Origin of the sequence: Amycolatopsis sp. NPDC004169, from assembly GCF_040610315.1 — a bacterium.
GTDB lineage: Bacteria > Actinomycetota > Actinomycetes > Mycobacteriales > Pseudonocardiaceae > Amycolatopsis.
The window spans coordinates 1-56,601 of sequence record NZ_JBEXMD010000030.1; the positions used below are offsets into that span (position 1 = coordinate 1).

General features: G+C 71.9%; 50 protein-coding genes (1 of these 50 only partly in view). 26 read left to right on the plus strand and 24 right to left on the minus strand.

Translation table 11 applies throughout. From position 1 onward, the window contains the following. Positions 1-155 precede the first annotated feature (155 nt). Positions 156-986, plus strand: a complete 831-nt coding sequence (locus ABZX11_RS32210) for an aminoglycoside phosphotransferase family protein (RefSeq protein WP_354920289.1) — start codon at positions 156-158, stop codon at positions 984-986. A 4-nt stretch (positions 987-990) separates the two neighbouring features. On the opposite strand, the gene ABZX11_RS32215 is transcribed toward ABZX11_RS32210, so the two are convergent. Continuing rightward, on the minus strand, positions 991-1,452 hold the full coding sequence (locus tag ABZX11_RS32215; protein ID WP_354920052.1) for a phage tail protein: 462 nt from the start codon (positions 1,450-1,452) through the stop codon (positions 991-993). A gap of 128 nt (positions 1,453-1,580) precedes the next feature. Between ABZX11_RS32215 and ABZX11_RS32220 the strand changes: the two genes are divergently transcribed. Both ABZX11_RS32220 and ABZX11_RS32225 read left to right on the plus strand, forming a co-directional pair. After that, the gene (locus tag ABZX11_RS32220) at positions 1,581-1,904 is read left to right on the plus strand and encodes a YciI family protein (protein ID WP_176175609.1); all 324 of its coding nucleotides are present in this window, start codon (positions 1,581-1,583) and stop codon (positions 1,902-1,904) included. After that, the gene (locus ABZX11_RS32225; protein WP_354920055.1) at positions 1,901-3,124 is read left to right on the plus strand and encodes a DUF6596 domain-containing protein; all 1,224 of its coding nucleotides are present in this window, start codon (positions 1,901-1,903) and stop codon (positions 3,122-3,124) included. Before ABZX11_RS32220 ends, ABZX11_RS32225 begins: the two co-directional genes overlap by 4 nt. 118 nt (positions 3,125-3,242) lie before the next feature. On the opposite strand, the gene ABZX11_RS32230 is transcribed toward ABZX11_RS32225, so the two are convergent. Both ABZX11_RS32230 and ABZX11_RS32235 read right to left on the minus strand, forming a co-directional pair. Continuing rightward, positions 3,243-4,187 (minus strand): pentapeptide repeat-containing protein, encoded by a 945-nt coding sequence (locus tag ABZX11_RS32230; protein WP_354920058.1) that lies wholly within the window; start codon positions 4,185-4,187, stop codon positions 3,243-3,245. A gap of 27 nt (positions 4,188-4,214) precedes the next feature. After that, positions 4,215-4,676, minus strand: a complete 462-nt coding sequence (locus ABZX11_RS32235) for a nitroreductase/quinone reductase family protein (RefSeq protein ID WP_354920061.1) — start codon at positions 4,674-4,676, stop codon at positions 4,215-4,217. Between the two features lie 82 nt (positions 4,677-4,758). Between ABZX11_RS32235 and ABZX11_RS32240 the strand changes: the two genes are divergently transcribed. Together ABZX11_RS32240 and ABZX11_RS32245 are read left to right on the plus strand one after the other, a co-directional pair. After that, positions 4,759-5,361: a TetR family transcriptional regulator gene (locus ABZX11_RS32240; protein ID WP_354920064.1), complete on the plus strand. Its 603-nt coding sequence runs from the start codon at positions 4,759-4,761 to the stop codon at positions 5,359-5,361. Between the two features lie 102 nt (positions 5,362-5,463). Continuing rightward, positions 5,464-6,099, plus strand: coding sequence for a hypothetical protein (locus ABZX11_RS32245; protein ID WP_354920067.1), 636 nt, complete (start codon positions 5,464-5,466; stop codon positions 6,097-6,099). Here ABZX11_RS32245 and ABZX11_RS32250 read toward each other — a convergent pair. Together ABZX11_RS32250 and ABZX11_RS32255 are read right to left on the minus strand one after the other, a co-directional pair. Then, positions 6,077-9,001: a sigma factor gene (locus ABZX11_RS32250; RefSeq protein ID WP_354920070.1), complete on the minus strand. Its 2,925-nt coding sequence runs from the start codon at positions 8,999-9,001 to the stop codon at positions 6,077-6,079. The two genes, ABZX11_RS32245 and ABZX11_RS32250, sit on opposite strands and share 23 nt — an antisense overlap. Beyond that, complete coding sequence (locus ABZX11_RS32255) at positions 8,998-9,276, minus strand: hypothetical protein (protein WP_176175616.1); 279 nt, start codon at positions 9,274-9,276, stop codon at positions 8,998-9,000. The genes ABZX11_RS32250 and ABZX11_RS32255 overlap by 4 nt, the downstream gene beginning before the upstream one ends. Positions 9,277-9,554: 278 nt before the next feature. On the opposite strand from ABZX11_RS32255, the gene ABZX11_RS32260 reads away from it, so the two are divergent. Further along, positions 9,555-9,773, plus strand: coding sequence for a hypothetical protein (locus tag ABZX11_RS32260; RefSeq protein ID WP_354920073.1), 219 nt, complete (start codon positions 9,555-9,557; stop codon positions 9,771-9,773). On the opposite strand, the gene ABZX11_RS32265 is transcribed toward ABZX11_RS32260, so the two are convergent. Both ABZX11_RS32265 and ABZX11_RS32270 read right to left on the minus strand, forming a co-directional pair. Next, a complete protein-coding gene (locus ABZX11_RS32265; RefSeq protein ID WP_354920076.1) occupies positions 9,718-10,461 on the minus strand; it encodes a phosphatase PAP2 family protein in 744 nt (247 codons plus the stop codon). The genes ABZX11_RS32260 and ABZX11_RS32265 overlap by 56 nt on opposite strands. Continuing rightward, the gene (locus ABZX11_RS32270; RefSeq protein WP_254897214.1) at positions 10,458-11,135 is read right to left on the minus strand and encodes a dienelactone hydrolase family protein; all 678 of its coding nucleotides are present in this window, start codon (positions 11,133-11,135) and stop codon (positions 10,458-10,460) included. The genes ABZX11_RS32265 and ABZX11_RS32270 overlap by 4 nt, the downstream gene beginning before the upstream one ends. Positions 11,136-11,200: 65 nt before the next feature. Here ABZX11_RS32270 and ABZX11_RS32275 point away from each other — a divergent pair, with 65 nt between their 5' ends. Then, the gene (locus ABZX11_RS32275) at positions 11,201-12,553 is read left to right on the plus strand and encodes a TrpB-like pyridoxal phosphate-dependent enzyme (RefSeq protein ID WP_354920079.1); all 1,353 of its coding nucleotides are present in this window, start codon (positions 11,201-11,203) and stop codon (positions 12,551-12,553) included. Here ABZX11_RS32275 and ABZX11_RS32280 read toward each other — a convergent pair. After that, entirely contained in the window at positions 12,550-13,824 is a 1,275-nt protein-coding gene (locus ABZX11_RS32280; protein WP_176175619.1) for a diguanylate cyclase, read from the minus strand. The two genes, ABZX11_RS32275 and ABZX11_RS32280, sit on opposite strands and share 4 nt — an antisense overlap. 211 nt (positions 13,825-14,035) lie before the next feature. On the opposite strand from ABZX11_RS32280, the gene ABZX11_RS32285 reads away from it, so the two are divergent. Further along, positions 14,036-14,314: a hypothetical protein gene (locus ABZX11_RS32285; RefSeq protein ID WP_354920082.1), complete on the plus strand. Its 279-nt coding sequence runs from the start codon at positions 14,036-14,038 to the stop codon at positions 14,312-14,314. Between the two features lie 281 nt (positions 14,315-14,595). Here the strand turns inward: ABZX11_RS32285 and ABZX11_RS32290 are convergent, their stop codons facing one another. From ABZX11_RS32290 to araD, 3 genes are all read right to left on the minus strand, one after another. Beyond that, complete coding sequence (locus ABZX11_RS32290; RefSeq protein WP_354920085.1) at positions 14,596-15,795, minus strand: MFS transporter; 1,200 nt, start codon at positions 15,793-15,795, stop codon at positions 14,596-14,598. A gap of 51 nt (positions 15,796-15,846) precedes the next feature. Then, positions 15,847-17,631, minus strand: coding sequence for a VanW family protein (locus ABZX11_RS32295; protein WP_354920088.1), 1,785 nt, complete (start codon positions 17,629-17,631; stop codon positions 15,847-15,849). 120 nt (positions 17,632-17,751) lie between these two features. Next, a complete protein-coding gene (gene araD, locus ABZX11_RS32300) occupies positions 17,752-19,464 on the minus strand; it encodes an L-arabinonate dehydratase (protein WP_354920091.1) in 1,713 nt (570 codons plus the stop codon). A gap of 78 nt (positions 19,465-19,542) precedes the next feature. Here araD and ABZX11_RS32305 point away from each other — a divergent pair, with 78 nt between their 5' ends. From ABZX11_RS32305 to ABZX11_RS32315, 3 genes are read left to right on the plus strand one after another with little or no spacing between them, the layout of a single operon-like run. Continuing rightward, complete coding sequence (locus ABZX11_RS32305; RefSeq protein WP_176175623.1) at positions 19,543-20,196, plus strand: GntR family transcriptional regulator; 654 nt, start codon at positions 19,543-19,545, stop codon at positions 20,194-20,196. Next, entirely contained in the window at positions 20,193-20,696 is a 504-nt protein-coding gene (locus ABZX11_RS32310) for a YfcE family phosphodiesterase (protein WP_354920094.1), read from the plus strand. Before ABZX11_RS32305 ends, ABZX11_RS32310 begins: the two co-directional genes overlap by 4 nt. Positions 20,697-20,705: 9 nt before the next feature. Beyond that, positions 20,706-21,692 carry a PHP domain-containing protein gene (locus ABZX11_RS32315; RefSeq protein WP_176175625.1) on the plus strand — a complete coding sequence of 329 codons (987 nt, stop codon included), beginning with the start codon at positions 20,706-20,708 and terminating at the stop codon, positions 21,690-21,692. Positions 21,693-21,806: 114 nt separating this feature from the next. Here ABZX11_RS32315 and ABZX11_RS32320 read toward each other — a convergent pair whose 3' ends face one another. Both ABZX11_RS32320 and ABZX11_RS32325 read right to left on the minus strand, forming a co-directional pair. Then, positions 21,807-22,646, minus strand: a complete 840-nt coding sequence (locus ABZX11_RS32320; protein ID WP_176175626.1) for a chitosanase — start codon at positions 22,644-22,646, stop codon at positions 21,807-21,809. A 172-nt stretch (positions 22,647-22,818) separates the two neighbouring features. Continuing rightward, positions 22,819-23,409: a TetR/AcrR family transcriptional regulator gene (locus tag ABZX11_RS32325; RefSeq protein ID WP_176175627.1), complete on the minus strand. Its 591-nt coding sequence runs from the start codon at positions 23,407-23,409 to the stop codon at positions 22,819-22,821. Positions 23,410-23,476: 67 nt separating this feature from the next. On the opposite strand from ABZX11_RS32325, the gene ABZX11_RS32330 reads away from it, so the two are divergent. Continuing rightward, positions 23,477-24,955, plus strand: a complete 1,479-nt coding sequence (locus tag ABZX11_RS32330; RefSeq protein WP_354920098.1) for an NAD(P)/FAD-dependent oxidoreductase — start codon at positions 23,477-23,479, stop codon at positions 24,953-24,955. Here ABZX11_RS32330 and ABZX11_RS32335 read toward each other — a convergent pair. From ABZX11_RS32335 to ABZX11_RS32345, 3 genes are all read right to left on the minus strand, one after another. After that, a complete protein-coding gene (locus ABZX11_RS32335) occupies positions 24,928-25,815 on the minus strand; it encodes a hypothetical protein (RefSeq protein WP_354920101.1) in 888 nt (295 codons plus the stop codon). The genes ABZX11_RS32330 and ABZX11_RS32335 overlap by 28 nt on opposite strands. A 76-nt stretch (positions 25,816-25,891) precedes the next feature. Beyond that, complete coding sequence (locus ABZX11_RS32340) at positions 25,892-27,982, minus strand: M4 family metallopeptidase (RefSeq protein WP_354920104.1); 2,091 nt, start codon at positions 27,980-27,982, stop codon at positions 25,892-25,894. 127 nt (positions 27,983-28,109) lie between these two features. Further along, positions 28,110-29,270 carry a saccharopine dehydrogenase NADP-binding domain-containing protein gene (locus tag ABZX11_RS32345; RefSeq protein WP_354920107.1) on the minus strand — a complete coding sequence of 387 codons (1,161 nt, stop codon included), beginning with the start codon at positions 29,268-29,270 and terminating at the stop codon, positions 28,110-28,112. A gap of 110 nt (positions 29,271-29,380) precedes the next feature. Between ABZX11_RS32345 and ABZX11_RS32350 the strand changes: the two genes are divergently transcribed. Beyond that, a complete protein-coding gene (locus ABZX11_RS32350) occupies positions 29,381-30,544 on the plus strand; it encodes a lactate 2-monooxygenase (protein ID WP_176175631.1) in 1,164 nt (387 codons plus the stop codon). Between the two features lie 252 nt (positions 30,545-30,796). Next, positions 30,797-34,684, plus strand: coding sequence for an ATP-dependent RNA helicase HrpA (gene hrpA, locus ABZX11_RS32355; protein WP_354920110.1), 3,888 nt, complete (start codon positions 30,797-30,799; stop codon positions 34,682-34,684). On the opposite strand, the gene ABZX11_RS32360 is transcribed toward hrpA, so the two are convergent. After that, on the minus strand, positions 34,681-35,430 hold the full coding sequence (locus tag ABZX11_RS32360) for a maleylpyruvate isomerase family mycothiol-dependent enzyme (protein ID WP_176175634.1): 750 nt from the start codon (positions 35,428-35,430) through the stop codon (positions 34,681-34,683). The genes hrpA and ABZX11_RS32360 overlap by 4 nt on opposite strands. A gap of 175 nt (positions 35,431-35,605) precedes the next feature. Between ABZX11_RS32360 and ABZX11_RS32365 the strand changes: the two genes are divergently transcribed. After that, positions 35,606-37,306: a sialidase family protein gene (locus ABZX11_RS32365; RefSeq protein WP_354920113.1), complete on the plus strand. Its 1,701-nt coding sequence runs from the start codon at positions 35,606-35,608 to the stop codon at positions 37,304-37,306. 300 nt (positions 37,307-37,606) lie between these two features. Here the strand turns inward: ABZX11_RS32365 and ABZX11_RS32370 are convergent, their stop codons facing one another. After that, the gene (locus ABZX11_RS32370) at positions 37,607-39,298 is read right to left on the minus strand and encodes a bifunctional 3'-5' exonuclease/DNA polymerase (RefSeq protein ID WP_354920116.1); all 1,692 of its coding nucleotides are present in this window, start codon (positions 39,296-39,298) and stop codon (positions 37,607-37,609) included. A 141-nt stretch (positions 39,299-39,439) separates the two neighbouring features. Between ABZX11_RS32370 and ABZX11_RS32375 the strand changes: the two genes are divergently transcribed. Next, the gene (locus ABZX11_RS32375; protein WP_176175637.1) at positions 39,440-41,074 is read left to right on the plus strand and encodes an acyl-CoA synthetase; all 1,635 of its coding nucleotides are present in this window, start codon (positions 39,440-39,442) and stop codon (positions 41,072-41,074) included. 403 nt (positions 41,075-41,477) lie between these two features. Here the strand turns inward: ABZX11_RS32375 and ABZX11_RS32380 are convergent, their stop codons facing one another. Next, positions 41,478-42,407, minus strand: coding sequence for a hypothetical protein (locus tag ABZX11_RS32380; protein ID WP_176175639.1), 930 nt, complete (start codon positions 42,405-42,407; stop codon positions 41,478-41,480). A 381-nt stretch (positions 42,408-42,788) separates the two neighbouring features. Here ABZX11_RS32380 and ABZX11_RS32385 point away from each other — a divergent pair, with 381 nt between their 5' ends. Genes ABZX11_RS32385 through ABZX11_RS32400 form a run of 4 tightly spaced genes read left to right on the plus strand, consistent with a single transcriptional unit; the run spans position 42,789 to position 46,176 of the window. Beyond that, on the plus strand, positions 42,789-43,541 hold the full coding sequence (locus ABZX11_RS32385; protein WP_354920120.1) for an SDR family oxidoreductase: 753 nt from the start codon (positions 42,789-42,791) through the stop codon (positions 43,539-43,541). Beyond that, positions 43,538-44,596: a phosphotransferase family protein gene (locus ABZX11_RS32390; RefSeq protein WP_354920123.1), complete on the plus strand. Its 1,059-nt coding sequence runs from the start codon at positions 43,538-43,540 to the stop codon at positions 44,594-44,596. Before ABZX11_RS32385 ends, ABZX11_RS32390 begins: the two co-directional genes overlap by 4 nt. Next, entirely contained in the window at positions 44,596-45,252 is a 657-nt protein-coding gene (locus tag ABZX11_RS32395) for a histidine phosphatase family protein (protein WP_176175642.1), read from the plus strand. Before ABZX11_RS32390 ends, ABZX11_RS32395 begins: the two co-directional genes overlap by 1 nt. Positions 45,253-45,261: 9 nt before the next feature. Beyond that, a complete protein-coding gene (locus tag ABZX11_RS32400; protein ID WP_354920126.1) occupies positions 45,262-46,176 on the plus strand; it encodes an SMP-30/gluconolactonase/LRE family protein in 915 nt (304 codons plus the stop codon). Positions 46,177-46,180: 4 nt separating this feature from the next. Here ABZX11_RS32400 and ABZX11_RS32405 read toward each other — a convergent pair whose 3' ends face one another. The 4 genes from ABZX11_RS32405 to ABZX11_RS32420 are packed head-to-tail and all read right to left on the minus strand — an operon-like array spanning position 46,181 to position 49,959. Further along, the gene (locus tag ABZX11_RS32405) at positions 46,181-47,008 is read right to left on the minus strand and encodes an enoyl-CoA hydratase family protein (protein ID WP_354920129.1); all 828 of its coding nucleotides are present in this window, start codon (positions 47,006-47,008) and stop codon (positions 46,181-46,183) included. Then, positions 47,005-47,697 (minus strand): SDR family oxidoreductase, encoded by a 693-nt coding sequence (locus tag ABZX11_RS32410; protein ID WP_176175645.1) that lies wholly within the window; start codon positions 47,695-47,697, stop codon positions 47,005-47,007. The genes ABZX11_RS32405 and ABZX11_RS32410 overlap by 4 nt, the downstream gene beginning before the upstream one ends. After that, positions 47,694-49,214, minus strand: a complete 1,521-nt coding sequence (locus ABZX11_RS32415; RefSeq protein WP_354920132.1) for a benzoate-CoA ligase family protein — start codon at positions 49,212-49,214, stop codon at positions 47,694-47,696. The genes ABZX11_RS32410 and ABZX11_RS32415 overlap by 4 nt, the downstream gene beginning before the upstream one ends. Continuing rightward, positions 49,207-49,959 (minus strand): creatininase family protein, encoded by a 753-nt coding sequence (locus ABZX11_RS32420; RefSeq protein WP_354920135.1) that lies wholly within the window; start codon positions 49,957-49,959, stop codon positions 49,207-49,209. The genes ABZX11_RS32415 and ABZX11_RS32420 overlap by 8 nt, the downstream gene beginning before the upstream one ends. 48 nt (positions 49,960-50,007) lie before the next feature. On the opposite strand from ABZX11_RS32420, the gene ABZX11_RS32425 reads away from it, so the two are divergent. The 5 genes from ABZX11_RS32425 (at position 50,008) to ABZX11_RS32445 (ending at position 54,868) form a co-directional block, all read left to right on the plus strand. After that, complete coding sequence (locus ABZX11_RS32425) at positions 50,008-50,823, plus strand: PaaX family transcriptional regulator C-terminal domain-containing protein (protein WP_176175648.1); 816 nt, start codon at positions 50,008-50,010, stop codon at positions 50,821-50,823. After that, positions 50,820-51,614: a tryptophan 2,3-dioxygenase family protein gene (locus ABZX11_RS32430; RefSeq protein WP_354920138.1), complete on the plus strand. Its 795-nt coding sequence runs from the start codon at positions 50,820-50,822 to the stop codon at positions 51,612-51,614. Before ABZX11_RS32425 ends, ABZX11_RS32430 begins: the two co-directional genes overlap by 4 nt. Continuing rightward, positions 51,611-52,804, plus strand: coding sequence for a kynureninase (locus ABZX11_RS32435; RefSeq protein ID WP_354920141.1), 1,194 nt, complete (start codon positions 51,611-51,613; stop codon positions 52,802-52,804). Before ABZX11_RS32430 ends, ABZX11_RS32435 begins: the two co-directional genes overlap by 4 nt. A 193-nt stretch (positions 52,805-52,997) precedes the next feature. Further along, a complete protein-coding gene (locus ABZX11_RS32440) occupies positions 52,998-54,071 on the plus strand; it encodes a Glu/Leu/Phe/Val dehydrogenase dimerization domain-containing protein (RefSeq protein ID WP_354920144.1) in 1,074 nt (357 codons plus the stop codon). After that, positions 54,068-54,868, plus strand: a complete 801-nt coding sequence (locus ABZX11_RS32445) for a serine hydrolase (protein ID WP_354920147.1) — start codon at positions 54,068-54,070, stop codon at positions 54,866-54,868. Before ABZX11_RS32440 ends, ABZX11_RS32445 begins: the two co-directional genes overlap by 4 nt. Positions 54,869-54,908: 40 nt before the next feature. Here the strand turns inward: ABZX11_RS32445 and ABZX11_RS32450 are convergent, their stop codons facing one another. After that, positions 54,909-55,853 (minus strand): LysR substrate-binding domain-containing protein, encoded by a 945-nt coding sequence (locus ABZX11_RS32450; RefSeq protein WP_354920150.1) that lies wholly within the window; start codon positions 55,851-55,853, stop codon positions 54,909-54,911. An 84-nt stretch (positions 55,854-55,937) separates the two neighbouring features. Between ABZX11_RS32450 and ABZX11_RS32455 the strand changes: the two genes are divergently transcribed. Next, positions 55,938-56,601, plus strand: partial view of an MBL fold metallo-hydrolase gene (locus tag ABZX11_RS32455; protein ID WP_354920153.1) — the 5' portion only. Its footprint extends 263 nt past the window's final position; 664 of the gene's 927 nt are visible here — the first part of the coding sequence; its start codon is at positions 55,938-55,940; its stop codon lies beyond the right edge, outside the window.

A 56,601-nucleotide genomic window follows, 5' to 3' on the forward strand; every position in this document is an offset into this window, starting at 1 on the left:
GGGTCGGTGCCCTGGGTGCGGCCCTCCTGCGGGGTCGCGAACTGCTTCTCCGCGATCTCCTGGGTCAGCTCGTCCGGCGGCTGGTCCTCTCCGGACCCGGCGACGGCTGCCTCCCAGGAGCTACTTTGGAGACGAACCCGGCGATCGACGCCGCATTGGCGCGGCGGCTGGTCGACACGCAGTTCCCGCAGTGGGCCGGGCTGCCGCTGACCCGGTTCACCCCGGCCGGCTCGGACCACGTGATCTTCCGGCTGGGCGCGGAGCTGTCGGTGCGGCTGCCGCGGCACGCCGGCGCGATCCGGCAGGCCGCGAAGGAAGCCGAGTGGCTGCCGCGGCTGGCACCGCACCTGCCCTTGGCCGTCCCCGAGCCGGTCGCGGTGGGCGAACCGGGCTTCGGCTACCCGTGGCCGTGGGCGGTGTCGCGCTGGCTGGACGGCGAAGTGGCCACCGTCCCGGCGCTGTCGGGGTCGCACGAGGCCGCCGTCGAGCTGGCCGGGTTCCTGACCGCGCTGCACCGGTTCGACGGCGAAACCGCGGACGTCGCCGGGCGTCCACTGGCCATGCGGGACGGTGCGACGCGAGCTGCGATCGAGCAAGTCGGCGCGGTGTTCGACACCGCGGCGCTGACCGGGCTGTGGGACACCGCGCTCGCGGCTCCGGCGTGGGCAGGCCCGCCGGTCTGGTGCCACGGCGACTTCCACACGGGCAACCTGCTGACGACCGGCGGCCGCCTCACCGCGGTCATCGACTTCGGCGAACTCGGCGCCGGCGACCCGGCCTGCGACCTGATGATCGCGTTCACGCTCCTGTCGGCCGAGACGCGGGCCACGTTCCGCGCGGCACTCGGCGTGGACGAGGCCACCTGGACCCGCGGCCGCGGCTGGGCGCTGGCGACGGGGTTGAACGCCTACGTGCACTATGCCGCCGTCAACCCGCGGGTCGCGGCGCAGACCACCCGCCAGATCACCGAGGCGCTGGCCGGGTGAAGGCTCAGTACTCCTTCTTGATGACGAAGTACGAGCCGCGGATGGTCCCGGCCAGCTTCGACTTCTGGCGGGCGAACTTGAAGGAGGACAGTTCCTCCGGCACGTCCATCCCGTCGGAGAGCTTGAAGCCGACCGCGCGCTTGCCGCCGTCGTCCAGGGTGTACAGGACGTTGATCGACAGGCCGTTCTCGTAGAAGACGTACGCCCACCGGATGTTCTCGACCTGGAACTCGGTCGCCTCGAGCGGGCGGGAGGCGATGACGATGCCGCGTTCCTCGTCCAGGATGCGGTGCACCCAGCCGACGGTCGCCTGCGCCTCGGCCGCGGGCTCGACGGTGAAGACGTGGTCGTACTTGTTCTTGAAGTAGCGGGCCTCGTTCGCCCGCAGCCCGGCCAGCGCGCCGGCCACCGGCGACGACTCCAGGCCTGCCGTCGATACGGTGTCGAAGTCCACGGTCTGGGGCATGGCGATCCTCCGCTGGTCCGGGTCGGGCCCAGCGTAGATCCTTTCCGGAAAAAAGTCCGGGAGGAGTGTCGGATCGCGGGGGCGGCGTTCGTGGCACAGGTGGAACAGGCACGAGGAAAGGATCCGGCATGCAGTATCTCGTCTCCGTGATCGACGACAAGGTCGATCCCGGCCGCACGGACCGGCAGCCCGTCATCGAGGAGTTCAACGACCGGCTGATCGCCGAGGGCTACTGGGTGTTCGCGGGCGGGCTCGCCGACACCGACGCGGCCACGGTCGTCGACAACCGCGGTGAGCAGGCCGTGCTGAGCGACGGGCCGTTCATCGAGTCGAAGGAGTACCTCGCCGGCTTCTGGGTGTGGGACGTCCCCGACCTGGACGTCGCGCTCAAGCTGGCCGCCGAGGCGTCGAAGGCCTGCGACCGGAAGATCGAAGTGCGGCCCTTCCGGTGACCGACGCCCAGGACGCGGTGATCCGGGCCCACCGCGAGGAGTGGGCCCGGGTGGTGGCCGCGCTGACCCGGCGCTTCGGTGACCTCGACGTCGCCGAAGAGGCGGCCGCCGAGGCCTTCGCGACCGCCGTCGAACGGTGGCCGGGCGACGGGGTGCCGCCCAACCCCGGTGCCTGGCTGACCACCACCGCCGTCCGCAAGGCCATCGACCGGATCCGGCGGGAGAACAAGCGCGACGACAAGCACCAGGAGGCTCGGATGGTCCACGACGACACCCCGCCCGAGCCGCTCGGCGTCATCGACGACGACCGGCTGCGGCTGGTCTTCACCTGCTGCCACCCGGCGCTGGCGACGCAGTCACGGGTGGCGCTGACCCTGCGCCTGGTCGGCGGCCTGACCGTGCCCGAGATCGCCCGCGCCTACCTGGTCAAGGAGACCGCGCTGGAGCAGCGGATCACCCGCGCGAAGGCCAAGATCAAAGCGGCGGGCATCCCGTACCGCGTGCCGTCCGCCGAGGACCTCCCGGCCCGCGTGGCCGGCGTGCTCACCGTCCTCTACCTGGTCTTCAACGAGGGCTACCTGGCGACCGGCCCCGGCACCGACCCGATCCGGCAGGACCTCACCGCCGAGGCGATCCGGCTCACCCGCCTGGTCCACGCCCTCCTCCCGGGCGACGGCGAGGTGACCGGGCTGCTGGCGCTGATGCTGCTCATCGAGGCCCGCCGCCCGGCCCGGGTGGCGGCGGGCGAATTGGTCCCCCTCGCCGAGCAGGACCGCGGCGCCTGGGACACCGCGCTGATCGCCGAGGGCCACCGGCTGGTGCGCGAGCGTCTGGCCGCCGGGGTGGCGCCGGGCCGCTACCAGATCCTCGCGGCGATCAACGCCGTGCACACCTCGGCCCGCGACATCCGCGACACCGACTGGTCGCAGGTCGTCGCCCTCTACGACCAGCTGGTCCGGGTCGACGCCTCGCCGGTCGTCGCGCTCAACCGGGCGATCGCGGTCGCCGAGTTCGACGGCCCGGAGGTCGCCTTGGCGGCCGTCGACCGGCTCGGCGACCGGCTGTCCGGCTACCACGCGTACCACGTGACCCGCGCCGACCTGCTGCGCCGGCTTTCCCGCGGCGAGGAGGCACGGGCGGCGTACGGCAAGGCCATCGAGCTGGCGGGCAACACGGCCGAGATCGCCTACCTGACCCGCCGCCGAGACCAGCTGGCCTGAAGTCCACATCGGACAGTCCGCCGGTGCGGCCGGTGTGGCGGGGCGGGTTGATCCGGGGCCGAGCTGTGTCGCGGTGGTGATCGGCCCGTGCCGGGCCGGTCGCCCGCCGTTGCCGAGTTCACTCGGCGACGGCGGCCGCCCCCGGCAACAACAGTCCGGGCGGCGGGGTTTCCCACTCGTCGAACACCGGTGGTGCGGTGTAGTCGTCGACGCTGACCCCGGAAAGGTCGACCTCTCCGCCCGTGAACCGGGCGCCGCGGAAACTCACTTCGCCGCCCGTGAAGGCTGCTCCCTCGAACTGGACCCGGCCGCCGCTGAATTCGGCCTTCTCGAACGTCACCCTGGCGCCCTCGAACGAAGCGCCGCCGAACCACACTTCGCCGCCGCTGACGTGCATTCCGTCGAACGAGAGCCAGCCTTCGGGGAACCGGGCCAGGCTCAACAAGAGCCGGCCGCCGGTCAGCTCGATGCCCGCGAAATCCGCCGAGCGGAGCACCGCGCGGAGGAGGTTGAACTCGTGGCCCTGCCAGCTCACCGGGGCGCCCGGGCGGAGGTGGTCGCTGAGCACGCTCGTGATCGAGAGGCGCACTTCGGACTCTTCGTCGTGGTACCACGGCGAATCCGTCGCGGGCTCGTACGGGATGCGCAGATACGCGCACAGCACGTCGATGCACACTTGGCGCTGCTCGGGCCATTCGTCGGCCAGGCTGGCGATGGCGTAGACGCCCGCGAGCCGCACGGTCGGCTTCTCGTGGCCGAGCTGGGCGCACGCGCCCGCGAAGCGCTCGTTCAGGACCTTGCCGCGCTCGCGGGCTTCGGCCGCCTCGCCGATCCGCTGCTTCCGGTAGGCGACGACCAGCGCGACGACCCCGCCGACCCCGGCCACCACCGACAACGCGATCTTGACGACGTTCAGCCGGGTGTCCGCGCTCGGTGCGGCCGGCAGCCCCAGCGCCAGCCACAGGAGCACGACGGCGACGGCGAACACGCCGAGCCCGGTCAGCACCACCGCGACGATGTGCCGCCGGATCGGCCAGAGTTCCTTGGTCTGGGACGCGGCCACGGCGGGATCTTAGAGCGCGACCTCGGGTCACGTCTCCGGAACGGGTTCGAGGACGACCACCGGGATCTCGCGCTCGGTGTAGGTCGCATAGGTCGCGTACGGCCGGTAGATCGCCACCGCACGCTCCCACAGGCGCGCCCGCTCCGCCCCTTCGGCCACGCGCGGGTGCACTCGGCGGCGTTCGCCACCGGGCAGTTCCACCTCGGTGGCCGCCATCGCGGTCAGGTTGTGGAACCACGCCGGATGCGCGTCCACGCCGCCCTTCGACGCCACCACGACCAGGCGCGGCGAGTCGTCGAGGTAGATCAGGGGGCTGATCCGGGCGGTGCCGGACCGGCGGCCGACGTGGTGCAGCAGCAGCACCGGCGCGCCACCGAAGTACGACCCGCCCACCCGGCCGCCGGTCCGGCGGAACAGGAAGGTGTTGAGCCGGGTCAGCTGCCGCTGCAGCTTCCAGTAGCGGGACGTCGGTGCGGGCGGCTTCGGCATGACCGCAATACTGTCAGAGTGTGACAAGTGTCGTCAACTGACAAGAGTCTGTTCGTGACGCGATGGCCGTATGCTGGCCGGCATGGAGGAGCTCGGCCTGCGGGAACGGAAGAAGCAGCGGACGCGGGAAGCGCTGATCAACGCGGCCCAGGAGCTGTTCTGCGCCAACGGCTTCGAGGCCACGACCGTCGACCAGATCGCCGAAGCGGTCGAAGTCTCCTCGCGGACGTTCTTCCGGTACTTCGCCTCGAAGGAAGACGTCGCACTGGCCCTCGCGGACGAGCAGATCACCGCCGTGCTCGCGGCGTTCGCCGGCCAACCGGCCGGCCTGCCGGTGCTGACCGCGCTGCGGACGGCCGCCGTCGGCGTCATCCGGGCGGCCGAGACCGCCCCGCGCTTCCCCGGCCTGCAGGACCTGATCTCGGTCAGCCCGGCGCTCACCGCCGCCCGCATCGAACGGGCCACCGCCCGGTTCGACGAGGTGGCCGGGCTGATCGGCGCGCGCATGGGGGTCGACCCGGCGGCGGACCCCCGGCCGCACCTGGTGGCTTCGGTGGCGCTGTGCGCGGTGCAGACCGCGGTCGTCGCCTGGCGGGCGGCCGGCAGCCGGGCGCCGGAGTCCGAGCTGACCGGGCAGGCGTTCGACCTGCTCTCCCACGGCCTCGACTACCCCGCCGGGCCTTAGCCGGCCCGGTGCCCGCGGCCGGCCCGGAAAAATCTTGGGGATCGCCGGGGAGAACCGCCGCCGCGGGGCCACGGAATGGCTGTACCGAGAAGGGAGCAGCCGATGCTGAGTGTGGTGCCGAGGGGGCCGGTGCACCGGTCGATCGTGGTGGTGGACATCGCGGGATCGTCCCGCTGGGACAACCCCGCCCAGCTGCGGGCGCGGGCGGCGTTGACGCGGATGATGCGGACCGCCTTCCGGGCGGCCGGAGTCGGGTGGTGGCGGCTGTCCATTCAGGACCGTGGGGACGGCCTGCTCGTCATCGTGCCGCCCGGGGTGTCCAAAGCGGACCTGCTGGACCCGTTCGTGCCGCGGCTGGTCGCCGAGCTGCGCGCGTACAACGCCGTCGTCGCGCCGCCGCGGCGGATCCGGCTGCGGCTGGCGGTGCACGCGGGGGAGCTGCTGCGCGCCTGGCCGCGGTGGGTGAGCGAAGACGTGAAGCTCGCCTGCCGGCTGGTCGACGGCGAACCGCTCTACGAACTGCTCGCGCGGTCGGGCACCGACCTGGCCGTCGTGGTGTCGGAACGGATCCACGACGGCGTCGTCCGGCACGGCTACAAGGGCATCGACCCGGACGGCTACGCGCCGGTGCGGATCCGGGTCAAGGAGGTCGACGCGCCGGCGTGGCTGCGGGTGGACGCGGACCCGGCCTCGGCCGACCGGGTCCGCGTGCCGGTCAGCCGGGCGGGCGAAGCGTGAGCGTCGTGCCGTCACGCCCGGCGAACACGCTGTCCAGCGCCGCGTCGTAGGTGACGCGGCCGGCGCTGGTCACGCTGAATGCGAACCGCCGTCCGCCGGGCGCCAGCGCGTAGTGGGTGCCCGGCAGGAGCCGCAGGACGCGTGGCTGCCGGGCGTCCCACCAGCCGGCGCCCTCGAGACCGAACTGCGGGTACCCGGACCCGGTGGCGTCGATCGTGACCGGGAACCCGTGGACGGCGAGCGTGCCGCCGCCCGCCCCGGTGAGCAGGCCCTGCAGGGAGGAGTCGTAGCCGACGAGACCGCTGCTGCCGACGGTGAAGGCGACGGTCGTCCCGCTGTGGGTGACCACGCGGTGGGTGCCCGGCAGCAGCCGGAATTCGCGGACGGCCTGCGGCGTGCGCCAGCCCGTGCCGCTCACGGTCGTGTTGTCGTAGCCGAGGTCCGTGACGTCCAGCGTGACGCGGAAACCGTGCACCTGCAGGGTTTTGCCGCCGTCGGCGCGGGTGAGCGGCCCTTCGAGACCGGCGGCGTAGCCGACGGTCCCGTCCGTGGTGATGGTGAACGGCAGGGAGTTCCCGTTGGCCGTCACGACCGAATGCGTTCCGGGCAGGAGCCGGAACGTGCGGACCGCCTGCGGGGCAGGCCAGCCCGCGCCGCTGATCGTCATGTTGTAGTAGTCGACGTCGGTGGCGTCGAGGGTGATCGGCACGCCGTGCACGGCGAGGGCCCGGCCGTCCCAGGTGAGCATGCCGTGCGGGTCCGTCGGGAAGGTGATCCCGCCGGTGGCGGTGAGCGTGAACGGCAGGGAGTTCCCGTTGGAGGCCACGACGGTGTGCGTGCCGGGCAGGAGCCGGAACGTGCGGACCGCCTGCGGGGCGGGCCAACCGGCACCGCTGACCGTCATGTTGGCGTAGTCCGTGCCGGTGGCGTCGAGGGTGATCGGGATGCCGTGCACGGCGAGGGCCTGGCCGTCCCAGGTGAGGAGGCCGTGCGGGTCCGTGGGGAAGGTGATCCCGCCGGTGCTGGTGACGGTGAACGGCAGCGAGTTGCCGTTGGCGGTCACCACGTTGTGCGGCCCCGGCAGCAGCTTCAGGTGCCGGACCGGTTGCGGCGCCGGGAACCCGGTGCCGCCGACGGCCATGTTGTAGTAATCCACACCGGACACGTCGAAGGTGACGTCGTGCCCGTGCACCGACAGTTCCGCACTGCCGCCGCCCTGCAGCGTGCCTTCCAGCGACGGGTCGTACCGGACCACGTAGTCGTCGGTGACGGTGAAGGGCAGCCGCTGTCCGGCCGGGGTGGCGAGCGTGTACGCGCCGGGGGCGAGGTTCAGGGCCTGTGCCTGCCGGGTGTCACGCACGCCGACGCCGGAGATGGTCACCGTCGTGTACGAGACGGCGGTGGCGTCGATCGTGATCGCCTGCGGGTGCGGGGTCGTCGTGGTCGGTGGCGGGGTGGTCGTCGGCGGCGGGGTGCTGGGTGGTGCGGTGGTCGGCGGTGGGGTGCTGGGTGGTGCCGTGGTGGGCGGCACGGTGCCGGCCGGCGGGCTGCTCGGCGGCACCGTGCTGGGCGGCGGTGGCGGTGCTGTGCTCGGCGGTGCCGTGGTGGGCGGCGGCGGTGTTGTCGACGTCCGCGAAGCGGGCGGCTGGGCCGCCGCGGACGAGCCGGGTGCCGGATCCGCCGGCGGCACGCGGTTCCCCGGGGTGGTCGTCGTGGGCGGGGGCGTGCTCTCCGGGGCCGTCACGGCCACCGGCACCGCGGCCGGCGCGCTCACCGTCGGCGCCCCGCCGCCGGGCGTGGTCGTCGCGGGCGCGCGCGGGGCGTCCGCCACCGGCGGCACGCCACCGCCGTCCGACCCGCCCAGCACCGCGGCCACGATGGCCGCCGCGGCCGCGATCCCGCCCGTCGCCGCCGCGACGATCCGGTGGGTCACGTCCGGGTTGTCCCGCACGAACCGGGTGACCCCGTCGGCCTTGCGCACCAGCGCGGGCCGGGACGACAGCAGCCGGCCCGCGAGGTTCGCCGGTCCCGCCAGCGGCACCGGCACCGCCAACGCGGCCGCCGCCTGAGCCTGCGCCGACGAGACCCCGCCTTCGCCCACCCGGTCGAGCAGCGCGACGAGCGCCCGGCGGCGTTCCTCGTCGTCTTCGGCCAGGTGCAGCAGCCCGGGACCGAGGGCCCAGCGGCTGTAGTCGCGGGCTTCGTCGACGCGCGTCGAGCACGTCGCACAGCCGGCGGCGTGCTTGAGCACCGCGCGCGTCCGCTCCGGGTCGAGCAGCAGCCGGCGGCCCGCGCGCAGCTGGTCGGCGTCGAGCACCTCGCACAGCCCGGCGCAGTCCGCGCGGCCGATGCGGGCGAGGACCAGCGCCGCGATCGCGTCGAGCATCCCGAGGCGGGAGCGCTGCAGCTGCCGGTTCACGATGTCGACCGGCCGGCCCAGCTCCTTCGCCAGTTCCGCGCCGACGACGCGCCGCCCCCGCTCGACGGTGAGCCGGACGTGGGCGCGCATGATCGTGGCCAGCCCGTCGCCGAGCCCGTGGGTCGCCGCGTCCAGCGTGGCCCACAGCTGCCGCTTGCCGAGCAGCACCTCGTACTCCGACGGCAGGTCCGGAAGGTCGGTCCGGGCCAGCTCCAGCTGCTGCTCGCCCGGCTCCTGCGCGACCTCGGCGGGCAGCTCGTGATCGCGGTCCTTGGCCCGGTAGCGCTCCTTGAGCACGTTCTTGGCGATCCCGATCAGCCAGGCTTCGAGCACCTCGGGCCGCGCGCCCTGCCGCAGGCCCACGAGGGCGCGGAGGACGACGTCGCTCACGCAGTCGTCGACGTCCGACGCGTTGGGCACCCGGCGGCTCACGAAGGCCCGGACGCTGGTGCGGCAGTGTTCGAAGATCTCCGCCTCGGTCATCGTGCGGCCCTCCGGGTGGCGAGGCGGGTGCCCGTCTCCAGCAGCCATTCACGGGCCGGCTGCCCGCACGGGCAGGGCAGGTGCCCGACGAACTGCGCGAAGGTGTCGTGGGTGGTTTCCCACGACAGCGTCCGTTCGCGCAGGATCCGCCAGCAGCGCTGGAAAACCGGACGGGCGTACCGGCCGTAGAGCACGTCGAGCGCGCTCCAGTCACCGTCGTGCAGCCGCGCCACCAGTGCGCGGTCTTCTTCCTGCTCGGTGCGCAGGACGTCCATGGCATCTCCCGAGGTCGGCAACTCCGTCGCCTGGCTCGTGGCGCCCCGGGCCGGTTTCTCCCCGCGTGAGGCGAAAATTCCGCAGCTATTTTCACGGCCGGAACCGGTACCGGGAAGGCGTCCGGCCCGATTGTCAAGCTTTTGTCCCGCTTCGGGGCTCCGGCCGCCGGGGCGTTCTCGCGGGCGATGGACAGGCCCAGCCCGCTGCCCTCGGTCTCGCGCGGGCGTGGTCGCCGCGGGCGAACCGGTCGAACACGATCGGGAGCAGGTCTTCGCGGATGCCCGGGCCGGCGAAACCGCTCGGCAACGCCTGGCTGCTCGCCGCCGCGCGGAGCGCGCTCGACTGCGGCGACCTCGCGGAGATCCGGCGTTCGACGCGGGACCCGTTGACGCTCGAACGGTTCTGGGCCAACCTGACCGGCGCCTGGCACCGCACCCAGGTCACCGTTCCGGCGGATCCGTTCGCAGCCGAGCGGAAGTTCTGCGGAGGGCCGTGACGCGCTCCGACAGCGTCGCGGCCGCAACGGCGACGGCCAGCAGTGCGACACTGCCGGCGACGTCCAGGACGTAGTGGTTCCCCGTGGCGAGCACGTCCGCCGCCATCAGCAGCGGGAACGCCCACGCCAGCAGGGCCAGGCGCGGGTGCGTGGCGCGCAGCGCCGTCCACACGGCATACGCGCACCACAGCGACCAGCCGACGTGCATGCTCGGCATCGCCGTGTGGTGGGTGGGTTTCGTCCAGCTCGCCACGCCCAGGAAGTCGTACCGGGCCACGATGTCGGCCGCACCCGGCAGGGCGAACCGCGGCGGTGACATCGGCACCGCCCAGTAGACCGGCAGGACCAGGGCCGTCATCGCGACCATCGTCCGGCGGACGTGCCGGTAGACCTCGGCGTGCCGCACGAACACCCACAGCAGCACGCCGGCGACCACCACGTAGTACAGGCGGTACAGGTACACCGCCAGGTGACCGAGGACGGGCTGCCCGGCCAGCCAGGCGTTCACGCCGCCCTCTATGTCGAAGTGTGCCAGGTGCTCGATGGCCTGCAGGGCCTGCGCGTTGGCTTCGGCGGCCGCGAAGTCCGTGCCCACGAGGGCGTCGAGCCGGGCGAAGACGAAGAACCACACCAGCAGGAAGGCGGCCTCGACGAGCGCGCCGGTACCCCGCACGAGCACCGCCTTCACGCCGGCAGGGTCCGCCGCAGGAACTCGGTGGTCAGCTCCCAGGACCGGGCCGCCGCCGCGGGGTGGTGGAACATCGGGGCCACGTTGTTGTGGAACGCGTGCCCGGCCTCCTCCTGCACGTGGATCTCCGCACCCGGGTGCGCGGCCACGGCGGTCTCCACCACGGCGACATCGGACCGCGGGATGTACGGGTCCTGGCCGCCGAAGTGGAACTGGATCGGGCACTCCACACGGGACAGGCCGTCGATCTGTTCCGGGACCCTCGAGCCGTAGAAGGACACGGCCACGTCCGGGTCGCCCTCGGCCGCCGCCGCGAAGGCCAGCGAGCCGCCGAGGCAGAAGCCAAGAACGCCGACACCGCCGGTTACCGACGGCAGCGAACGCAGGTGGGCGACCGTGGCCAGCACGTCCGCCAGCCCCAGCTCCGGGTCGAAGCGGCTCGCGACCTCCACCGAAGCCGCGACGCCGGCTTCGTCGTGCGTCGACGACCAGCCCGGCGCCGTCCGCCGGAACAGCTCCGGGATCGCCACCACGTACCCGAGCGCGGCCAGGTCCGCGGCGACCGAGCGCAGGTAGTCGTCCAGGCCGAAGATCTCCTGGAGCAGCACCAGCCCGGGGCCGCGGCCGGCTTCCGGGTACCGGATCGGGAGGTCGTCGAGCATCGGGTTCGTCACCCGATCACCGTACTGGTTCCGCGGCCGGGAGCGTCCTAAGTTGAGGTGCCGACCAAGGAGGCGTGATGGCTGACCAGACCAAATACGTCCTGGACGAAAGCGATCTCCCCACCCAGTGGTACAACGTCATCCCCGACCTGCCCGAGCCGCCGCCACCGCCGCTGCACCCCGGCACGCGCGAGCCCGTCGGCCCGGACGACCTCGCGCCGCTGTTCCCGCAGGCGCTCATCGCCCAGGAAGTGACGACTGATCGCTATGTCGACATCCCGGAGGAGGTCCGGGAGGTCTACCGGCTTTGGCGCCCGTCGCCGCTGTTCCGCGCGCGACGGCTGGAGAAGGCGCTGGGCACGCCTGCGCGGATCTACTACAAGTACGAGGGAGTCAGCCCGGTCGGGTCGCACAAGCCGAACACCGCGGTGCCGCAGGCGTTCTACAACGCGGCCGAAGGCGTCACGCGGCTGACCACCGAGACCGGCGCCGGCCAGTGGGGCAGTGCCCTCGCCTTCGCCTGCGCCCAGTACGGCATCCAGTGCGAGGTCTGGCAGGTGCGGGCTTCCTACGACCAGAAGCCCTACCGCAAGCTGATGATGGAGACGTTCGGCGCGACGGTCCACCCGAGCCCGTCCGAGCTGACCGAGTCCGGGCGCGCGATCCTCAAGGACCACCCGGACTCGACCGGCAGCCTCGGCATCGCGATCAGCGAAGCGGTGGAGCAGGCGGCGCAGGACCCGAACGCGCGGTACGCGCTGGGCAGCGTGCTCAACCACGTCCTGCTGCACCAGACGGTCATCGGCGAAGAAGCGCTCAAGCAGTTCGAGCTGGCCGGCGACACCCCGGACGTGCTGGTCGGCTGCACCGGCGGCGGCTCGAACTTCGGCGGCCTGGCGTTCCCGTTCCTGCGCGAGAAGCTGGCCGGCCGGATGAACCCGGTGATCCGCGCGGTCGAGCCGGCCGCGTGCCCGTCGCTGACGCGCGGCAAGTACGCCTACGACTTCGGCGACACGGCCGGGCTGACGCCGTTGCTCAAGATGCACACGCTCGGCCACGAGTTCATCCCGGACCCGATCCACGCGGGCGGCCTGCGCTACCACGGGATGTCCCCGCTGATCTCGCACATCCACGAGCTCGGCCTGATCGAGGCCCTGGCCATCGGCCAGCAGGAGTGCTTCGCGGCCGGGGTGCAGTTCGCGCGGTCGGAGGGGATCATCCCGGCACCCGAGCCGACGCACGCGCTGGCGGCGTGCATCCGGGAAGCGTTGCGCTGCAAGGAAACCGGTGAGGAGAAGGCGATCCTCACGGCGCTGTGCGGCCACGCCCACCTGGATCTGCCGGCGTACGGCGCCTACCTGGCCGGGGAGATGGTGGACGACGAACTGTCCGAAGCGACCCTCGAGGAATCGCTGGCCACGTTGCCCTAGCGGACGTCCGGGATCTCCGGACGGGTCAGCTCGGTGCGGGCGGTCGCCAGGACCACGCGGTCGCGGCCGCCCGCCTTCGCCTCGAACACGGCGTCGTCGGCCGCCTGCAGCAGGATCGTGTACTCGGTCGCTGTCTCCGGGTACACCGCCGCGCCGATCGAGGCGGTCAGGCCGCCGATCACCTCGGGCTTGCCCGGGCGGATCACCGGGACCGGCACCTCGATCCGGGCGATCGCGGTGCGGATGCGGTCGGCGACGGACGTGATCTCCGCGCTGGTCATGCCCGGCAGTAGCACCACGAACTCGTCGCCGCCGAAACGGCCAACGTAGTCGCCGCCGCGGACCGAGCTCTGGATCGCCGCCGCGACCGCGCGCAGGACCTCGTCGCCCGCGAGGTGGCCGTTGCCGTCGTCGATGGCCTTGAAGTGGTCGATGTCGATCATCAGCACGCCGGCCGTGGAGGACAGTTCCGCCGCGCGGGCCAGCTCGTTGCGGGCCAGCTGGACCCAGAACTCCGGGGCGAGCAGTGCGGTCTTGGAGTCGGTGCGCGCGGCGGCCTGGAACTGGGGGAGCAGCAGGCCGATGTGGAGCGCCACCGGCGTGACCATGAGCACCGGCAGCAGCCACGGCCGGACCGTCATGACCAGTGCGATCCCGCAGCCGACGCCGACCGCGGCCAGCACGATCAGCACGTCGGACGGGTTGCCGAACGCCTGCCGCGGCGGCTTGCCCGGGTTGCTGATCAGGATCGCCACGATCACGAGCACGTAGTTCAGGCCGAAGTAGACGATCCCGGAGGTCAGCAGCGCGAGCATCCCGCCGAAGCCGTCCAGGTAGGGCACGTACGGCGCCACGTGCCCGGTGCCGGCCCACAGCACGGCCCCGGCGGCGGTGCAGGCGAGGATGACCGTCGCGCCGGAGAACACTTTCCGGTGAATCACGCCCCGTCGTTTGTAGACGCGCACCCAGGAATGGGCATAGCTGACGACGATGACCAGTGTCGCCAGCGGTGGCGGGAGCAGGAGTAACCCGGCGAAGATCCAGATCGACTGCAGGTGCATGTGCGGCCGGCCGTCGGCGGCCAGCTCCCGGATGCGCTCGATGCGTTGCGCCGCTTCGAGGTGCACGACCTCACCGGCGAGGATCAGTCCACACCAGAACAGCGATCGGGTGGTGATCGGAACCAGTGCGGCCGTCGAAGCGACCGCGACCAACGCCAAGGCGTCGACGACGAGGACGTAGCCGAACACCGGAGTGGCCAGCTTCCACATCGCCCACGTTCGGAGACCTGTTCGTGGACGTTCTGAGCTGGGCTTTCGCCCTTGGGACGCGGACAATCCCACGAAACGCCCTTCTGCTCAGGACGGAAACCCCTTCGCGGAAATCGTCACTGTAATCGAATGAACGCGGTGTGTCACTAGGCTGGTCGGGCTACCGTCCGGTCACGCACCGTGCAAGATCCCTCACGAAACCGGAGAAACCATGTCGCACTTCCTGCCCAACGCCAACATCGTCCCGTCCCGCCGTCGCCCGCAGCGGCCCACCGACTGGACCCGGCAGCTGCCGACGGACTGGACCCGCGCGATCCCGACCGACTGGACCCCGCGGCAGCTGCCGACGGACTGGACCGCCCGCGAACTGCCCACCGACTGGACGGTCCGCGAGCTCCCGACCGATTGGACCCGTCCCGGCGGCTCGCCAGCCGAGTGCCCGACGGACTGGACCCCGCGCCGCATCCCGACGGACTGGACCCAGTCCTGACCGGCGCCCGGTGACCGGCGAGCCACGCCGGTCACCGGGGCTCCGGCCGGGCCCGCCGCCACAGCCGGGCCGCCCCGAACGCGGCCACCACACCGATCGCCCCGGGAGGCTCGGTGACCACGGCGTGGGGAGCCATGTGTTGCGCAGGCCGGGCGCGCGCTGTTCACCGGGGCTTCGCCTGCGTTCGCTGCCAGAGCCGGGCGGCCGCGACTGCGCCGGTCCCCCGGCTTGGTGACCACGGCGTGAGCAGCCATCTGTTGCGCCGCCTGGGCGCGCGCTGCTCACCGGGGCTCCGGCTGGGCCCGCCGCCACAGCCGGGCCGCCCCGAACGCGGCCACCACACCGATCGCCCCCGCTCCCGCGACCACCCCGTGCGGAGCCACGTGTTCCGCCGCCACCCCAGCCAGCACCACCCCCAGCCCCTGCGAAACCCGCAACGCCGTCAACGCGAACCCGAACGCCTGCGCCCGCTGGGTCTCCGGTGTCAGCTGGACGAACGTCGTGTTCGCGATCAAGTTGTACGAACCGGCCACCCCCGACAGCGTGAACAGCGCCAACGTGGCCACCAAGTCCGGCTTCAAAACGCAACCCAGCAAAGCCGCGCAAGCCAGCACCGCCAGCGGCCCCAGCAACGGCCCCCGCTGCGGCGGCGGGATCCGTGACAGCACCGCCATCCCGGCCACGTTGCCCAGCGCGAACGCACCCAGCAGCAGCCCGACCACCACCGGGCCCCCGCCCAGCTCGGCGGCGTACGGCGCGGCGATCGCCTCGCCCGCGATGTACACCCCCGACACGCACCCCAGCGCCACCAAGGCGAGCCGGCGCCGGTCACCCGCCACCACCGTCCAGCCCGCCCGGACGTGGCTCCACCAGCGGACGCCCGACGTCTCGCGCGGCGGCCGGGTCCGCACGCCGGCCAGCAGGAACACCGCCGACAGCGCGAAGCTCGCCGCGTCCGCCAGGAGGGCTCCGCCCGTTCCGATGGCCGCCACCAGCAGGCCGCCCAGGGCGAAGCCCGCCACCTGGCCCGCCTGGACCAGCATCATCAGCAGGCCCATCCCGGGCACGAACGTCTCGCCCGGCAGCACCTGCGGCAGCAGCGCCGCCCGCGCCGAATTCCACACCGGGTTGAACAGCTGGACGGCGACCAGCAGCGCCGCCACCGCCGGCAGCGGCAGGCCCGGCACCGCCATCACGGCCACGGCCAGCGCCCGCAGCCCGTCCGACAGCACCATCACCGCGCGCGGCGGGTGCCGGTCGGCGAGCCCGGACAGCAGCGGGCCGCCGACGAGGTCCGGCAGGAACGTCAGCGCGTACGTCAGCGCCGCCCAGCCCGGCGAGTTCGTCCGGTCGTACACCAGGATCGACAGCGCGACCCTGGCCAGCTGGTCACCGGTGACCGAGACCAGCTGGGCCGAGAACAACGCCCGGAATTCGGTCACCGCGAGGACGTCCCGGAACCCCACCGCGCGTGCCGTCATGGGCACTCAGGGTACCGCCGCGGACGCCCAGCGTGAACGGCCGTTAGGAGGTCACTGCCCGCCGCCGCAGACGATTTTCGGCTGCGGGTTGTAGTGGACCGTCCGGGTCGAGCGGCTGACCTCGCGGCCGGTCGCGGCGTCCTTGAGCACGCGGGTGTTGCTGGTGGTGAACCCCGGCGCGCCGTTCGAGGCGTGGCAGTTCTCCGCCGGCCCCGGCTTGGTCTGCGGGTCGCTCTGGTTGGTCCGCGCGCCCTCGATCGACTCGACGGTGTAGCGCTTGGTGCCCCACAGCTTCACGGTGATCGACGACGGCGTCCAGATCGTCTGGATCGCGATGCCGGTCGGCGTGTCGTTGGTGAACTTGAGGTCGATGACGCTGGACCCGTTCGGGTTCTGGAACACCGTCGCTTCGCGCGCGGCGGGGTAGCGGCTGATGTAGTAGCTGTGCTCCTTGTGCCCCGCGTCCTTCAGCCCCGCGAAGTAGGACGCGTTGTACAGCGTGGTCGCGAGCTGCGAGAGGCCGCCGCCGACCTCGCGGCCGGGGGCGCCGTCCTTGATCACGCCCGCCTCGACGTAGCCCTGTGCCGTGCCGCGCGGCCCGGTGAAACCGTTGAGGCTGAAGGTTTCGCCCGGCTTGACGATGGCGCCGTTGATCTTCTGCGCGCCGACGCGGATGTTGACCCCGGACTCGGGGGCGAAGCCGCCGGTGGTGAACTCGCCGACGACCTCCTTGATGCCGAGCTGGTTCGCCTGCTCGGTGGTCACCTTCGCCGGGCTGTCCTTGTAGACGGCCGGGACCTCGCGGCCGTCGGTCTTCTTGAGCACGTCGGGCAGCGGCTTGAGACTGGGGTCCCAGTCGACGGTCCGGCCGTCGGTGGAGGGGTCGACCGTCGGCTTGCCGCCCTCGAAGACGACGGTCGCGTCCTTGCCCTCCTTCTCGGTGGACTTCAGCTGCGGCCCGGCGGCTTCGGCGATCTTCGCGTTGTCGATCTTCGGCGTCAGCCCGCCGCCCTCGGCGGGCTCGAAGGTGATCGCCGCGGCGAGCACCTCGGGCTTCACGGTCGCGTTCTTGCCCTCGCCTTTGACCACCAACGGGCCGGACACGGCGGGCCGCGCGAAGCCGTCGAGGGCCGCCTGGACGCCTTCGGGCGTGGTGCGGACCGGCGTGCTGGTCACCGGGAGCGCCAGGGTTTCCCCGCTCGCCCACTTCTCGACGACGGCGGCGGTCGCGGCCGGCACGTCGAGCTTCTGCCCGGTCTTCGGCGGCACGGCGACCGGCTCGGCACCCTGGAACTTCACGGTGCCCTCGACCGGGTCGCGGTCGACCTGGCCGCGCAGCGTCTCGAGGGCCGCGGTGAGCTTGGCGTCGTCGGCGTGGCTGACGACGCCGACCTCGCGGCTGGAGAACAGCGACGACAGCCGCGTGAACGGGTTCAGCGGCTGCTCGCCGGCCTGGTCGAGGGTCTGCGGCCAGTCGAGCTTGAGCCCGGCGAGCGTCGGCGACAGCGTGCCCTGGTACTCGCCCGCGGTGACGGCGAGCGGGCGCGTCAGCCGCGGCTCGATCTTGCCGCGCAGTTCCTGCTCGGCCGCCTCGCGGCCCATGCCGCCGACGTCGACACCGGCCACGGTCACCCCGCGCGGGACGCTGCCCTGGCTGATCAGCAGGTCGATCCCGTAGATCGCGACCAGCACGCCGAACACGCCGCCCGCGATCAGGCCGGCCTTGCGAAACGAGCGCTTCGCGGTGGCGGGACCCGGTTCCGGCTCGGGCCGGACGACGGGCAGGACGTCGGTCTGCTCGCCGTGCGAGTCGGGCCAGTGCGGTTCGTGCGGCAACTCTCCACCCCTTCAACGCGGCACCGGGCCTGCGACGGTGACGGGATCAGCGTACGGGGCACCCGGACAAGCCGTACGACTCGCCCTAACGGGGGATGAATCGGTCACGGATCGATGAACTCACCGGGCGTCGGGTTCGGGATTGCGGCCCGCCCGCGCGAGGAAGTCGAAGTCGCAGCCCTCGTCGGCCTGCGTGATGTGTTCGCTGTAGAGCGCCCCGTAACCGCGCTCGAACCGGGGCGACGGCGCCGTCCAGCCGGCACGCCGCCGCGCCAGTTCCTCATCGGACACCTCGAGCCGCAGGGTCCGCGAAGGAACGTCCAAGGTGATCAGGTCGCCGTCGCGGACCAGGGCGAGCGGGCCGCCGACGTGCGACTCCGGGGCCACGTGCAGGACGCAGGCGCCGTAGCTCGTCCCGCTCATCCGCGCGTCGGAGATCCGGACCATGTCCCGGACACCCCGTTCGAGCAGGTGCGCGGGGATCGGCAGCATCCCGTACTCCGGCATGCCCGGGCCGCCGAGCGGGCCGGAGCCGCGCAGCACCAGCACCGAGTCCGCGGTGATCGACGGGTCGTCGATCCGCTTCTTGAGGTCGGGGTAGTTCTCGAACACCACGGCCGGGCCGGTGTGCGTGAGCAGGTGCTTCTCGGCCGCGATGTGCTTGATGACCGCGCCGGAGGGCGCCAGGTTCCCGTGCAGCACCGCGACCCCGCCCTCCCTCGCGACCGGGTTGTCGCGGGTCCGGATGACGTCGTCGTTGTGCACGCGCGCGCTCGCGAGGTTCTCGCCGAGGGTGCGGCCGGTGACGGTGAGCCGGTCCGGGTGCAGCAGGTCGGTCAGCCGCGAGAGCAGCCCGGGCAGGCCGCCGGCGTAGTAGAAGTCCTCCATCAGCCAGTCGCCGCCGGGCCGGATGTTCGCCAGCACCGGCACGCGCCGGGCGATCGCGTCGAAGTCCGCCAGGCCGATCGGGATCCCGCTGCGGCCGGCCATCGCGATCAGGTGGATCACGGCGTTGGTCGAGCCGCCGAGCGCGAGCACGGTGGTGACGGCGTCGGCGTAGGCCCGCTTGTCCAGGACCTGGGTGATGGTCAGGTCCTCCCGGACCATGTCGACGATCCGGGCACCGCTGGCGGCGGCCATCCGGTGGTGCGCCGAGTCGACGGCGGGGATCGACGCGGCACCCGGCAGCGTCACGCCGAGCACCTCGGCGGCCGAGGTCATGGTCGACGCCGTCCCCATCGTCATGCAGTGCCCCGGTGACCGGGCCAGCCCGCGTTCCAGTTCGGACATTTCGGCGTCGCCGATCAGCCCGGCGCGCTTGTCGTCCCAGTACTTCCACATGTCGGTGCCGCTGCCGAGCACCTCGTTGCGCCAGTGCCCGCGCAGCATCGGCCCGGCCGGGACGAAGATCGACGGCAGTCCCGCGCTGGCCGCGCCCATCAGCAGCGCCGGCGTGGTCTTGTCGCAGCCGCCCATCAGGACGGCGCCGTCGATCGGGTAGGAGCGGAGGATCTCCTCGGTCTCCATGGCCAGCAGGTTCCGGTAGAGCATCGGGGTCGGCTTCTGGTAGGTCTCCGACAGCGTGGCGACCGGGAACTCCAGCGGGAAGCCACCGGCCTGCCAGACACCGCGTTTGACCTGCTCGGCGCGTTCGCGCAGGTGCATGTGACAGGGGTTGATGTCCGACCAGGTGTTGAGGATGCCGATGACCGGCTTCCCGAGGTGTTCTTCCGGGTTGTAGCCGAGCTGGCGGCTGCGGGCGCGGTGGCTGAAGTTGCGCAGTTCGTCGCCGCCGAACCACCGGTGGCTGCGGAGTTCCTCGGGTCGTTTCATGCGATCCAGTATGGCATCTGATATATGATCTGGTGGGCCTGGTTGAATGGGTTCCGACACGAACATAGGGAGCGCGCCATGACCGGGACGTTCAGCCTGCCCGCCTCCCGGACCGAAGTGGTCCTGGAGGAGATCCGCCGCGGCATCCTGACCCGGGAGCTGGAGCCCGGCCAGCCGCTCGTCGAAGCGGAGCTGGCCGCGCGGCTCGGCGTGTCGAAGACCCCGGTGCGCGAGGCGCTCAAGGTGCTGTCCAACTCGGGGCTGGTGACGTTCAGCCCGTACAAGGGCGCGTCGGTGATCACGGTCGACGCCGAGCTCGCCAAGTCCGTCTACGACGTGCGGATGGTGCTCGAACCGGAGGCCGTCCGGCGGACCGTCGAGCGGAACGACCCGGAGCTGCTCGAAGACGCGGCCGAGGCGCTGAAGGAGGCGTCGACGGCCATCGCGGACAAGGACCAGGCGGCGCTGAGCCTGCTGAACCGCCGCTTCCACCGCGCCCTCTACTCCGGCTGCGGCAACCCGCTGCTGGTCAGCATCCTCGACGACCTCAAGGACCGCGCGGCGCTGATCAGCGTCGTCGGCTGGGAGGCCAACCCCAGCTGGAAGAAGGAGTGGACCGAGCACCGGGCGGTGCTGGCGGCGGCGAAGAAGGGTGACGCCGAGGGCGCGGCCACGCTGCTGCGCGACCACATCGGCGGCTTCCTCGACCGGGTGCTGAAGGCCATCGGATGAGGCTGCTGCTCATCTCGGACACCCACCTGCCCGCCCGGGCGCGCGAGCTGCCGGCGCAGGTGTGGGCCGAGGTGGCGGCCGCCGACGTCGTCGTGCACGCGGGCGACTGGGTCGACGTCGCCCTGCTGGACGAGCTGGAGGAGCGCAGCAAGCGGCTGATCGGCGTGTACGGCAACAACGACGGCCCGGCGCTGCGGGCCCGGCTGCCGGAGATCGCGCGGGCGGAGCTCGGCGGCGTGCGCCTGGCGGTGATCCACGAGACGGGCGCCAAACAGGGCCGTGAGCAGCGGTGCGCCGCGCAGTTCCCGGACACCGACGTGCTGGTCTTCGGGCACAGCCACATCCCGTGGGACACGGTGGCGCCGTCCGGGCTTCGCCTGCTGAACCCGGGGTCGCCGACCGACCGCCGTCGCCAGCCGTACTGCACGTACCAGACGGCTTCGGTGCGCGACGGCGCCTTGGCGGACGTCGAGCTGCACCGACTGCCCCCGAGGGGGTAGACAGGTCCCATGGATCCGGCATGGGCGTTGCGGGAGATCGCGTTCCAGCTCGAACGCGCGGGGGAGCCGACCTACCGCGTCCGCGCGTTCCGCAACGCGGCGGCGACGGTCGACAAGACCGGCGCCGAGAAGCTGGCGCAGCTGGCGGAGAACGGCACGCTTACGTCGCTGCCCGGGATCGGCAAGGCCACCGCGGGGGTGATCGAGGACGCGCTGGCCGGCCGTGACCCGGCGTACCGCGGAAAGATCGTCTCGAAGGAGCTGCCGGACGGCGAGCCCCTGCGCTCGGCGTTGCGCGGCGACTGCCACACCCATTCCGACTGGTCGGACGGCGGCAGTTCGATCGGCGAGATGGCGGTGGCGGGCCGCGACCTCGGCCACGAGTGGATGGTGCTGACCGACCACTCGCCGCGCCTGACGGTCGCGAACGGGCTCTCGCCGGACCGGCTGCGGACGCAGATGCAGATCGTGGCGAAGGCGAACGAGCTGATGGCACCGTTCCGGCTGCTGCAGGGCATCGAGGTCGACATCCTCGACGACGGGTCACTCGACCAGGAGGAGGACCTGCTGGGCGAGCTGGACTTCGTGGTGGCGAGCGTGCACTCGAAACTCCGGATGCCGTCCCGCGACATGACCCGCCGGATGGTGGCGGCGGTCCGGAATCCGCACGTGCGCGTGCTGGGGCACTGCACCGGGCGGCTGGTGGTGGGACGCGGCCGTCCGGAGTCGGAGTTCGACGCGGAGAAGGTGTTCACGGCGTGCCGGGAGAACGGCGTGGCGGTGGAGATCAACGCCCGCCCGGAGCGCCTGGACCCTCCGATGCGGCTGTTGCGCCTGGCGGCGGAGATCGGCTGCGAGTTCACGATCGACAGCGACGCGCACGCCCCGGGCCAGCTGGATTGGCTGGGTTACGGGTGCGAGCGGGCGATCAAGGCGGGCATCGGCCCGGACCGCATCCTCAACACCCGCACGGCGGATGAGCTGCTGAGGCGGTGAAGCCACCTTTTTCGAGCCTGGTCGTCGTGGCCCTCGCCACCACCGCGATCGTCGCCCTCGTCACCAAGGTGCTCTGACCCCGGGACGGCCGAAGCCGCCCCGGGGCCCGCGCCTTCAGTTGATCGTGTACGAGTCGCCGTACACCTTCCACTTCAACGGCGTGTGCAGGTCGAAGTTGCCGTCGTTGAGGAACTTCAGCTGCTCGGTGTCCACCCGGGACGTGTCCGCGTGCGCCTCTTCCTGCTTCATGATCACCTTGCGGGCGTCGAAGAACGCCTTCAGGTACGTCGTCTCGTTGCCGCCCTGTGCCGGGGTCTTCGCCTTCTTCATCGCGGCCTTGCGGATGCCGCCGAAGCTGTCCGAGCTGTCGCCGGGACCGTGCATCACGATCGCGTCGTAGTAGGCGAACTGGCCGAGGTTGCTCAGGCCGTCCGACTTGCCCTGGCTCACCGCCGGGTTGAAGTACACGCGGTCGCGCTCGTTGTTCTGGGCCGTCTGGAACGCCGTCGTCGCCGCGGCCTGCTTCCAGGCGCTTTCGAACGCCGAACCCAGGCCCGCGTGCGAATCCGTGCCGTTCACCTTGCGCAGCGCCGGGAGGAACTTCGCCAGCGGGTTGTCCGGCACCGAGTTCGTGTACGCCTCGACGAGTTCGAGCATGTCGCCGGTGCCGGAACAGAAACCGATGATGCCCGCGGTGTACCCGCGGCCGTCGCCGATGTCCTCGATGTACTTGTACTGCGCCTTCCAGTCCAGCGACGAGTTTTCCGCGCTGGAAACCAGCTTCATCGCGATCTCCTTCTTCGCCGGGGCCGAGAGGTCGCCGGCGGCGAGCACCGACGCACCGGCCACCGGTGCCGGTGCGGCCGAGGAGAACGCGGGCGTGGTGATCACGAGGGCCGCGACGGAGGCGGCGCCGAGCGTGCCGAGGAGGACCGGCCGCAACTTCTTGCTCATGGGGAGGGGACCCTTTCCGCGGGATGCGCCGTGAACACACGGCGGTACGACTGGTGCGGGTGGAGCTGCGGCGTAGCGACACGGTAGCGAAGAGTCAGCACGCTCCACAAGAGGTGGAAACCGTTCATGTTCGTGAACGGTCCAGACCACCCCGCGGGTCCGGAAAGGACGGTCAGCGCACCCCGGAGAAGAGCCGGATGACGTCCGGCAGCACGCTCACCGGGATCGTCGGGTCGATCGCGCGCTGCACGCCGAGCCCGATGCCGAGGCTGAGCAACGCCGTCGCGGCGTCGTCGGCCGACATCGGGAGGGTGATCCCGAACCGCTCGGCGTACCCGGTGAGCAGGCCGGCGATGGTGTCGCGGATGGCTTTGTCGCGCGCCGCCAGTTCGGCGCGCACGTGCGGGTCGCGCCGCGCGTTCGTCGCGAACTCGACCTCGAGCGCGGTCCAGGCCTCGTCGCCGATGCTGCGCTCGGCCCACGTCTGGAACGCCGTCAGCAGCCCTTCCACGCCTTCGGCGCCCGCCAGCGCTTCGGCGACCAAGGCGACCTGCTCGTCGTGGATCCGGTCGAGCACGGTGAGGCAGAGCTCGTCCTTGCTGCGGAAGTTCGAGTACACCGCGCCCTTGGAGTAGCCCGCCTCGTCGGCGACCTTCTCCAGCGACGTCACCGAGTAGCCGTCGCGCAGGAAGAGCAGCTTGGCGGTCTCGATCAGCTGCTCGCGGGTGCGCGCCTGGCTTTCCGCGCGGGTGAGTCGGGCCATGGGGCCAACTCTAGCGAGCCCCGGAATCGGGGTACCGCTGGTTTTCGGATACTGTTAGTCTCCGAAAATGGAACAACGCGACTTCGCGGTCCTCGTCATCGGCGCCGGGGCATCGGGGCTGGGTGCCGCGATCCGCCTCACCCAGGCCGGCGTCGGCGACCTCGCCGTGCTCGAGAAGGCCGGCACGCTCGGCGGCACCTGGCGCGACAACACCTACCCCGGCTGCGCCTGCGACGTCCCGTCCGGGTTGTACTCGTACTCGTTCGCGCCCAATCCCGGGTGGACCCGCGCGTTCGCCGGCCAGGACGAGATCCGCGCCTACCTGCGGGACACGGCCGCCCGGTTCGGCGTCACCTCCAAAATCCGTTACGGCGTGGAGGTGACGCGCGCACAGTGGAACGACCGCGCCGCGCGGTGGGAGCTGGAGACGTCACGAGGTCCCTACACCGCGCGGATCCTGGTCGCGGGCACCGGTCCCTGGCACGAACCGCTGGTCCCGGACCTGCCCGGGCTCGCCGGCTTCCCGGGCGAGGTCTTCCACTCGGCGCGCTGGAACCACGGCTACGACCTGGCGGGCCAGCGGGTCGCGGTGATCGGCACCGGCGCCTCCGCGGTCCAGTTCGTCCCCGAGATCGTGCCCCGGGTGGGCCGGCTGCACCTGTTCCAGCGCACGGCGCAGTGGGTCCTGCCCAAGCCGGATCACCACGTTCCCGGCGTCGAGCGGTTCCTGTTGCGGCGGTTCCCGGCTCTGCAGAGGGCGTTGCGCGGCGCGGAGTACGGCGCGATGGAGGCACTCGGGTTCGGGTTCCGGCACCCGTGGCTGCTGCGGCAGGTGCAGAGGATCGGGCTCGCCCACCTGCGCCTCGCGGTCCGGGACCCGGAGCTGCGGCGGGCGCTGACCCCGGACTACACGCTGGGCTGCAAGCGCCTGCTGATGTCCAACACGTACTACCGCTCGCTGACCCAGTCCCATGTGGACGTCCACCCGACGGCGGTGCGCTCGGTCCAGGGCACGCGCGTGCTGGGCGCGGACGGTTCGAGCGCGGAAGTCGACGCGATCATCTTCGGCACGGGCTTCCACATCCTCGACATGCCGGTGTCGGCCCGGGTGTTCGACGCCGAGGGCCGCAGTCTGGACGACCACTGGAAGGGCAGCCCGCAGGCGTACCGGGGGACGTCGGTGGCCGGGTTCCCGAACCTGTACCTGTTGCTGGGCCCGAGCCTGGGCACCGGGCATTCGTCGGCGTTCACGATCGTCGAGGCCCAGGTGGAGCACCTGGTGGCGGCGGTGACCCGGACCCTGCGGGTCGAGGGAGGCTCGCTGTCGGTCCGGGCGTCGGCGCAGGAGACGTTCAACGCGGAGGTCCAGGCGGCTTTGCCGGGAACGGTGTACCAGTCGGGCGGGTGTTCCAGCTATTACACGGATGTCAACGGGCGCAACAGTTTCAGCTGGCCGTTCTCGACGGGCCGGCTGCGACGGCAGGTGGGGGAGTTCCGGGAAGCGGACTACGAGCTCGGTCAGTCCCACTCCCAGCAGATCCCGTAGACCCCCGGCCGCGCGTCCAGCACCGCGATGTGGCTCGTCCCGCTCGGACCCACCGGCAGCTCCGGCCGCGAATCCCCTTCGCCCGAATACCGATAACACCGCACCGGCACCGCCGCCGGGTCGAAGCACGCCTGCAGCACTATCTGGCGGGCCGGCGCGCGCACCCCGAACTGCAGGTAGTTCGTCTCCGGTGGCTCTCCGTCGTACGCGAACTCGAAGTCGAACACGTACGTCTCGCCCGTGCGCAGCGGGTAGTCGAACCGCAGTTCGCACGCCACCAGCTCGGATGCCGCGTCCCGGCGGACGCGGCCCGGGCGGCAGCAGTGCGTCGACCTCAGCACCGGCTGGTGGCCGCCGCCGGTCTGGGGGCGGAAGAACGACACCCAGCGGTCCACTCCGTCCGCCCGGCTGGTCACCACCAGTTCCGTGCGGACCGATCGCTCGGTGCGGTCCGCGCCCAGCGTCGCCCGCTGGTGGACCGACACCAGTGCGAGCCGGGCGTTGCCGTCGAGGTCGATGCCGTCGCAGGCCGCCAGTTCCGTCGGCTCGGAGCCGAGCGCGCTGGCCAGGCTCACCCCGGACGGCCACGGCTGCGCCCGGCGCTCCCGCGGCCGCGTCACCAGGCTGGTCAGTGCGTCCGCCGGGAGCCCGAGGCAGCTCTCGGCGACGGCCACCGCGTGCAGCGAGCGGTGGCCCTCCGGGTGGCGGCGGCCGCGACGCCAGTAGCTGAGGGTGGCCAGGCTGACCTGGGCGCCCCGCATCGCCATCCGCCGCTGCAGGGCCTCCAGGCTCAGGCCGCGCCGTCGGATCGCCAGGTCGAAGGCCTCGGCGAACGGGGCCGACGCTGATAACGCCTCCATCCGGGTAAGCATGAATACCGGACGCATCGGGCGCAACGAGGGCCTGCCACCAAAGTAGGTGGCAGGCCCCGCCGGGTCAGCTCACGGTGACCCCGGTGTCGTCCACGGCGAACGACGTCTGCAGCGACTGGTCCTCCGTCCCGGCGAACTTCAGCGTGACCGTCTGGCCCGCGTACGCGGACAGGTCGAGCGTCTTCTGGACGTACGCCGAGTTGCGGTCGAGGTTCGAGTACGTCGCCAGCGTCGCCGAACCCGCGGACACCACGAGCTTGTCGTAGGCCACGTTCTCGGTCTCCGCCGTCCACACGCGCAGCCAGAACGTCAGGCTCCCCTTGCAGCCGGCCGGAATGGTGACCGACTGCGTCAGCGTGTCCGTGTGCGCCGAACCCCAGCCGCCGAGCCAGGAGTCGTAGCTGCCCGTGCGCGCCGGCGCCTGGCTGCCCCACTGGCCGATGGTGGTGTTCGGGTCGGTCCAGGACGCCTGGCCGGACTCGAAGCCCGGGTTCTGCACCAGCTGGCCACTGCACCCGCCCGGGGGAGTCGTGGTGGTCGGCGGCGTGGTGGTCGGGGGCGTGGTCGTGGTCGGCGGGGTGCCGGTGCACGTCGGGTCACCGGACTGCGCCGGGACGCTCACCGCGTTCCACGCCGCCTTCACCGCGTCGAACTCGGCGCAGCTGTTCGGGTACAGGTTCTTCGCGGCCTGCAGCGTCCACGTCCGGTAGCGCAGGTACGAGCTGCCGGACGTCTTCAGCTGCACCGCGCCGTGCATGATGTTGATCGCCTTGCGGATGCCGATGCCGGAGAGCGTGCTGCCGTTGCACGTCGAGCTGGCCGGCTGCCCGTTCGTCGGGTTGCTGCCCTCGGCGAGCAGGTAGAACCAGTGGTCGCCGGGCCCGGCCGCCTTGTGCACCTCGGCGTTCGGTGTCGAGCTGGAGTAGCAGTTCGGGTCGCCGACCTTCGACGGGTCGTACATGTACCGGATCGCGCCGGTGCCGACCAGGTTGACCTCCTCGCCGATCGCGTAGTCCGGCGGGTCGTACTGCGACGGCTCGTTCGCGTAGAACTCGGTCGCCGTGCCGAAGGTGTCCGCGATGAACTCCTGCGTGCCACCGCCGGAGAAGCCGCCGGAGCCGGAGTAGTCGTCGATGCCGTGGCCCATCTCGTGGCCGAGGATGTCCAGGGAGCCGACCCACTCGCCGCTCGGGTTGTGCCCGAGGTTCACGTACGCCGGACGCGAGTTGTAGTAGTACGCGTTTTCGTCGTCGAGCCCGACGCGGATCTTCCACGCGCCGCCGTTGCCGGTGAAGCCGTTGCGGCCCACCCATTCCGAGAGCATCTTCTTCTCGGTCTGCGCGACGAACAGCGCGTCGGCGCAGCCGGTCTCGATGTTCGTGCCGGTGCCGTTGCCCCAGCTGTCGTCCGGTCCGGTGAGGACGGAGTCGCTGCTGTAGTTGCGGCAGTCGAGGTTCGGCGTGTTCGGGTCGGCCATCGAGTACGTGCTGCCGGACTTCGTCGTGTTCAGCGGCAGCGACGGGCCGTTCCACTTGCCGGTGCCGGTCCCCGCGGCCAAGTGCTGGACCGTCCGCAGGACGCGCCCGTCCACCGCGTCGACGTAGACGCTCAGGCTGCTCGGCTCGCCGTGTTCGTCGGTGCCTTCGACGTTGCTCTCGTAGGCGAGCCGCCCGGCGCCGTCGGCGACCACGACGAGTTGCCCGCCCGGCAGGCTCTTCGGCCCGCGGAGCTGCTTGCGGGCCACGGCCTCGGCCTGCGCGGCGGTGAGTTTCGCGCCGTGGACGTCGAGGTCACCGAGCGCCTGCTGCTGCGCGACGGACGTGGTCTTCACCGTGCCGGCGGCGTCGGTGGCGATGACCAGGTCGCCGCCGATCACCGGCAGCCCGTCGTAGGTGCGGTCGTAGACCACGTACGACAGCCCGGCCGCCGACCGGACGTCCCGCTGGACGAACTTGTCGTGCTTGCCGGCGTGCAGGGCGGCGGGGCGGGCGGCGACCAGGCCGGCGGCGGCGCCGGTGGCGTTGGCCTGTGCCTGCGCGGCGGACGGCGGGGGCACGGGGGCGGGCTGCGCGGGCGCGGCGACGGCGATGCCGACCACCACCATGCCCGCCGCCGTCGCGCCGCCGAGCGCGGCGAACCGTTGGGGCAATCTCATGACGCTCCTTGGGAAAACGCGAAGGGGAAAGGGAGAACCCGATCGACGCTAACCGCGGAAGGAGACCGTCAGAAGATTCATCACAGCGCCGGAATTTCACGCTCCCGCACTGTGAAAGCGTGAAACGTCAGAGCGTCGTGAACCGGATGCCCGCTTTGGTGAGCCGGTCGACGAGCGCGCCGCCCATCGCGGTCGCCGTGGTCACCTGGCCCGCCGTTTCCGGCAGTTCGTCGGTCGCCAGGCACAGCGCCGACTCCGCGAGCATCTTCGCCGTTTCGTCGTAGCCCGGGTCGCCGCCGGACACCTCCGTCACCACCCGCGAGCCGCCGCCTTCGCCGACGAACCGCACCGAGAACCACGACCTCGCGCGCCGCTCGGGGCTCGGCCCGCTGCCGGGCGCGAGCAGCCGCGAGAGCGCCCGGCGGGCCGGCGGGACCTGGGCCGCGGCGAACAGCGCACCCGCACCGGCGACGCCACCGGCCAGCACCGGCAGGTGCTTGACCGCGGCGAAGTGCCGGTAGGTGAAGTCCGGCCCGTAGCGCTCGGACGCGGCGGCCGACCGGCGGACGACGTCGGCGTCGATCGTCGGCAGCGGCACCGCCCACCAGCCCGGGCCGGCGACCCGGTGCGGGCGCCCGAGCGGGGCGCGGGCGAACCGTCCGGCCGGCCGCGGCTCGGCCGCCGCCCGCTCGCGTGCCACCCTGGCCCCGGCCGGCAGCCGGGACATGATGGTCAGCGCGCTGAGGAACGTGCCGCCCGAGGGCATCCCGCCGGCCCGGACGTAGCCGTCGACCCGCAGCGGCACGCCTTGGGGCAGCTGCTGCACGGTGAACCAGGCACCGAGGTCGTGCGGGATCGAGTCGAACCCGCACGCGTGCACCAGCCGCGCGCCGGTCTCGCGGGCCCGCCGGTCGTGGGCCAGGTACATCCGGTCGACGAACTCGGGCTCGCCGGTCAGGTCGACGTAATCGGTCCCCGCATCCGCGCAGGCGGCCACCAGCGGTTCGCCGTGCGTCAGGTACGGGCCCACGGTCGAGATCACCACCTTCGTGGCCTGGGCGACGGCCCGCAGCGACGCCGGATCGCCGGAGTCGGCGACGAGCACGTCGAGCGCGGCGAACCGGTCGTCGAGCTCGGTGAGCAGCGCCCGGACGGCCTCGAGCCTGCCGCGGTTGCGCCCGGCCAGCGCCCAGCGCAGGCCCGCCGGTGCGTGCCGGGCCAGGTAGTCGGCGGTCAGGCCACCGGTGAAGCCGGTGGCGCCGAACAGGACCACGTCGTAGGCACGCATGTCTTCTCCTCCGTGGACGGCGGCGGCCTTGAGGTTACCCGTCGGTCAGTTCCCGGCGCCGGGTGAACTACCGGCGGGTACAGTGCCCCCTCGAACGCGAGGAGGCAACCGTGACCGAACGCTTCGGCAGCTACCAGAACGAGATCTACCTGCAGGGACTCGGGGGTCAGCTGCCGCCGTGCTCGACCGACGCGACGAAGCTCGAAGCGTCGGCGCGCGAGGTCATGGCGCCCGGACCGTTCTCCTACGTCGCGGGCGCGGCCGGCTCCGGCGCGACCGCCCGCGCCAACCGCGAGGCGTTCGACCGCTGGCGCGTCGTGCCCCGGATGCTGACCGGCGCCACCGACCGCGACCTGGCCACGACCGTGCTCGGCACCCGCCTGCCGGCCCCGGTGGCCGTCGCGCCCGTCGGCGTCCAGTCGATCGTCCACCCGGACGCCGAATCCGCGACCGCCCGCGCCGCCGCCTCGGTCGGGCTGCCGTTCATCCTGTCCACGGCCTCCTCGACCGGCATCGAGGACGCCGCCGCGGCCAACGGCGACGGCCCGCGCTGGTTCCAGCTGTACTGGCCGGGCGACAACGACGTCTGCGCCAGCCTGCTGACCCGGGCGAAGGCCGCGGGCTACACGGCCCTGGTCGTCACCCTCGACACGTGGACGCTGGCCTGGCGACCGTCCGATCTGGACCAGGCGTACCTGCCGTTCCTCAAGGGCGAGGGCTGCGCGGTCCCGTTCACCGACCCGGTGTTCCGCGGCCTGCTGGAGAAGACGCCGGAAGAGGACCTGAACATGGCGATCCTGCGCTGGATCGGCATGCTCACCGGCACCGACCGGACGTGGGACCAGTTGCCGTTCCTGCGCGAGCACTGGGACGGCCCGATCGTCCTCAAGGGCATCCAGCACGTCGCCGACGCGCGCCGCGCGGCCGAGGCAGGCATGGACGGCATCGTGGTGTCCAACCACGGAGGTCGCCAGGTCGACGGTGCGATCGCGGCCCTGGACGCGCTGCCGGGCATCGTCGCGGCGGTCGGCGACCGGCTGGAGGTGCTGTTCGACTCGGGCATCCGCACCGGCTCGGACGTGCTCAAGGCCCTCGCGCTGGGCGCCCGGGCGGTCCTGGTGGGGCGCCCGTGGGTGTACGGCCTGGCCCACGCGGGCGAGGCCGGCGTCCGGCACGTCCTGCGCAGCCTGCTGGCGGACTTCGACCTGACCATGGGCTTGTCCGGCCACCGCACCCTCGCCGACCTGGGGCCGGACTCGCTGCAGCGGACCTGAGGTAACGAATCGGGAATTCCGGAGACAGCCGGGCTGATCGGCGGCTCGGTGGCGCTGAACCGCGCCAAGAACGCGCCGCAGCCGCAGCCGCAGGCGCCGGTCCAGCCGCCGCAGCAGCCCGGCCGGCCCGGCTGACGCATCGCCCGTGAGGCCCCCTCGCCGCCGATGAGGGGGCCTTTCACGTGCGCCCGGTCACGCGCCGGGGATATTCGGAGGCCCGGTCCGTCACGCACGGCTATCCTTGGACCGAGAATGTCCGAGCCATCCCCCTTCACCGCGCTGCGAGCGCGCCTGCCCGAGCTGATGCCGCGTGACGAGCTGCGGCTGCGTCGCCGGCTCGAAGGCGCCCGCAAAGCCCGCAACCGCGACTCCGTGCTCGCGCAGATCGCCGCCGACATCGACAAGGCCGAGCTGCGCGTCCAGTCGCGGCGCGCGAGCGTGCCCAAGATCGAGTACCCGCAAGAGCTGCCGGTCAGCAAGCTCAAGGACGAGATCGCCGCGGCCATCGACAAGCACCAGGTCGTGATCGTCGCGGGGGAGACCGGCTCCGGCAAGACCACCCAGCTGCCGAAGATCTGCCTGGAGCTCGGCCGCGGCATCCGCGGCCAGATCGGGCACACCCAGCCGCGGCGGCTGGCCGCGCGCACCGTCGCCGACCGGATCGCCAGCGAACTCCACACCGAGCTGGGCGACGCCGTCGGCTACAAGGTCCGGTTCACCGACCAGTCCGGGCAGGACACGCTGGTCAAGCTGATGACCGACGGCATCCTGCTGGCCGAGATCCAGACCGACCGGTCGCTGCGCCAGTACGACACGCTGATCATCGACGAGGCCCACGAGCGCAGCCTCAACATCGACTTCATCCTCGGCTACCTCAAGCAGCTGCTGCCCCGCCGCCCGGACCTCAAGGTCATCATCACCTCGGCGACCATCGACCCGGAGCGCTTCTCGAAGCACTTCGACGACGCGCCGATCGTCGAGGTCTCCGGGCGGACGTACCCGGTCGAGGTGCGCTACCGGCCGCTGGTCGACCCCGACGACCCTTCCGAAGACGCCGACGAGCGCGACCAGACGCAGGGCATCCTCGACGCCGTCGAGGAGCTGTGCGCCGAAGGCCCCGGCGACATCCTGGTGTTCCTCTCCGGCGAGCGCGAGATCCGCGACACCGCGGACGTGCTCAACCGGGCCAACCTGCGCAACACCGAGGTGCTGCCGCTGTACGCGCGGCTGTCCTCGGCCGAGCAGCAGCGCATCTTCCAGTCCCACACCGGGCGCCGGGTGGTGCTGGCGACGAACGTCGCCGAGACGTCGCTGACCGTGCCGGGCATCAAGTACGTCGTCGACCCGGGCACCGCGCGGATCTCCCGCTACAGCCACCGCACCAAGGTGCAGCGGCTGCCGATCGAGCCGGTGTCGCAGGCCTCGGCGAACCAGCGCAAGGGCCGCTGCGGCCGGACGTCCGACGGCATCTGCATCCGGCTCTATTCCGAAGAGGACTTCGAAAGCCGGCCCGAGTTCACCGATCCCGAAATCCTGCGGACCAACCTGGCCTCGGTCATCCTGCAGATGACGTCGCTGGGCCTCGGCGACATCGCCGCGTTCCCGTTCGTCGAGCCGCCGGACCGCCGCCAGGTCAGCGACGGCATCGGCCTGCTGCAGGAGCTGGGCGCGTTCTCCTCGACGAGTTCCGACCGCAGCCTGACCGACATCGGCCGCAAGCTCGCGCAGCTGCCGGTCGACCCGCGGATGGGCCGGATGGTCCTGGAGGCCGCCCGCAACGGCTGTGTCCGCGAAGTGATGATCATCGCGGCCGCACTGTCCATTCAGGACCCGCGCGAGCGGCCGGCCGAGAAGCAGCAGGCGGCCGACGCCCAGCACGCGCGGTTCGCCGACCCGACGTCGGACTTCCTGGCCTACCTGAACCTCTGGGAGTACGTCGCCGAGCAGCAGAAGGCGTTGTCCGGAAACCAGTTCCGCCGCATGTGCCGCACGGAGTACCTGAACTACCTGCGCCTGCGCGAGTGGCAGGACATCTTCAGCCAGCTGCGCCAGCTGGCCAAGCCGCTCGGGATCTCCCTGAACACGAACACCGCCCCGGTGGACCCGCAGCGCGTGCACACGTCGCTGATCGCCGGGCTGCTCTCCCACATCGGGCTCAAGGACCCGGCCAAGGGCGACTACCTGGGCGCGCGCGGCGCCCGCTTCGGCATCTTCCCGGGGTCGGCGCTGTTCAAGAAGCAGCCGCGCTGGGTGATGTCGGCGGAGCTGGTCGAGACGTCCCGGCTGTGGGCGCGGGTCAACGCGCGCATCGAGCCCGAATGGGTCGAGCCGCTGGCCCAGCACGTCGTCAAGCGGTCGTACTCCGAGCCGCACTGGGAACGCAAGCAGGGCGCGGTGATCGCGACCGAGAAGGTGACGCTGTACGGTGTCCCGCTGATCGCCGACCGCCGCGTCAACTACGGCCGGATCGACCCGGAGATGTCGCGGGCGCTGTTCATCCGGCACGCGCTGGTGGAGGGCGACTGGCAGACGCGCCACCACTTCTTCGCCGAGAACCGCGCGCTGCTGGAGGAGGTCGAGGACCTCGAGAACCGCGCCCGGCGGCGCGACATCCTGGTCGACGACCAGACGCTGTACGAGTTCTACGACGCGCGCGTCCCGGCGGACGTCGTCTCGGTGCGCCACTTCGACAGCTGGTGGAAGAAGGCCCGGCACACCGATCCCGACCTGCTGTCGTTCGAGAAGTCCATGCTCATCAACGAGTCCGCGGGCAGCGTCCGCGAGGGCGACTACCCGGACTCGTGGACGCAGGGCGCGCAGGTGTTCAAGCTGACCTACCAGTTCGAGCCGGGGGCGGACGCCGACGGCGTCACCGTGCACATCCCGCTGCCGGTGCTGAACCAGGTGACCCCGGACGGGTTCGACTGGCAGGTGCCGGGCCTGCGCGCGGAGCTGGTGACGCAGCTGATCAAGTCACTGCCGAAGGCGTTGCGCCGCAACTTCGTCCCGGCGCCGGACACCGCGCGGGACGTTCTTTCGCGAGTGTCCCCTTCGGACGGTCCGCTGCTGGAGGTGCTCGGCCGCGAGCTGCGGGCGCTGCGCGGGATCACCGTGCCGTACGCGGACTGGGATCCGGCTTCGGTGCCGGATCACTTGAAGATGACGTTCCGCGTGGTCGACGAGCGGGGTCGCCGGGTGGCCGAGGGCAAGGACGTCGCGGAACTCCAGCGGCGGCTGGCGCCGAAGGTCCGCGAGACGATCTCGAAGGCGGCCAACACGCTGGAGAAGGCCGGGCTGACGAAACCGTCGTTCGGCTCGCTGCCGAAGGTGTTCGAGTCGACGCAGCGCGGCCACGACGTGAAGGCGTACCCGGCGCTGGTGGACGAAGGTGCGTCGGTGGCGGTGCGGCTGCTGGACACGCCGGAGCAGCAGCGGCACGCGATGTGGGCGGGCACCCGGCGGATGCTGCGGCTGAACCTGAACTCGCCGATGAAGTTCATCACGAGGTCGCTGTCCAACTCGTCGAAGCTGGTGCTGAACCGCAACCCGCACGGAAGTGTCGCGGCCCTGCTGGAGGACTGCGTCGACTGCGCGGTGGACGCCCTGATGACGGCCGCCGGCGGCCCGGCGTTCGACGAGGCGGGCTTCCAGGTGCTGCTGTCGAAGGTGCGCGAGGGTCTGCACACCGAGGTGCTAACGGTGTTGACGGACGTGGAGAAGATCCTCCGCGCGGCGAACGACGTCGAGGTCCAGCTGTCGTCGGCCCGCGGCCCGGCGGAGTCGCTGGCGGACATCCGGGCTCAGCTGTCGGCGCTGGTGTACCCGGGTTTCGTGACGGAGACGGGCGCTTCGCGGCTGCGGCACGTGGTGCGGTACCTGCAGGGGATTTCCCGCAGGTTGGAGAAGCTGGTTTCGGAGCCGACGCGCGACCTGCAGCGGACGGCGGACATCGCGTGGATCACGCGGGAGTATGCCGACGCCTTGGCATCGTTGCCGCCGGGCACCTCGTCCCCGGCGTTGCGCGAGGTGCGGTGGATGATCGAGGAATTGCGGGTTTCGTTCTTCGCGCAGACGCTGGGGACGGCGCATCCGGTGTCGTTGAAGCGGATCACGAAGGCCTTGGACGACGCCCTGGGTTAGAGGAAGACCCGCGCGATCTCCAACCACGTCCGCGCGTCTTGGCCGACCGCGGTCAGGCCCGTTTCGGCCAGCCGGCGGCGCTGGGTGACGCGGAGGCAGAAGTCGAGCGCGCTGCCCTCGATCCGCTGCGCGGCGTCGGCCGGGCCCCACGTCCAGGTCTCGCCGCCCGGACCGGTCAGCTCGAGGCGGAACGGCTCCGCCGGAATCGGCAGCTGGGCCGCGTAGAAGGACAGCGTCCGGCCTTCGACACCCAGCGCGGCCACGTGCCGGAGCCTGCCGGTCGGCCGGTGCTCGGCGCCGAGGGTGTCGTAGACGTCCTGGCCGTGCGCCCACGTCTCCAGCAGCCGCAGCGGCACCATCAGTGCCGGTGTCACCGCCGAGCCGATCCACGGGAACGCCCGCTCGCGCGGTACCTCGCGCAGCGCCGCCGCCACCTCGGCGCGGCCGGTACGCCAGCGTTCCAGCAGCGCTTCCCGCGGTTCGGCCGCGCCCGCGGCGGCTACCGCGTCAGCGTCTTCCGGCTTTTCGTCGAAGGCTTCCGGGGTCCGCAGGGCGACGAGCAGGTTTGCGTCGGCGGCGGCGAGGTGGGCGATCTGGTGGGCGATCGTCCAGCCCGCGGCCGGGGTCGGGCGGGTCCAGTCGGGCGCCGCCGAGACGAGGGCGTCGAGTTCGTCTCCCTCGGCCACCAGATCGGGCAACGCGCGGTTGTGGTCCACCGCGGAAAGGTCGAGGCCGTAGTCGATCATTGTTCCAAACTACCGAAATACCGGAATGTCCGGCTTCGAACTTCCGTCGGTTGACCGGGTTCGCCCGCCGGACAAGCCTGGATCGGCTGGAGACCTTCCTGGAAAGGACTTTCCGATGTCCTTGGGTGTTTCGTCCGTCAGGCGAAGAATCGCCGTCGCCTGTGCCGCTCTTCTCTTGCCGCTCGTCCTCGCGCCCGCCGCGCACGCGGCCACCGGGGGTTCGCCGCTGCCGGTCAATCCGCACACCGGCAAGCAGCGGCTCGCGGAAGAAGCCCGGCACGACGTGCCGAATCCACTGCTCAAGGAGCAGTTCGCCGAGGAGGAAGAGGAGGACGGCGACAACCCCGCGCTGTCCGCGCTCTGCCAGACCTACATCGGCAAGCCGAACCCGTACCGGCCGCTCGCGCCGAACACCGACGTCATCGACGGCGACACGATCGTGCCGACCGGCAGCCAGACCGGTTGCAGCACGGCCCAGAACGAGACCACCATCGCCGTCAACCCGGAGAACCCGCGCAACATCGTCGCCGGGTCCAACGACTACCGGCTGTACAACGCGCGCGAGTCCCGCAACGACTCCGGCGGCTTCGCCTACACCTCGTTCGACGGCGGCCGGACCTGGGCGAACGTCCAGCTGCCGCACCTGGACTACCCGACCGGGGCGGCCGCCCCACTGTCCTACATGGACGCTGCCGGCGACCCGGCGATCGCCTTCGGGCCGCACAACACCGTGTACTACGCGACGCTGGTGTTCAGCCGCGCCGCGGTTCCCGACGACCAGCAGCTCGCCAGCGGCATCGCGGTGTCGGTGTCCCACGACGGCGGCCGCAGCTTCGGTGACCCGGCGATCCTGCACCTCGACGGCGTCACCCCGGCGGGCACGCCGACGCCGGCGAACATCTTCAACGACAAGGAGTGGATCGCCGCCGACCCGGTGACCGGCGACGTCTACGTGACCTGGACGCAGTTCACCTACGACGCGACCGGCGCGTTCGTCGAGTCGCCGATCGTGCTGTCGAAGTCCCGTGACTTCGGCCGGACGTGGTCGCCGCTGCGGCGGATTTCGCCGTCGCTGACCGGGTTCCACGGCGGGATCACGCCGTTCGGCAGCGGCTCGAACCCGGTCGTCACCCGCGACGGGACGCTCCAGGTGGCGTACGAGACGTCGGTGTGCGCGACGGCCGCGTGCGACCAGCCCGCCGACCACGACGCGGTCGTCGTGGCGACCTCGCGCGACGGCGGCCGGACGTTCCGGCACACCGAGGTGGCGCTCGACTTCGACTTCCCGGTGGACGAAGACGTCGCCAACAACGCGCTGACCGGCGAGAACTTCCGGATCAACAGCTTCCCGCAGCTGACGTACGACCGCGTCACGGACCACCTGTGGGTGACCTGGGCCGACGACCGCAACGGCACGTACCGCGACGGCGAGTCCGTGAAGACGAACGGCGACGCCTTCCTGAGCGGCTCCGACGGCCGGCACGGCTGGTCCGCGCCGGTGAAGGTCGGCACGGCCGCCGACGAGGTGTTCCCGGCGGTGGCGGCGTTCGGCGGGCGGGTCGCGGTCACGTCGTACACCCGCGCGTACGACCCGAACGGCATCGGGCTGGACTACGCGTACGCGACGGGCTGGGGCGATCGCCTGTCCCCGCTCCGCAGGATCACCACGCAGACGGCGAACCCGCAGGTCCAGTTCGTCTCGACGGGAGCGGAGACGGGCAAGGAGCTCCAGGGCGTGTTCATCGGCGACTACACGGCGGCGGCGGTCGGCGCGGACTTCAAGCTGCACCCGGCCTGGACCGACTTCCGCGGCAACCCGGGCCGGACCCTGCCGAACCAGGACGTCGGGACGCAGACGCTCCCGATGTTCCCGTAGCGGGTGACCGGGGCGGCCGCCGCGACCAGGGCGGCGGCCGCCCCGGCGTACCCGGAGGGTCGGCTCGCGTACCCACGGAGTCGGTTCGCGTACCTGGAGGGTCGGGCCGCGTACCTGGGGGGTCGGGCCGCGCATCTGGAGGGTCGGCTCGCGTACCCGCGGAGTCGGTTCGCGTGCCTGGAGGGTCGGTTCGCGGGAACGGGACCCGAACTCGCGTGATTGGGGGCGGGACTCGCGTGATCGGGCGGGGATCTCGCGTGATTGGCGGGGCATCTCGCGTGATCGGGCGGGCATCACTTGCTATTTGGCGTCGGCGTAGGTGTCGACCGCTGCGGTTTGCATCGGGAAGCGGACCGGGCAGGCCGGGCCGAACAGGAGGCGGGCCGCCTCGGAGACCGAGTCCGTGATGGCCGTGGCGACCTCGTCGGCCAGGGCGGCCGGGGTGTGGACGATCACCTCGTCGTGCTGGAAGAAGACCAGGTGGGCCGGGGACGGCAGCCGGGTGCGCAGGGTCGCCAGCATCACCGCCGTCATGTCGGCCGCGCTCGCCTGGACCACGAAGTTGCGCGTGAACCGGCCCCAGCCCCGCGACGCCCGGCGCGCCTTCAGCTCCGCCGCTTCGTCGGAAGCCAGCCCGCCCGTCAACGCCCGCCACGCCGCCGACGGCGCCGGCGACGTGCGGCCCAGCCGGGACCGGACCCGTTCGCCGCGCTCGCCCGCCTGCGCCGCTCGCTCCACATAGGACACCGCGTCCGGGAACCGCTGCCGCAGCAGGCCGAGCAGCGGCCCGGCCTCCCCGGACGTGCCGCCGTACATCGCCGACAGCATCGCGATCTTCGCCCGGGCCCGGTCGTCGCGGTCGTCGTTCGCGGCCGGGACCCAGCGGGCACCCGAGAACAGCGCCTCGCCCAGCCGGGCGTACAGGTCCGTCGCCGCCGCGACGCCGGCCAGCCGCCGGTCGCCCGACAGCGCCGTGAGCACCCGCGGCTCCAGCTGGGCCGCGTCCGCCACCACGAGCTTCCAGCCCGGGTCCGCGCGGACGCACGTCCGGAGCACCTTCGGGATCTGCAGCGCCCCGCCGCCGCGGCTGGCCCAGCGCCCCGACACCACGCCGCCGACGACGTAGTGCGGGCGGAACCGGCCGTCGGTGACCCACTCCTCCAGCCACGCCCAGCCGTTCGCGGTGTACAGCCGCGACAGCTCCTTGTACTCCAGCAACGGCCCGACCGCCGGGTGGTCGATGCCGCGGAGCAGGTACTTCCGGGCCGCCGGCACCTCGATCCCCTCGCGGGCCAGCGCCCGGACCACGCTCGGCGGCGAGTCCGGGTTCACCGGCCGCCCGCCGAACGCCTCGCTGATCTTCGCCGCCAGCTCGACCAGCGCCTTCGGCCGCTGCCCGGCGGGCACGCGGGGGCCCAGCCGCGCCGCCAGCAGCTCCTCGTGCACGTCGGCGCGCCACGGCAGGCCGTCGGCCGACATCTCCGCGGCGGCCAGCGCGCTCGCCGACTCCGCGGCCAGCAGCAGCCGCATCCGGTCCGGGTGCTCGGTCGCCGCCACCCGCCGCTCCTGCTCGGCGAGGACGCGCCGCACCGCCGTGACGACCGTCACGCCTTCGGGCAGCGTCGGCACCCGCGTTTCGAACAGCGTCGGCTGCGCCAGCTCGACGGCGGACTGCTCGGACGGCGGCGGCTCCTCCCCGTTCGCCCTGGTCCAGGCCGCGCGCAGGCTCCGCGACTGCTCCTCGGCGCCCTCGTACGCCAGCAGCAGCCCTTCGGCCAGCTCGAGGTCGTAGCAGCGCCGCACCCGCAGCCCGGCCGCGATCAGCACCGGGTACGTCCGCTCCACCGACGGGAACACCCACCGCGGCGCCAGCGACGACTCCAGCTCCCGCGCCAGCCTCGCGAAAGCCTTCTCGTCCAGGCCAGACACCGTGTCCGTAGGCGTGTGCACCGTGAAGCTGCCGTCCTCCTCCCGTCCCGCGATCACCTGCACCCGGACATCATGCCGACGACCACCGACAGTTTCCGGGCTGGTGCGTTCGGCGTACGGTTGGTTTACTCTCCAGTAGCTCCCATACCGCCGGTACGCCCGCCGTCGGCATGGGCTCGTTCCCGCAGCAACGGAGGTGCTTGGATGAGCCTGGTCGCGCTCGCCACCACGGTGGCGGACAAGGTGACCGAGACGGTGCGCAGCGTCGACGTGATGCGGCGGGCGGGCCTCGTCCCGTTCCCGAGACTGGACGAGGGCGTGCGTTCGCTGGTCGCGCTGCGGAAGTTCGGCCCGTTCGCCGGCGCCAACCACATCTCCGCCCGGCGCGACCCGGCCGCCGTCGGCATCGTCGACGAGCTCGGCCCGCTCACCTACAAGCAGCTCGACGACCAGTCGAACGCGCTGGCCAGGGCCTGGTCCGAGCGCGGCATCCGGCCCGGGCAGGTGGTCGCCGCGCTCTGCCGCGACCACCGCGGCCTGGTCATCACGATGGCCGCGTCCGGCAAGCTCGGCGTCCGCCTGCTGCTGATGAACACCGGGTTCGCGAAGCCGCAGCTGGCCGACGTCGCCAAGCGCGAAGGTGTCACCGCGCTCGTCTACGACCAGGAGTTCACCGCCCTGCTCGACGCCATCCCGGAGGGCGTCGACCGCTACCTGGCCTGGGTCGACCCGGACAGCGACCTCACCGACCGGAACGTGCCGGTGCTGTCGGAGATCATCGCCAGCACCGACGACCGGCCGTGGCCCGCGCCGGCCAAGCCGGGCGGGTTCGTGCTGCTGACCAGCGGCACCACCGGCACGCCGAAGGGCGCGCCGCGACCGCACACCTCCGCGCTGGCGTCGGCGCAGTTCCTCGACCGGATCCCGCTGCGCTCGAACGAGGCCACCTACATGGGGGCGCCGCTGTTCCACGGCACCGGCCTCTCGCAGTTCATCCTGTCCTTCGCGCTCGGCTCGAAGGTCGTGATGCGGCGCAAGTTCAACCCCGAAGAGGCGCTGCGCGGGGTCGCCGAGCACCGGTGCACCGCGCTCGTGCTGGTGCCGACCATGCTGCAGCGGATCGTCGACCTGCCGAAGGACGTCCGCGAGAAGTACGACACGTCGGCGCTGCGGATCATCTTCGTCGCCGGCTCGGCCCTCTCGCCGGACCTGGGCAACCGCGCGAACGAGGCCTTCGGCCCGGTCGTGCACAACCTCTACGGCTCGACCGAAGTCGCGGTGGCCACGGTCGCCACGCCGGAGGACTGGGCGAAGGCCCCGGGCACGGTCGGCCGCGCGCCGGTCGGCTGCAAGGTCGCGCTCTACGACGAAAAAGGCAACAAGATCACCGAGCCGAACGTCACCGGACGCGTGTTCGTGGGCAGTGGCCTCAGCTTCGGCGGCTACACCGACGGCCGCCACAAGGAGATCATCGACGGCCTGCTCTCCAGCGGCGACGTCGGCCACTTCGACGAGGACGGCTTGTTGTTCATCGACGGCCGCGACGACGAGATGATCGTCTCCGGCGGCGAGAACGTGTTCCCGATCGAGGTGGAGAACCTGCTGGTCGAGCGCGAAGACGTGATCGAGGCGGCGGTGATCGGTGTCGAGGACCCGGAGTTCGGGCAGCGGCTGAAGGCGTTCGTCGTGCCGTCCGAAGGCGCCGACTTGGACGCCGACGAGATCCGCGACTACGTCAAGGCGAACCTGGCCCGCTACAAGGTGCCCCGCGACGTCGAGTTCCTGGACGAGCTGCCCCGCAACGCGACCGGGAAGGTGCTGCGCACCAAGCTTTCCTGAGCCACGCTGGACGTTGACGATCGGCCGGCGTCCGTCGCGGTGCCCGGTCGCGACGCCGACGGCTGCGGTCGCCTCCAGCCGGTTCCACCGGAACGCCGCTGTGGGTCCCCGGCCGGGCCAGTGGTGGTCGCGGTCGAGCACCCGCCCGTTCATGAGCCGGGGCACGGGGAAGACCCACCTCGCGCACGTGTACGCCAAGCCGGGCATCGCGAACCGCACCGAACTGGCCACCCTCGCGGCGGCCTGCCTCCCCTGACGACGTACCCGGAGGGTCGGTCCGCGTACCCCGATCGTCGGCCCGCGTATCCAGAGGGTCGGCCGGCGAGCCGACCGTCCAGGTACGCCAACCGACCGTCTGGGTACGCCAACCGACTGCCGGGGTATGTGGGCCGGCCGAGCCGGGTCAGTCCCAGTCGATGCCGAAGACGCCCGGGCCGAAGTCGAACGCCACCGCGTGGACCCCGTCCGCGCCGTCCAGCTTGAGCGGGCGGCGGGCGAGCGTTCCGTTCGCGCCGTTGCGGGAGTACTGCCAGCAGCGGTCCGGCGCCGTGCCCGGGGCGAACCGCACCTCCAGCAGGTACTCGCGCACCGGGCGGCGGAACTCGCGGTAGTGCGTGTTGCGGCACTCCGGGTACGGCGGCCCGCTGTTGGTCAGCGTGTACTCGATCAGGTGCGTCTCGCCGCGGTTGATCGGCTGGTCGAACAGCAGCTCGGTGACGAGCAGGCCGTGGGCCTCGTCGATCTCGGCGCGGCCGACCCGGCAGTTGCGCACCGCGTGCAGCTCGGGGACGCCCGCCGCCGGGTCGTCCTGCGTGTACACCAGGAGCCAGCGGTCCTGGCCGTCCGCGACCGCCTGGAACACCGCGCGCGCGGTCACCGCGCGCTGGCCGCCGTCCGCGGCGATCTCGCACTGGTCGTGCAGGCCCACCATCTTCAGCGGCTGCTGGCGGTCGAGCGCGTGCGGCGCCCCGACCTTCTCCAGCAGCGGCTGCAGCACCTCGCGCGGGAACGACATCGGCTCGCCGCCTGCCTGGCGCTTGCCGGCGCCGCCGCGGGGCCGGGGCGGGGGCAGCAGCCCCAGAAGGGACCCGGCCGGGACGTCGAGGATCTCTTCGAGCGTGCGGACCGCCGACAGCGAGCTCTGCCGTTCCGGCTGCCTCTTGCCCGATTGCCAATAGCTCAGCGCGGTGACGCTGACGACGACGCCGCGGGCCCGCAGCCGCGCCTGGATTCGGTCGAGCGACAGCCCGCTGGTGGCGATGGCCGCGCGCAGCCGGATGGCGAATTCGGTGCGGCCGCTCTCCTGGCCGTCACCCGTCACGCTGCCCGCCATCGCTGAAATCCCGACCCGCCCCATGCCGTCCCCCGACGATCCCCGACACGGAGCACGTTAGCAGTTTTCGCGGCGTTTCCCGCGCCCCTCTTCGGCCGCGCCGCGGACGCCGCCACTCGGTCGAACGGGCTAATACTGGCAACTGTGAACCATTGCCCCGGCCTGGGCCGACGCGCTTTCATGACTTGCCTGCGCCGGTGGCACCGCCTCCCCCTCACGGCCCGCCCGCGCGCAGGTGCGACCGGCCGCGCGAGCGGTTCCGGCTCCGGTTCACCCGGCCGCGTTGTGCGACCGGCCGAGGTGGCCGCGCGATGACCGGTGGCCCGGCGACGCCCCCAGCGCCGGGCCACCGGTCTTGTTACCAGCGGGTAGGCTTCCCCCATGGTCCTCCGGCAGAACATCCTGATCACCGGCGCCAGCAGCGGGTTGGGCGAGGGCATGGCCCGCCAGTTCGCAGCCAAGGGGCGCAACCTCGCACTGTGCGCGCGGCGCACCGAGCGGCTCGAGAAGCTGGCCGCCGAGCTCACCGCCCAGCACCCGGGGATCAAGGTCGTCATCCGCACCCTCGACGTCACCGACCACGACCGCGTGTTCACCGTCTTCGAGGAGTTCCGCGCCGAGCTCGGGTCCCTCGACCGGGTGATTGTGAACGCCGGGCTCGGGAAGGGGCAGCGGGTCGGCACCGGCCGGTTCGACGCCAACCGCCAGACCCTCGAGGTCAACTTCGTCGCGGCCGCCGCCCAGATCGAGGCCGCCGCCGGGATCTTCCGCGCGCAGGGCACCGGTCACCTCGCCGTCATCTCCTCCTTCAGCGCGCTTCGCCCGTTCCCGGGCAAGCTGACCGCGTACGCCGCTTCGAAGGCCGGCATCTCGGCGTTCGTCGACGGCACCCGGATCGAGCTGAAGCGCAAGGGCATCATCGTCACCGACGTCCGGCCCGGCTACATCGAGTCGGAGATGAACGACCGGATCGGTCGCAACCCGTTGCTGGGCAAGGCCGAGGCCGGGGCCAGGGCGCTGGCCAAGGCGATCGAGGCCGAACCGCGCCGCGCCTACGTCCCGGCGTGGCCGTGGGTGCCGCTGAGCGTCGTGATGCGCGTGGTGCCGGCCGCGCTGCTGCGGAAGTTCGCGTGAACGCCCCGGTCGAGGTCCGCGCGGAGGACGCCTTCGACGCGGGTGCGGTGCACGCCTGGCTCAGCGCGAAGGTCGAGGGCCTCGGCGACGCACCGCCGCAGGTCCGGCAGTTCCCCGGCGGCGCCTCCAACCTGACGTACCTGCTGACCTACCCGGATCGCGAGCTGATCCTGCGCCGCCCGCCCGCCGGGCACAAGGCGGCCTCGGCGCACGACATGCGGCGCGAGTACCGCGTGCAGCACGCCCTGAAACCGGTGTTCCCGTACGTGCCGCGGATGGTGGCCTTCGGCGACGACCCGGCCGTGCTCGGCGGCGACTTCTACGTCATGGAGAAGCTCGACGGCCTGATCCTGCGCGGCGACCTCCCGCCGGGCATGACGCTGGCGCCGGAGCAGGCGCGCGAGCTGTCCGGCAAGGTCGTCGACCGGCTGGTCGACCTGCACGCCGTCGACGTCGAAAAGGCCGGGCTGGCCGACCTCGGCAAGGGCGCCGGGTACGTCGAGCGGCAGATCCGCGGCTGGTCGGAGCGGTACGTGGCGGCGCGCACGGACAACGTCGGCGACTTCGCCGAGGTGCGTGCGTGGCTGGCGGCGAACCTGCCCGGCGAGGCCGGGATCTGCCTGATCCACAACGACTACCGCCTCGACAACCTGGTGCTCGACGGCCCGGCGACCTTGAACATCACCGGCGTCCTCGACTGGGAGATGGCCACCCTCGGCGACCCGCTGATGGAGCTGGGCAGCATGCTCGCCTACTGGGTGCAGGCCGGCGACGACGGCGTCATGCACACCAGCCGCCGCCAGCCGACCCACCTGCCCGGCATGTTCACCCGCGAGGAGTTCGTCGCCCGCTACGCGGAGAAGACCGGGCTGGCCATCGGGAACTGGCAGTTCTACGAGGTCTACGGCTTGTTCCGGCTCGCCGCGGTGCTGCAGCAGCTGTACCGGCGCTACCGCGACGGCGGCACCCGCAACCCGGCGTTCAAGGACTTCTGGCAGTTCGTCAACTACCTGGACTGGCGCTGCCGCGAGATCATCGCGAAGGGGAGCGTGTAGTGGGCGCGATCTACCTGGTCCGGCACGGCCAGGCGTCGTTCGGCGCGGCCGACTACGACGCGCTGTCCCCGCGCGGCTTCGAGCAGTCCACTGTGGTCGGTGCGGAACTGCTGCGCCGCGCCGTCTCCTTCAGCCAGGTCCGGTCCGGAACGCTGGCCCGCCAGCGCGACACGGCGGCGACGGCGCTGAAGGTGCTCGGCAGCGACGTCCCGGTGGCCGAGGACCCGCGCTGGAACGAGTACGACCACGTCGACATCGCGCGCCACCACGCCGGCGGGGCACCGCAGGAGGATTCGCGGTCCTACCAGGGCGTGCTGGACGCGGCCTTGACGGCGTGGACGTCGGCCGGCGCGGACGGGCCGTGCGCCGAGACGTGGCCCGCGTTCCTCGCGCGCTGCCGCGACGCGCTGGCCGAGCTGGTGGCGTCGCTGGGCAAGGGCGAGCACGCGGTCGTGTTCACCTCCGGCGGCGTGATCGCCACGCTCTGCGGCCTGCTCATGGGCACGCCCGAAACCGGCCTGCTCAAGCTCAACCGCGTCACGGTCAACGGCGGCATCACCAAGCTGGTGTCCGGGCGCGGCGGCGTCACGCTCCTGTCGTTCAACGAGCACCCGCACTTCGAGGCGGACGCCGCCTCGTTGCTCACCTATCGCTAGGAGGCACCGATGCGGTTCGGCGAGGTCACGCTGTACCCGGTGAACGGTCACGGCCCGGAGGACGTCGTCGTCGACGCCGAGGGCCGGATCTACGCCGGTGTCGACGACGGCCGGATCCTGCGCCTGTCGCCGGACGGGCAGCGCATCGACGTCATCGCCGACACGGGTGGCCGCCCGCTCGGGCTGGAGCTCTACGGCGAGGACGAGCTGCTGGTCTGCGACGCCCGCGCCGGCCTGCTGGTGGTCCCCCTCGCCGGCGGCACGCCTTCGGTGCTGGCCACTTCCGCGCTGGGCCTGGACTTCGTGTTCTGCAACAACGCGGCGGTGGCGTCCGACGGGACGATCTACTTCACGGATTCGTCCCGCCGCTTCGGCATCGACAACTGGCGCGACGACCTGATCGAGCAGACGGCGGGCGGCCGCCTGCTGCGCCGCGCCCCGGACGGCTCGATCGACCTGCTCCTGGACGGCCTCCAGTTCGCGAACGGCGTCGCACTGGCCCCGGACGAGTCGTTCGTGGCGGTGGCCGAGACGGGCGCGTGCCGGGTCTCCCGGGTGTGGCTTTCCGACGGCCGCTCCGACGTGTTGGTGGACGGCCTGTGGGGCTTCCCGGACAACATCTCGACGGGCACGGACGGGCTCATCTGGATCACCCAGGCGTCCCCGAAGGTGGCGGCGCTGGACGTGGTCCGGCGGTTGCCGGCGTTCCTGCGGGCGGGCGTCCGTCGGCTGCCGACGTCGCTGCAGCCCTCGCCGGGACGTGAGGTGGGTGTCCTGGGCGTGGCGGCGGACGGGACGGTGACGCGCGAGCTGCGCGGCGAGATCGACGGCTTCCACATGCTGGTGGGCGTCCGCGAGTGGCGGGGGCAGCTGTACTTCGGGTCGCTGGAGGAGACGGCGATCGCGGTGACGACCGTGAGCTGAGCCCTCAGCGTCCCGTCCAGCGCGGCTCCCGCCCGGCGGACCAAGCCGCGTAGAACTCCTTGTGGTCCTTCGCCGTCATCAGCAACGCCTGCGTGATCGCCTCCAGCTCGATCGCGCTGCCCAGGTCCATGTCCAGCTCGCGGGTCAGCAGCACCTTCGTCGTCGCGTATGCCAACGCCGGGCCGTCCGCCAACCGGCGGGCCAAGGCCGCAGCCGCGGCGGGCAGATCCGCGTCCGGGACCACCTGCGAAGCCAACCCGATCTCCGAAGCCCGCGAAGCCGTGACCTTGTCGCCCAGCATCAACAGCTCCGTCGCGCGACCCAAGCCGACGAGCCGCGGCAACAGGTACGCCGATCCCATGTCCGCCCCGGCCAAGCCCACCTTGGTGAACAGGAACGCGAACTTCGCCGACTCCGCCAGCAGCCGGAAGTCGCTCGCCAGTGCGATCACCGAGCCCGCGCCCGCCGCCACGCCGTTGACCGCCGCGATCACCGGGATCGGGCACTCGCGCAGGGCCTTCACCACCGCGCCCGTCATGCGGGTGAACTCCAGCAGCTCCGCCGTCTCGAACTTCTGCAGCTCGCCGATGATCTCCTCGACGTCGCCACCCGAGCAGAACCCGCGGCCTTCGCCGGTGATCACCAGTACCCGGACGTCCTCGTGCTGCGGCAGCTCGATGACCAGGTCACGGAGATCCGCGTACACCTCGAACGTCAGCGCGTTGAGCTTCGAAGGCCGCGTGAACGTCAGCGTGGCCACGCCGTCGGCCACGGTGAAGCCGAAGTGCTCCCACTCGCGGGTCAGCGGGGCGGTGGCGCGGAACGGGCTCATGACTGGATTCCTCCGCCGTCGAGTACGAGGGTCTGGCCGTTGATCGCGGCGGCTTCGGGAGCCGCCAGGAAGGACACCGCGAACGCCACCTCGGCCGGCTCCAGCAGCCGGCCGAGCGGGGACGCCGCCGCCAGTGCCGCTTCCGCGTCCGCCGTGGACCGTCCCGACCGCGAGACGATCCGCTCCACCGAGGTGGCCGTCATGTCGGTGCGGACGAACGCCGGGCACACCGCGTTCGCCGTGACGCCGGTGCCGGCCAGCTCCGCCGCCACCGCGCGCATGAACCCGACCGCCGCGTGCTTCGACGCCGTGTACCCGGCCGTGTAGCGGTAGCCGACGTGCGAAGCCGTCGACGCCACCGTGACGATCCGCCCGCGGTCACGCGCCCGCATCCCGTCCAGCACCGCACGCGTGCAGAGGAACGCACCGGTCGCGTTCACCTCGAACTGCGCACGCCAATCGTCGAGCGACGTCCGGGAAACCGGGGCGCTGGACGAGATGCCGGCGTTGTTGACCAGCACGTCGACCGGCCCCACCGAGGCGAAGTACTCGGCGACGGCTTCCTCGGAGGTGACGTCGCAGTCCGCGCGGCCCGGCGCCAGCACGGTGTCACCGGCGGAGCGGAACCGGTCCGCGATCGCCGCGCCGATGCCGCGCGTGCCGCCGGTGACCACCACCAGGCGGCTCACGGGCGGGCCGCCAGCGTGCGCCGGTCGAGCTTCCCGTTGGCCGTGCGGGGGAGTTCCGCCATGAAGACCACCTCGCGGGGGTACTTGTGCTTGGCCAGGTGGGCTTTCGCGTGCTCCTTCAGCTCGTCGGCGGAGACCGCGGACCCGGGCCGCAGCACGACGTACGCGCGCGGCACGACCAGGCCGCCGGTCTCGTGGCCGACCACCGCGCAGTCCACCACGGCGGCGTGGCCGAGCAGGCAGTCCTCGATTTCGCCGGGCGCGACGAAGACGCCGCCGACCTTGAGCAGCGCGTCGGCGCGGCCGTGGTGGCGGAAGTACCCGTCGGGGGAACGGCTGAACAGGTCGCCCGAGGTCAGCGTGTCGCCGTCGAACGTCGCCGCCGACTTCGCCGGGTCACCGAAGTACTCCAGTGCGATCGTCGGCCCGGTCACCCGCAGCGGCCCGATCTCCCCGTCCGGCAGCGGGTTCCCGAGCTCGTCGACGACCTCGGCGGTGTAGCCCGGAACGGGCGTGCCGAGCGTGCCCACGCGGGCGGCGCCGGGCCGGTTCGACAGGTAGATGTGGTACGCCTCGGACGAGCCGATCCCGTCCACCACCGGCACGCCGAAGGCCGCGTCCCACTTCCGGTGCAGCTCCGGCGGCAGCGCCTCGCCCGCCGAGGTCGTCATCCGCAGGCAGCTCAGGTCCTGCTCGGCAGCGGCCGGGTGGGCGACCATCGCGCTCATCATCGTCGGCACGTTGACCAGCACGGTCGGCCGGTGGCGAGCGATCAGCTCGAACATCAGGTCCGCCGTGCTGCGCTCCGGAAAAGCGATCCCGGCCGCGCCGACGCCGAACGGGAACAGCGCCACCAGGTCGCGCGCGTAGCCGAAGAACAGCTTGGGCACGGCCAGCACCCGGTCGTCCTCCCGCAGGCCGAGCACCTCGACGGCGTACCGCTCGAAGCTCTCCTTCGGGCTGCGCAGCGGGTGCACGCACGCCTTGGGCGCGCCCGTGCTGCCGGTGGTGAACTTCCAGATCCCGATGTCGTCCACAGTGGTCGGTGCGGCTTCCAGAACCTCCGGGGCGGCGTCGACCAGCGTCCGGAATGGACGTTCACCCGGCAGCAGCTCGGCTTCGGGCACGCCGGTGACGAGCAACCCGGTGGCGCCCGCCTGTCGTAGAGCCGGCAGCGTGACGTCGTCCGCGAGCACCGCGACGGCCTCGGTGTAACCGAGGTAGTAGGCGTAGTCCTTCGGCTGCAGGAACGGGTAGACCTCGGCGGTGACCGCGCCGATCTTCTGGGCGCCGTACCAGGCCGCGACGAACTCCTCGCCGTCGCTCAGCGCCAGCAGCACCCGCTGTCCTCTTCGGACACCGGCGTCCAGCAGGACGTTCCCGGCGCGGTTCGCCAGCGCGGCGAGCGACGCGTAGCTGATCGAACGGTCCCCGGCGTACAGCGCGGTCCGGTCACCCCGCCCCGAAGCCACGTGCCGGTCGAGGAAGTGCGTGGCGAGGTTGAACGGCTCACTCACGGGCCAGCTCCCGGATCGCTTCCACGAGCAGGTCGGTCAACGTCGAGAACGTCTCTTCGCCTTCGGCCGCGGTCGCCTCCGCGGGCTTGCCGCAGTACGCCTCGGTCATCCCCATCTCCCGGAAGCCCCCGTCTTCCGGAGCGGCGGCCAGGCTGACCGGCACGTGCGGCAGCGTCCGCATCAGTGCCTGGTCGACCAGCTCGGGCCGGTCGGCCAGCACCAGCGACGTCTCGTACCGCCCGGCGTGGCACTCGCCGGAGCGGAACTCTTCGGTCAGTCGCTGCGCGTGCCGCCGCCGGACCAGGTCGAGCAGGGCGACGCGGCCGTCGTAGGCGAAGTTCAGCGTCTCCACCGCGCGCCGCAGCGTCACCAGGTGTGCGGGCTCGAAGTGGTTGTTGACCAGCAGGATCCGCCGGAACCGCTGGCCGATGAGCGACGCGCCGATGTCGACGAGCAGCGAGTGCAGCGTCTCCTCGCCGATGTGGATGCCGCCGGCGAACCCGGCCGCGAACCGCGTCACGCCGTAGTGCACCTCGGGCAGGACCAGGACGTGGACCTCGTCGTCGGCGGCCAAGCGGGAAGCCGCGCGCTCGCACATCCCGCGCGAGATGAGCGGGTCTGTCCCCAGTGGCGCGTGCGGCCCGTGCGGCTCGATCGCACCCAGCGGGAGCAGCAGCACCGGCACGCGTGAGCCGTCCGCGAGGGCGGCGACCTGCCGTGAGCTGAGGTCCGCGAAGTACGTCACGCAAATCAAGCTACACCGCAGCGGCCTGGGGTGTATAGAGTTGCGCCCATGCCCGGAGACGCCTTCGAAACCAGCCCTCAGGAGCTGGTCGTGACGTTGCTGGGCAGCTACGTGCACCCGCGCGAGACCCGCCGGGTGTGGTCGGGCGGCCTGGTCGCGGTGCTGGCCGAGCTGGGCTTCTCCGACGGCGCCGCCCGGATCGCGCTCACCCGCCTGGTGCGCCGCGGCCTGCTGCAGCGCCACCGCGAAGGCCGGACCGTGCACTACTCGCTGACCAAGCGCACGGTCGCCCTGCTCGCCGACGGCGACCAGCGGATCTTCTCCCTCGGCCGCCGCGAGCGGGCCGCCGGCGAGTGGACCGTGCTGTGGCAGAGCATCCCGGAGAGCCGCCGCCAGGCCAGGGAACGCCTGGTCCGGCGGCTGCGGTTCCTCGGGTTCGGGCCCTACTCCGACGGCACCTGGATCGCCCCGCACGACCGCGAGGCCGAGGTCGTCGCCCTGCTCGGCGAGCTCGACGTCACCGAGCACGCCGGGCTGCTGCTCGGCAGGCCGTCGGCCGCGCTGGACGTCCGCCGGTTCGCCGGCCGGGCCTGGGACCTCGACGACCTGGCCGCGCGGTACGCCGCGTTCGTCGGCCAGTTCGGCGGGTACGCCGGCCGCGAGCCGCCGGACGCCGAGGCGTTCGAGGTGCGCACCCGGCTGGTGCACACCTTCCGGATGTTCCCGTCGCTCGACCCGGAACTGCCCGCCGAGCTGGTGCCCGCACCGGACCGCCGGGCGGCGGCGGTCGAGCTGTTCCACGATCTGTACACCGCGCTCGCACGACCCGCTCAGCGCCATTTCGACGAGGTGACCCAGGGATGACCGAACCCAGCCCAGCGACCAAGGAAGCCCTCAGCTACACCTCGTACCTCGGGCTGGACGAGGTGCTGAACGCGCAGCGCCTGCGCTCCGACGAGCACGACGAGCTGCTGTTCATCGTCATCCACCAGGTGTACGAGCTGTGGTTCAAGCAGATCCTGCACGAAGCCGCCTTCCTCCGGGCGAACCTGGAGAAGGGCAACACCGCGCACTCGATCCGGACGCTGCGCCGGATCCTGACCATCCTCAAGGTCGCGGTCGCGCAGATCGACGTGCTGGAAACGATGACGCCCAGCCAGTTCACCAGTTTCCGCGCCCGTTTGGACGCTTCGAGCGGCTTCCAGTCGGCCCAGTTCCGCGAGCTGGAGGCGGTGCTCGGACGCCGTGACGAGCGCGTGTTCGCGCACTACCCCGAGGGTGGCGAGCAGCGGAAACGCATTGCCGAAGCGATGGCGCGACCGTCGGTGTTCGACTCTTTTCTCGCGTATCTCAAGGTTTCTGGCTACGCGGTCGAGTGTGACCGAGACGTCACTCGACCGGTGGAGCCGTCCCCGGCCCTGCAGGCGATATTGCTGGACGTGTACAGCGACGACGGGGGACCCTCGGTCGTCGCGGAGTGTCTGGTCGATCTCGACGAAGGGATGCAGGAGTGGCGCTACCGGCACGTGAAGATGGTCGAACGCACCATCGGCGACAAGACCGGGACAGGAGGATCATCCGGCGCGACCTACCTGCGTACCACGCTTTTCCAGCCGATGTTCCCGGATCTCTGGGCCGTACGGAGCCGACTGTGACCACTTTGGACGATCTGCGCGCGGACGCCAACAGCCTCGCCGCGCACTACACCCGGTTCGCGGTGGCCGACCGCCTCCTGCTCTCCGGGCACTCGCACCAGGCCTGGCCGAACGTCGCCGAGGAGGGGCTCCTCGAGTCCTTCGCGGACGCCGCCCGCGACGTCGACGGCAAGTGGGAGCGCGCCTTCGCCAAGGCGGACGAGCTGCGCGCGGGCTTCCGCCTGCTGCTCGGCGACCCGCACGGCGAGTACGCGCTCGGCGCGAGCACGCACGACCTCGTGCTGCGCTTCCTCTCGGCGATGGAGCTGCCGCGAAGGCCGCGCCTGGTCACCACCGACGGCGAGTTCCACACCCTGCGCCGCCAGCTCGCCCGCCTCGAAGAGGAGGGCGTGGAGGTCGTGCGCGTCCCGCTCGAGCCGGTGACGACCCTGGCCGAGCGCGTCGCCGGCGAGGTCGACGGCAACACCGCCGCCGTGCTGGTGTCCGCGGTGCTGTTCGAGACGTCTCGGCTGGTACCGGGCCTCGCGCACCTGGCCGACGTCTGCCGCGGCCGCTCGATCGAGCTCGTCGTCGACGCCTACCACGCGCTCGGCGTCGTGCCGTTCGCGCTGCACGACCTGGGGCTCACCAACGCCTGGGTGCTCGGCGGCGGCTACAAGTACCTGCAGCTGGGCGAGGGCAACTGCTTCCTGCGGCTGCCCGCGCACGCCCAGGAGCTGCGGCCGGTGATCACCGGCTGGTACGCCGAGTTCGGCGCCCTGGCCGACGAGCGCCACCCCGGCCAGGTGGCCTACGCCATCGGCGGCGACCGGTTCGCCGGTGCCACCTACGACCCGGCCAGCCACTACCGCGGCGTCCGGGTCCAGCGGTTCTTCGCCGAGCAGGGCCTGACCCCGGAGTTCCTGCGCGAGGTGTCCCAGCACCAGGTGGGCCTGCTGGCGTCGGTGTTCGACAAGCTCGGGTTGCCCCAGGACGTCGTCACCCGCGACCGCGAGACGCCGCTCGGGATGCTCGGCGGGTTCCTCTCGCTGCGCTGCGCCGACGCCGCCGGGCTTCAGGCGGCGCTGGCCGCGCACGGCGTCCGCACCGACAGCCGGGGTCCCCACCTGCGCTTCGGCCCGGCGCCGTACCTCTCCGACACCCAGCTGGAGACGGCGATGGGCACGCTCGGCACGGTCGTCCGGGGCTGATCCAGGGGCCCCTACTTCCGGATTACCGGTCCGTATCGCGGGACCTCCACTGGTCCGGCGGACGAAGGGGATCTAGGTTGGTGCCGGGACCCGGCACAGCGGCGGACGACCTCCGCCCGGCGCCGGTTCCCGGCCACCCCGAAGCGCGTTCCGGCCACGAAACCGGGGCGCGGATGACAAAGGAGTCACCACCGTGACCGAAGGAGTGTTCGCCCGGGGCACCGGGCACGAACAGGTCGTGTACTGCCACGACCAGGCCAGTGGCCTCAAGGCCATCATCGGCATCTACTCCACCGCGCTCGGCCCCGCACTGGGCGGGACGCGCTTCCACCCGTACGCCACCGAATCCGCCGCGCTCGACGACGTGCTCGCGTTGTCGAAGGGCATGGCGTACAAGAACGCGCTGGCCGGGCTGGACCTCGGCGGCGGCAAGGCCGTCATCATCGGCGATCCGAGGACGCTCAAGTCCGAAGCGCTGCTGCGCGCGTACGGGCGCTTCGTGCAGTCCCTGGGTGGCCGCTACATCACGGCGTGCGACGTGGGCACGTACGTGCAGGACATGGACGTGGTGGCCCGCGAGTGCCGCTACGTCACCGGCCGCTCGCCCGAGGACGGCGGGGCGGGCGACTCGTCGGTGCTCACCGCGTTCGGCGTGTTCCAGGGCATGCGGGCCTCGGCCGAGCACGTCTGGGGCAGCCCGGACCTGGCGGGCAAGCGCGTCGGCGTCGCGGGGGTCGGCAAGGTCGGCCACATCCTCGTCGGGCACCTCGTGGAGGCGGGGGCACAGGTGACGATCACCGACGTCTACGCGCCGGCCATCGCGCGCACGCTGGAGATCTACCCGACCGTTTCCGTGGCGTCCGATGTGGACACCCTGCTGCGGACCGAGCTCGACGTCTTCGCGCCGTGTGCGCTGGGCGGCGTCCTGAACGACGAAACGGTGCCGGTGCTGGGCGCCCGCATCGTCTGCGGCGCGGCGAACAACCAGCTCGCGCACGCGGGCATCGACAAGCAGCTGGCCGACCGCGGCGTCCTGTACGCCCCGGACTACCTGGTCAACGCCGGTGGCGTCATCCAGGTCGACGACGAGCGCCACGGGTTCGACTTCGAGCGCGCCAAGCGCAAGACGACGGCCATCTTCGACACGACGAAGGCGGTGTTCGCCCTGGCCGAAACCGACGGCGTCCCCCCGGCGACGGCGGCCGACCGCCTGGCCGAGCGCCGGATGGCGGAAGTCGGCCGGCTGCGGTCCATCCTGACGGTGTGAGCCTTCCGGGCATCTTCGAAGCGGCGGGCGTGCGGGGTTTCCTGCACGCCCGCCGTCTCGGTTCTTCGGACGAGCTGGGCCTGGACGCGGACGCGCCGGTGGTGCCGGCGTCGGTGGTGAAGGTGCCGCTGGCGTACGAATTCGCCCGCCAGGTCGCGGCGGGGTTGCTGGACCCTGCGGACCGGGTCCACGCGTCGGCGGCGGACCGCCTGGGCGGCACGGGTTCGGCGGGCTTCGCGGACGACGCGTCCTACAGCCTGCGCGACGCGGCGCTGCTGGCGCTGACGGTGTCGGACAACACGGCCGCGGACCTGCTGTTCGACCGCGTGGGAGTGGAGAACGTCCGGTCGTTGCTGGCCGAGCTGGGGCTGACGCGGACTTCGGTGGTGGGAGCACCGCGGGACATCCTGCGCACGATCATCGAGGACACCGAGGCCGGGAGGCCGTTGCGCGCGCTGGATCCGTTGCGGACGTCGTCGACGACGGCCCGTGAGATGACGGCGTTGCTGTCGTCGCTTTGGGCCGACGACATGGGTGCGCCGGTGCGCGAGTGGATGTCGGCGCAGGTGAGCTGGCACCGGTTGGCGGCGGGTTTCCCGCCGGAGGTGGCGGTGGCGGGGAAGACGGGCACGATGCCGGGGATCCGCAACGAAATCGGGGTGGTGAGGTATCCGGACGGGGCCGAGTACGCGGTGGCGGTGTTCACGGTGGGCGGATCGGAGACGTTGCGGCGGCCGGACATCGACCAGGCGATCGGTGCGGCAGCGCGGGCGGCGGTGGATCAGCTGCGCGCGTAGGCGGGGTGCGGCGGCCGGGCCTGCCGTGCGGGGCGGTCGATCAGCTGCGTTCGTAGAACACGTCCCACGGCCGCGGCTCCTGCGGCGGCGGGACCAGGCGCGAGATGCCGTCGTCCCCGAGGACCGTGGCCGCGATGCGGGCGAGCGTTGCCGCCTGGGGGTGCGGGCTGGTCGCCGGCCAGGCGAAGGCCATCCGGGTCCGCAACACCTCGCCCTCGATCGGCCGCCACACCACCCGGGGTTCCTTGCGGGCCGCGGGCTCGAACGCCACGCCGTGACCGGCCAGGACCAGGCCGAGCACGAACTCGGGGTTGCGGGCGTGCCGGATCGCGGCCGGGCGGAAGCCGTGGTCCCAGCAGGTGCGCAGCAGGGCGTCGTAACTCCCCGGCGCGGCCGCGCGCGGCGCGTGCACCAGGCCTTCTCCGGCCAGATCGGCGAGGGCGAGCCCGGCGCGGCGGGCCAGCGGCGAGTCGCGGGGGAGCACCACGCCGAGCGGGGTGTCGACGACCGGGCCGAGCTCGAGCCCGACCACGTCCACCGGCAGCTGCAGGAGTCCCGCGTCCAGTGACCGGTCCGCCAGCAGCCGGGCCTGCTCGGCGGTGGTGAGCTCCTGCAGGTCCAGCCGCACGGCCGGGCACTCGTCGGCGAACTTCGTCAGTATCGCGGCCAGCAGGCGGCCCGGCAGGTCCGGTGGCACACCCGCGCGCAAGCCGTCCAGCTCGCCGCGGCCGGCCCGGCCGACGAGCGCCGTCATCCGGTCCCACCGGGCGAGCAGATCGCGCGCTTCGGCCCGCAGCACTTCGCCGGCTTCGGTGAGCGTGACGCGGCGACCGCGCTCGAACAGCATCGCGCCCAGCTCGGCTTCGAGCCGTTTGATCCGCTGGCTCAACGGCGGCTGCGCGATGCCGAGCCGTTCGGCGGCCCGTCCGAAGTGGAGTTCTTCGGCGACGACGAGGAAGTACCGCAGCGAACGAAGCTGGTCCACGCAGCAACGATAGCCGTTCGCATATGGTCTCGGTGTCCGGGCGATCTTGGACAACGCCCGGTGCTCCGTGGTCGGGTGTCGGCCATGGAGACAGGAATCAGCAGGCGCGGGCTGTTCGGCGCCGGCGCGGCGGCCGCGGCGATCCTCGCGGGCGCACCGGGCTTGGCGAAGGCGGCTTCCGGGATGACGTTGCGCTGGTGGGGGAACAACGGCTGGGAGATCCGCATCGGCGCCAAGACGATCCTCATCGACCCGTGGCTGACCCGGTTCAAGACCGGGACGTACACCTCAGCGGGCGCGGACCCCCGCACTCCGTTGTCCGTGAACAAGGCCCTGATCGACGGCTACCTCGACCGCGGTTACCTCCACGCGGACCACATCCTGGTGACGCACGGCCACTACGACCACCTGACGGACGTGCCCTACCTGGCCGAACGCACCGGAGCCACGGTGATCGGCACTGAGACCCATTTGAGTCTCATGGCGGCGCTGGGCGCCCCGGAGGACCAGCTGTCGATCGCCACGGGCGGCGAGGACCTGACGTTCGACGGCTACGCGATCCGGGTGCTGCGGTCCCTGCATTCGGCAACGGGCCCCCGGGCCAGGGTCGCGTTCCCGGGCACGCGGTCACTGTCACGCCGGGACCGGCCGAGGGTGATTTCGGACCTGCTGGAGGGCGGAACGCTGGCGTACGCCGTGTCGGGTGGCGGCGCGAGCGTGCTGGACTTCGGGGGCGCGAACTACATCG

Excerpts from the sequence above, each read along its gene's own strand:
- ABZX11_RS32215 (WP_354920052.1), bottom strand. The coding sequence starts at position 1,452 with ATGCCCCAGACCGTGGACTTCGACACCGTATCGACGGCAGGCCTGGAG.
- ABZX11_RS32220 (WP_176175609.1), top strand. The coding sequence starts at position 1,581 with ATGCAGTATCTCGTCTCCGTGATCGACGACAAGGTCGATCCCGGCCGC.
- ABZX11_RS32235 (WP_354920061.1), bottom strand. The coding sequence starts at position 4,676 with ATGCCGAAGCCGCCCGCACCGACGTCCCGCTACTGGAAGCTGCAGCGG.
- ABZX11_RS32240 (WP_354920064.1), top strand. The coding sequence starts at position 4,759 with ATGGAGGAGCTCGGCCTGCGGGAACGGAAGAAGCAGCGGACGCGGGAA.
- ABZX11_RS32245 (WP_354920067.1), top strand. The coding sequence starts at position 5,464 with ATGCTGAGTGTGGTGCCGAGGGGGCCGGTGCACCGGTCGATCGTGGTG.
- ABZX11_RS32250 (WP_354920070.1), bottom strand. The coding sequence starts at position 9,001 with ATGACCGAGGCGGAGATCTTCGAACACTGCCGCACCAGCGTCCGGGCC.
- ABZX11_RS32255 (WP_176175616.1), bottom strand. The coding sequence starts at position 9,276 with ATGGACGTCCTGCGCACCGAGCAGGAAGAAGACCGCGCACTGGTGGCG.
- ABZX11_RS32260 (WP_354920073.1), top strand. The coding sequence starts at position 9,555 with ATGCCCGGGCCGGCGAAACCGCTCGGCAACGCCTGGCTGCTCGCCGCC.
- ABZX11_RS32275 (WP_354920079.1), top strand. The coding sequence starts at position 11,201 with ATGGCTGACCAGACCAAATACGTCCTGGACGAAAGCGATCTCCCCACC.
- ABZX11_RS32280 (WP_176175619.1), bottom strand. The coding sequence starts at position 13,824 with ATGTGGAAGCTGGCCACTCCGGTGTTCGGCTACGTCCTCGTCGTCGAC.
- ABZX11_RS32285 (WP_354920082.1), top strand. The coding sequence starts at position 14,036 with ATGTCGCACTTCCTGCCCAACGCCAACATCGTCCCGTCCCGCCGTCGC.
- ABZX11_RS32290 (WP_354920085.1), bottom strand. The coding sequence starts at position 15,795 with ATGACGGCACGCGCGGTGGGGTTCCGGGACGTCCTCGCGGTGACCGAA.
- araD (WP_354920091.1), bottom strand. The coding sequence starts at position 19,464 with ATGAAACGACCCGAGGAACTCCGCAGCCACCGGTGGTTCGGCGGCGAC.
- ABZX11_RS32305 (WP_176175623.1), top strand. The coding sequence starts at position 19,543 with ATGACCGGGACGTTCAGCCTGCCCGCCTCCCGGACCGAAGTGGTCCTG.
- ABZX11_RS32310 (WP_354920094.1), top strand. The coding sequence starts at position 20,193 with ATGAGGCTGCTGCTCATCTCGGACACCCACCTGCCCGCCCGGGCGCGC.
- ABZX11_RS32315 (WP_176175625.1), top strand. The coding sequence starts at position 20,706 with ATGGATCCGGCATGGGCGTTGCGGGAGATCGCGTTCCAGCTCGAACGC.
- ABZX11_RS32320 (WP_176175626.1), bottom strand. The coding sequence starts at position 22,646 with ATGAGCAAGAAGTTGCGGCCGGTCCTCCTCGGCACGCTCGGCGCCGCC.
- ABZX11_RS32325 (WP_176175627.1), bottom strand. The coding sequence starts at position 23,409 with ATGGCCCGACTCACCCGCGCGGAAAGCCAGGCGCGCACCCGCGAGCAG.
- ABZX11_RS32330 (WP_354920098.1), top strand. The coding sequence starts at position 23,477 with ATGGAACAACGCGACTTCGCGGTCCTCGTCATCGGCGCCGGGGCATCG.
- ABZX11_RS32335 (WP_354920101.1), bottom strand. The coding sequence starts at position 25,815 with ATGGAGGCGTTATCAGCGTCGGCCCCGTTCGCCGAGGCCTTCGACCTG.
- ABZX11_RS32340 (WP_354920104.1), bottom strand. The coding sequence starts at position 27,982 with ATGAGATTGCCCCAACGGTTCGCCGCGCTCGGCGGCGCGACGGCGGCG.
- ABZX11_RS32345 (WP_354920107.1), bottom strand. The coding sequence starts at position 29,270 with ATGCGTGCCTACGACGTGGTCCTGTTCGGCGCCACCGGCTTCACCGGT.
- hrpA (WP_354920110.1), top strand. The coding sequence starts at position 30,797 with ATGTCCGAGCCATCCCCCTTCACCGCGCTGCGAGCGCGCCTGCCCGAG.
- ABZX11_RS32360 (WP_176175634.1), bottom strand. The coding sequence starts at position 35,430 with ATGATCGACTACGGCCTCGACCTTTCCGCGGTGGACCACAACCGCGCG.
- ABZX11_RS32375 (WP_176175637.1), top strand. The coding sequence starts at position 39,440 with ATGAGCCTGGTCGCGCTCGCCACCACGGTGGCGGACAAGGTGACCGAG.
- ABZX11_RS32380 (WP_176175639.1), bottom strand. The coding sequence starts at position 42,407 with ATGGCGGGCAGCGTGACGGGTGACGGCCAGGAGAGCGGCCGCACCGAA.
- ABZX11_RS32385 (WP_354920120.1), top strand. The coding sequence starts at position 42,789 with ATGGTCCTCCGGCAGAACATCCTGATCACCGGCGCCAGCAGCGGGTTG.
- ABZX11_RS32400 (WP_354920126.1), top strand. The coding sequence starts at position 45,262 with ATGCGGTTCGGCGAGGTCACGCTGTACCCGGTGAACGGTCACGGCCCG.
- ABZX11_RS32405 (WP_354920129.1), bottom strand. The coding sequence starts at position 47,008 with ATGAGCCCGTTCCGCGCCACCGCCCCGCTGACCCGCGAGTGGGAGCAC.
- ABZX11_RS32425 (WP_176175648.1), top strand. The coding sequence starts at position 50,008 with ATGCCCGGAGACGCCTTCGAAACCAGCCCTCAGGAGCTGGTCGTGACG.
- ABZX11_RS32430 (WP_354920138.1), top strand. The coding sequence starts at position 50,820 with ATGACCGAACCCAGCCCAGCGACCAAGGAAGCCCTCAGCTACACCTCG.